This window comes from Alishewanella tabrizica (assembly GCF_014652375.1).
GTDB classification, from domain to species: Bacteria; Pseudomonadota; Gammaproteobacteria; order Enterobacterales; family Alteromonadaceae; genus Alishewanella; species Alishewanella tabrizica.
The window spans coordinates 57,359-115,029 of record NZ_BMYR01000012.1 but is presented as its reverse complement, the minus strand read 5'-3'; the positions used below and the strand labels follow the sequence as shown (position 1 = coordinate 115,029).

The following is a 57,671-nucleotide window of genomic DNA, read 5'->3' as shown; positions in this document are numbered from 1 at the left end:
ACTAAAATCAAAATACGCGGCAATGCCACTGCCTAATACAACGGCTAACGCAAAGCAGGCAAACAAGGTAACGGGATGAGGCAGTAAGTTGCCTAAAAACTCTACAGTATCGAGAAAACGTGTAAACCAGCCACGTTTTTCAGCAGCGCCCTGCGGCGTTTTGCTGGAATGGGTCATTAAGTGTGTCCTCTTGGTATACAGCATAGGGCGATGTTATCGCCACTTTAAGCAGGCTTCATTATTCTCATTTTGGTGTTTACTGCGCATGACAGGTTGAAACAAGCACGGCACACACTGGCTGAAGCGCTGCCAGATAGGTAAAGGCGTAAATTTAACATACCGAACGCTAAGCGCAAAGTAGCAAACCGTTCAGCGGTTAGCTGGGCTAGATGGATACCCCCTATCCTTTAGCATGACAACTAGCACTAAAGTACCGTTGTGCTAAAAGCGTGACTTTCTTAGCATAGAACGAAGAATGATTAGCGTAGGATGGAAAATACCATGCGTATTGTGATTACCGGAGCAACAGGCGGGATTGGTTTTGCTATTGCAGAAACTTTTGCCAAACAAGGTCATGCTGTCGTATTAGCCGACTTAAACGAAAATGCCTTACAACAAAAGACTACAAGCTTAATCGCGCAAGGCTGGCAAGCTGATTACTGTGTACTGGATGTCACTAATCAACGTCAGATCGCTGACTGTGCTGCACGTTTTCCTGCGGATGTGTTAATTAATAATGCGGGCATTCAACATGTGGCGCGCTTAGAAGATTTTCCGCCCGAGCAATGGCAATTACTGCTAAATGTCATGCTGACCGGCCCAGCCATGCTAACGCGCGCGATGCTGCCGCTGATGCGCGAGCGCAATTATGGCCGTGTGATTAATATTGGTTCTATTCATGCGTTAGTCGCATCGCCCTTTAAATCGGCTTATGTAGCAGCAAAACATGGCTTGCTAGGCTTTAGTAAAGTTATAGCGCTGGAAAATGCCGATAAAAACTTTACGATCAATACCATTTGCCCTGCCTATGTAAAAACGCCCTTGGTGGAAAAGCAGATTGCCGCACAAGCGAAAGAACATAATCTCACTGAGCAACAAGTGATTGAACAAATTATGCTGGCACCCATGCCACAAAAAGCCTTTATCGATGTGAGTGAAATTGCTGAAACAGCGATTTTTTTGTGTCAGGACGCGGCCAAACACATTACCGCGCAAACCTTGGTGTTAGATGGCGGCTGGACAGCGCGTTAACGAAATCGCGTATTTTAGACAGCCTTGGCTATTCGAAAGCGATCACGGGCATGCGACTGGCAGTTCGCTTTAATCTCAGGCACAATCAGGTAATTACCCCTTGACGATAGCTGCCACTGAAATGATTCAAAATGGCAGCGGTATTGGTTTAGCCACCTTTGCCGCCATATCCTTATTGTATCTCTTGGTGCTGTATTGCGTTGGCTTATTTGGCCGACGCATAACTGCACAGCATCCTCTTGCGCCATGGGTATTTAGTTTAGCGCTCTCCATTTATTGCACATCGTGGGCATTTTATGGCGTAACCGCACAGGCGGTGGTGAATGGTTGGTGGCTACCCCCCACCTATATTGGCTCCTTTCTGTTGTTTTGGTTTGGCTTTAAATTAATGTCGCAAGTGGCCGTTGCCTGTCGCCGCTATCGTATCACCTCTATTGCCGATTTTATTGCTACCCGTTTTGGGCACTCACGTAGCTTAGCCGTGCTTATTACCCTCATTTTGATTATGACGGTGATCCCTTATATCACCCTGCAATTGCATGCGGTTGCTACCAGCATTAATACTCTGGTGCGAGCAGAAACTGGCGAGCATTGGTATACCGACACGGGGCTTTATGTGTGCTTGTGGATGGCTGTTTTTGCCTTACTGTTTGTGGGTAAAAGCGCCAGAGCACATCAACCTAACCCTGGTTTAATGACGGCGATCGCTTTTGAATCCTTGATTAAATTATTTGCGTTGCTGGCAATTGCCGCCTTTGTAGGCTGGGGCATGTTTGATGGGTTTGCGTCTATTTTTACCTTAGCCAGCGATAGCAGCGCCGTAAAAATAGTGCAGCAGCAAGCATTGCCAACTTATAGCTATTGGATCCATGTGTTATTAGGCTTTGCCGCTACACTGTGTTTACCGTGGTTGTTTCATGTTAGTTTTGTGGAAAATCAACGCTTAAGTCATTTACGCAGCGCCCGCTGGATCTTCCCGTTGTATCTGTTATTGATGGGCGCATTTACCTTGCCACTGGGGTTAGCCGGAGTAATGCTGTTAGGCGAGCAAGCCAATATTGATTTGGTGGTACTACAATTACCGCTTGCTGCGAACCGGACGGATATCGCATTGTTAGCGTACTTAGGGGGCTTTTCTGCCGCCACAAGTATGGTTGTGGTCGCCACCGTAGTGCTGGGGATTTTAATTACCAACGAATTATTAGTGCCGCTGTTATTTCGGCGTAACAATTTAGCTGATGGTCAAACCAATGGCGTAAAAGTGGCAACATTGCGTCGATTGGCCATGTTAGTGGTACTTGCGCTGGGCTTTATTTATTATCGGTTTATTGGTACAGGTACCGGTTTAGCGCAACTCGGCTTAATGGCCTTTGCCCTAGTAGCACAATTGGCTCCAGCCTTAATAATGGGGTTGTTTTCACGCAAAATTAATCGGCAAGGCGCCATATTTGGGCTCTGTAGCGGTGCCTTTATTTGGGCCTACGTGTTACTTTTTCCTGAGTTAGTGCGCGCTGGAATCGTCTTTAGCGATATTCCTAAGCACGGACCTTTTTCGATCAACTGGTTGGCACCGCAATATTTATTTGGCTGGCAAGGCGACAGTATTACACTGGGCGTTTTATTAAGTTTAAGTATCAATTGTTTAACGACGTTACTGGTTAGCCAGCTCAGTAACACTGGTATTAGTGAATGGCTGCAAAGCGGGCGCTTTTTGCGCACCCACAAAGAGCCATTACAAAAACCACTGCAACAACTCACCACTCAAGAATGTTATTTATTAGTCAGGCGCTTTGCCGGTGAACGAGAAGCGCAGCGGTTATTACAACGTAACAGTAAAGAAACTGCACCTGATTTACAGCGACTGGCCAGTGCAAATGTTTTACAAGCCACTGAGCGTAGTTTAGCTGCCGTATTAGGCGGTGCCTCTATGCGCTTAATTATGGATGCCTGTGGCCGGCATGCAGGCTTACCGATGGAAACCGTCGAACGCTTTGTCGATGAGGCTGGCCAAGTGTTTCGCTTTAATCAAGGCTTGCTGCTCTCGACAATCGATAACATTAGCCAAGGTATTGCTGTGGTGGATGCCGATCAACGGGTGATTGCTTGGAATCAACGCTATATTGACATGTTTGCTTACCCCCCCGCGATGGTAGAAGTGGGTAAACCCGTGGCCGACCTCATCCGGTTTAATATGCAACGTGGCTTAATTGATCGCCAAGATATAGAAACCGAAGTGCAAAAGCGTTTAAGCTTTTTGCGTCAAGGCAGCCAGTACCGAGTGCAGCGGCAACAACAGGATGGCCGCGTATTAGAAATTCAAGGCAATCCTTTGCCTGGCGGTGGCTTTGTTACTACTTACACCGATGTCAGTTCGTTTATTGCTGTTCAACAACAATTAGAACAAAGTAATCAATTGCTTGAACAACGTGTAGCGGAACGCACCAGCGAGTTGCAGCGCTTAAACAATCAATTACAACTCACGCAACAACAACTTGAAGCAACGACAGTTGCAAAAACCCGCTTTTTTGCCGCTGCGGGCCACGATTTAATGCAACCGTTTAATGCTGCCGCTCTTTTTGCCAGTTTGCTACGCCAAAAGGCCACGGATCCCGAACTGCTACAACTGAGTGAAAACCTAAGCCATTCGCTTAATTCTGCCGAAGAATTATTAACCGCTATTTTAGATTTAACGAAGCTTGATTCTGGTGTGGTTAAAGCCCGCCATCAGGCCGTGCCAGTTCAACAATTACTGGAAGATATTGCCCGTGATGCCGCCATGTTAGCGCACAAAAAAGGCTTAACCTTTCACCTTATTCCGTGTCGCTTAATCGTTAATACCGATCGTAAATTATTAAAGCGGGTACTACAAAATCTGCTGGCCAATGCCATTCGTTACACGCCACAGGGGCGCGTAGTTTTAGGTGTGAAACGCCGTGGCAACCACGTACAACTCTGCGTATTGGACACCGGCGTAGGTATTGCCCTCGCCGATCAAGCACGTATCTTCGAAGAATTTCAACAAGGCACTCAACCCGATCAAAAAGGCTTGGGGCTAGGTTTGGCCATTGCCCATCGGATCAGCGCTATATTAAATCACCCTTTAAAGCTGCACTCCATAGAAGGCCGTGGCAGCTGCTTTAGTTTGCTTTTACCGCTCGCCCCCATACATAGCCGCGCAGAAAGTACAGCCCTTGCACAGAGCTTAACGCCCCAGGTGAGCGGGAAAGATATCAGCGCCAGCTTTGTGGGTAAAAAAGTGTTATTGTTGGATAATGAACCCCAGTTATTGCACGCCGTCGCCACCTTGTTGCAAAGCTGGCAATGTGAAGTACAAGCAGTACAAACACCCGCGGCACTTCTTCTCGTGTTACAACAGGGTTTTATACCTGATATTGCCCTGTTTGATTACCATTTAGATAATGGCGCAACCGGTATTGAGGTGGCGTTGCACCTAACCGAGCATTTTGCTCTGACGATGCCGGTTATAATTAATTCTGCCGATCATGATCAACATATCCGCGAACAAGCCCTAAACAGCGGGTTTTATTTCTTGCTCAAACCGCTCAAACCCGCTGCGCTAAAACGCTTATTTCAACGTTTGTTGCAATAATTGTCTCTAAAATGGTTTTGTAACACCTCAATAAAAGCAATGTACCGCTTTTAATACCATAACTATTATTCAATACGTTAGTGCGTTTTTACTCCCACACGTGTTAAAAATTGCTTTTTTTATAATCATAAATTCTGAAAACCGCCTTTACCCCAATAAGAATTCCGCCTATAAATTAATCACCATTAATTTACAATTAAGTCACAAATGACGCAGAAACCGTTGTTCCGACTAGCAGCAATCAAACAACAAGCAAACCGCTTAGAAGGCGAGGTGATTATTGCTCAGCCGCTGAGTAGCAGCATTTTAACGGGCAGTTTGTTGGCTATCGTCGTCGCTATAATTGGTTTTTTAGCCACCGCCGATTTTAATCGTAAAGAAACGGTGTCGGGCTATTTGCAACCAGATATTGGTTTAGCCAAAGTTCATGCCGCCCGCGCGGGAATTATCAGCGAGCTTTATGTAGAAGATGGCGCCAGTGTGATTGCTGGGCAAGCACTATTAACCTTAACCATTCCAGACCATTTGGCGGAAGGCAACAGCGTTGTTGAGAGCATTAGTTTAACCTTGCAGCAGCAACAACAGCTTATTGCACAGCGGCGCGAGCAATTACAACTGCAGTACCAACAGCAGCAACATGAGTTACAAAGCCGTTTGGTTTATCATCAAAGCGTATTAACGGAGTTACACCAACAAACGCAACTTTTACAGCATCGCCTGCAGCTGCAGCAACAACGTTTTAGCGATCTAAGTCAGTTAAAAGAACAAGGCGTGATCAGTACCTTAGATTGGCAACTGCAACATGAAAGTTTATTGCAGCTGCAACAACAAGCCGCAGAACACAATGCTAGCCAACAAAGCCAACTTGCCTCACTGGTGCAATTAGAGGGGCAATTACAACGTATTCCCAGTGAGCAACAGCAGCAATTAGCCTTGCTAGAAGCAGAGTCTTCCAGATTAGCGCAACAACAAGTGGAATTACGAGCCAGAAACCATCTATTAGTCACTGCCCCCGTTAGCGGCCGTGTCACTAACTTAGTGGCTGAGCCCGGGCAATTTACACAGCATACTCAGCCACTTCTGACCATTTTGCCAGAAAACGCTCAACTGCACGCCATCTTGTTGGTTCCCACCCGCGCCTTTGGTTTTGTTAATCCAGGACAGCGCACCCGCTTAAGGTTTGAAGCGTTTCCCTATCAGCGCTTTGGGTTATATGAAGGGCAAGTGCTTAAGACCGGTCAGGCCATTATTTTACCGAATGAAGTCGCCATGCCTATTGCGATACAAGAACCCGTTTATCGGGTGGCAGTAGCATTAGATGCGCAAGAGATCCGCGCTTACGGCAACAGCGTCCCGCTGCAATCGGGCATGCTGCTAAGCGCAGATATCGTGCTGGAGCAACGCAGTTTACTGAGCTGGTTGCTTGAGCCGATTTTAAGCCTCAAAGGGCGATTATGAGGCTCAGTACGAGCCAACCTTTAACTTAAAACGTCTCAAGGAGAGATATTATGCAAGAATTAACATTTGAGCAAGTTGAGCTTGTCTCAGGAGGCAGTAGCAATAGCTCCAATGATGATAAAGACAACCACGATGATACAAACCGTGATGTAAACCTTGCTGAACAAATTGCGTGTTTATTCTTAGAAGGTTCAACTGGTGGTGTCTTAGGGCATGTATTTTTTAAAACTTTGGGTATGAGTAATACCGCAGTTCACGCTGGAATAGTTGGTGGTGGGATGAATGTTGTGACTGGGTGGGGTTGGTGTACTTCACTTCTCAGCTCAAGTGCTGACTACAAAGGTATGATGACCGCTCCCTAAAAGTAGACAGGCTTTGGTGTTATGCCAAAGCCATCTATCACAAAACTCTAAATCGGTATTGAATATGGACACTATTGACATCTTTTTTATAATTATTAAGGCTCTGGGTGTTGGGGTCGGCTATAAATTTGCGTACAGATTATTTAGAAACGAAAAATATCAGAATGAAAACCGAGACGCTGTTATTTGTGGTGTTACGGCTTTTATCGTGATGCTGGTCTTTTATAAAATTTAACGCAATTTTATAAGTATAATTAAATGATTATCCTCCAATCCGAAGCCGCTGAATGTGGTTTGGCCTGCGTGGCTATGGTAGCAAATCAATATGGCCATCAGCTGGACTTAACCACCTTACGAAATCGCTACAGCGTATCGCTTAAAGGTTCTACGCTACAGCAGCTTATGTTATTAGCGAATCAATTAGGTTTAGCCAGTCGGGCGCTTAAACTTGAATTGGCAGATCTTAATAAACTGCAAACGCCCTGTATTTTGCACTGGGAAATGAATCATTTTGTGGTGCTTATTAAAGTACATCGTAAGGGCATAACCATTTTAGATCCAGCGATAGGTGAAAGACGCCTAACGTTGGAGGAAGTCGATAAAGCCTTTACTGGCATTGCCTTAGAGCTGACACCTACTACAGACTTTAAAAAAGTCGATGAACGGCTACAGTTAAAACTAACGGCCTTTTGGAATAAAGCCAAGGGCATTATTCCGGCGCTGGTAAAGCTATTTATCTTGTCACTAATTTTACAAGTGTTTGCCCTCGCATCCCCCTACTATACCCAGTTGGTCGTGGATGAAGTTTTGGTCAGTTACGATAAGCCTCTACTCGTGGTGTTAGCGCTTGGCTTTGGTTTACTGATGCTTATACAGGTGGTGGTAGGGATTTTACGCAGCTGGATAGCCCTGCATTTAGGCACTATGCTAAGCATGCAAATGGTAACCAACTTATTTCGCCATGTGCTGCACTTACCAGCCGCCTTTTTTGAAAAACGCCATATGGGGGATATTATCTCACGATTTGGCTCATTAGCAGCTGTACAATCCTTACTAACAACCAGCCTAATAAGCGGTTTACTCGATGGCATTATGGTGGTGATAGTCTTTGCCATGATGTACTTGTATAGCCCGCAGTTAAGTCTGATAGTCATTTTGGTGGTATTACTATATTCCTTATTACGCTGGGCCTTTTTCTGGCCGATGCGCCAACTTACTGAGGAAAGCATTGTGGCAGAGGCGAAAGAGCAAAGCGTTTTTATGGAGTCGATACGTGGCTATCAAGCCCTTAAGTTATTTGGACAAGAAACGCAGCGTTTAAGCTTTTGGCAAAATCGCCATGCAGAAGCGGTGAATAAAGATTACCGATTAGCGAAATGGGGTATTGGTGCGGGTATGGCTAATCAGCTGTTGTTCGGTATCGAAGGCATCTTAATTGTGTATTTAGCTGCGCAGCAGGTGATGGCTGAAGTGATGACGGTTGGGATGCTCTTTGCCTTTGTGGCCTATAAAGGACAATTTACAAGCCGGATGAGCAGCTTAATTGATTTAGTTGTGCAGATTAAAATGACTAAGCTGCATTTAGAGCGGCTTGCTGATATTGCCTTGACTGAAAAAGAAGAAACTGACGAGCGTAATGATTACAGAGAGATTAGCGGTAACCTTAGCATTAAAAAATTAGATTTTCGTTATGCCAGTAGTGAGCCCCTCTTATTTAACCAGTTAAATCTTACCGTTCACGCCGGCGACAATATCGCCATTATTGGCCCATCTGGCACGGGTAAAACGACCTTAATAAAACTTATGTTGGGGCTGTTAACACCCGAAAGCGGCAAAATTGAAGTAGAGGGTATCGATATTAAACAATTGGGCTTACGGCATTATCGCAGCCAAATTGCCGCAGTGATGCAGGATGATCAATTAATGTCGGGCACGCTAGCCGAGAATATCAGCTTTTTTGATCCAAAACTTGATATGCAACAGGTGCAGGTCGCGGCACGTTTAGCCGGGATTGAACACGACATTAACGCCATGCCAATGGGCTATAACAGTTTGGTGGGTGATATGGGCAGTACATTATCTGGCGGGCAGAAACAACGAGTGTTATTGGCCAGAGCGCTTTATCGCCAACCCAAAATACTGTTTATGGATGAAGCCACTAGCCATTTAGATTTACAGCTGGAGCAACATGTTAATGTGGCCATTCAGCAACTGAATATGACACGCATTATTATTGCTCATCGGCCTGAAACAATTTTAAGTGCTCAGCGGATCATGCTGCTGCGACAAGGCCAGTTAGTTGATATTACGCAAGATTACAAGGCGCAGTATTTATCCCCAGAGCAACGTTAATCTAGTGAATAGGCCATGCTGGTGAACACGATAGACAACTTAAATTGGAGGTACCAAAATGAAAGTTTATCTGCCCATGATTCTTTTTGTCTTATTACTATTATGTTTAGGATTGTTCAACATGCTAAGCCGCTGGCAACTAGGCGCTGAACTTAGAGTAATCGATTATGTTATTCCCTTAATGGCGCCCTTTGGCATATTGTTCATCTGGTTTTTATCCACCCTCAGTCGGGCAACCTATCGTAAAACAAACAAACCATACATTTAGATCGTGTTTGAAGAAAATCTAATAATCGGGCGTGTACTTAATCAACATGTTCAGGCAGTTTAAGCTTTTCAAATAAAATGCCTGCTAAGGTGCGATTATTCACGTTAAGCTTACGCAAGATTGCCGATACGTGCTGTTTAATGGTGGTTTCTTGCACGCTCATCTCATACGCGATTTGTTTATTTAACAAACCATCTGCAATCATTTTTAATACGCGGAATTGCTGAGGCGTTAGCTGTTCTAACCGTTGTGCAAAATCGTTATCAATTAATACTCTGGCGTTTTTTACATCATCAGCCAGAGCAGGCGGGATCCAAGTATCACCATTCGTTACTGCGTTAATGGCTTCTGATAACAACTCTAGCGGCGCCGATTTAGGAATATACGCTGCGGCACCAAGTGCCAACGCTTGCTTAATAATCACCGGATCTTCTTCTGCTGATACCATAACTACCGGCACATCAGGGTATTCAGTACGTAACGCCGTAAGACCGGTAAAGCCGTCAGATCCCGGCATTTTTAAATCAAGAAAAATAAAGTGTGTATCCGGATGTTGGCGTAGTAAGGGCCATATTTGCGCCATGGTTTGCGCCTGTAACAGTAGCGCATCTTTGCCTAGTATCGCGGCACAGGCTTGCGATAGGGCAACACGAAATAAGGGATGATCATCAGCAATAATAGCTATCATAACAAGTCTTCTGAGCAGTTTTGCCCATAATGAACCGGGGCGTGAGCCCCGGCAAGGGTTTTATCGATTTAGAAACGGTAACCTACGGTTAGACTGAACGTACGTGGATCAGTATAGAATCCCAATACCGAATTATCTAACACCGGTCCGGCAAAGTTATATCCCGCTATACGTGCTTGTTTATCACCGATGTTTTTCGCTTGCAGCGAAACATCCCAGTGCCCATCATTGGAATACCAGGTTGCGCCAGCGTTAAACACTGTATAACCCCCAAAATCTAACAAGGACGGAATTTCAAAGATTTGCGTTGAGCCTCGGTGTGCCATATTGGCCGTCATCACTACTTCACCAAAAGAAGTGGCAATACTGTAGGTTCCTGCCAGTGTAGCTGTGAGATCAGGCGTATTTGCAAAAGACCAAATATTCGACACATCGACCACTTGCTGCAGGTTAGGATCAAAAAACTCGACCTCATTAAAAGCGGCATCCACATAACCGACGATCATGCTTAAATTAAAATCACGATTCACCGCAAAAGTGGCTTCTAACTCTACGCCGTTAATATCAGCGTTCGCCGCGTTTAACACTTGAGAGGCAACCGTTACCGTACCCGGTGAAGTTTCTACCGAACGCTGTACCGTAACCTGCATATCATCGTATTTAGCCATAAACACAGCAGCATTTACGCGTAAGCGTTGATTAAACCACTCGCTCTTCATCCCCAGTTCAAAGGTGTCGACCGTTTCTTCTTGGTAAGGCTTATTACCATCAGGGTTGATGGCTTGGTTGGCTCGCATATCAAAGCCACCTGATTTAAAGCCATTGGTATAACTGGTATAAAGCATCAGATCGCGGCTATGTTGATACTCGACACCCAAACGCGGTGAAAAATGGCTAAAACTTTCGCTACCTTGAAAATCGGTTTGGATGCCAATGCGGTTACCGCCTGGCTGCCGCGGAAATTTATAGCCGCTATAAACATAGCGATAAACAGAGGCATCTTTATCATCTTTGGTAAAGCGTCCGCCCAAGGTCACAGACCACTGATCATCGAGCCGATAACTGCCCTGAGAATAGAATGCCAAGCTATCCGTTTCTACACAACCGCCGTTTTCAGTGGTTGATAAGCCATACACCACCTGACCAAAGGCACCACAGGCATCACCATTGTAATAATAAATACCACTTGCGACTTTTAAGCGTTCAGAGCTGTATAAAAACTGCAGCTCTTGTGACGTTTGTTCATCTTCATAGAACGCCGGTATATCTAAGGTGGGAAAAGACGTTGAATCAAAATCGATATTGGTATCGGTAACCCCTTCGCGTCGGGCCGTAACCGATTTAATTGTCCAGTTATCATTTACATCCCAGGCAACCGTAAGCGACTGCCCTTCTGTTTCAACTTTATTGGCGACAGGCATACTGATGTTGGCATCATACACTTTGGTTGGACGCGTATCGGTTGGTGCCAGCGCGCTAGGAAACAAACGGAAACCACCGCGTGGATTAGAATCATCTACCGTTTTGTCCGCGGCCAAATTAACTCTTACATTGTCAGCAGCATTCCACTGCAAACTGACACGGCCAGACATTAACTCTTTGTTATAGTTGTCGTCACCCGTATTTAAAAACTTACCAAAACCATCACGATTAAAAGTAGCTAACGCACCACTGACAAAGACGGTGTCACTTAATCCCGTTTGACCTGAAAGACGTAAATCGCGCTGATTGTAACTTCCTAGGGTGCCACGTACCGCAAACTGATTATCACCTGTCAGTGTTTTAGTCACATATTTTACTGCACCCCCAATGGTATTACGACCATATAACGTGCCTTGTGGCCCACGCAAAACCTCGATACGTTCAACGTCGTAAACATCTAAAGCCGCACCTTGTGGCCTGGCTAAGTAAACATCATCAATATAAATACCCACACCCGGCTCAAAGCCCCACAAAGGATCTTGTTGGCCAATACCGCGGATGTAAGCGGTTAAGGTACTGTTGGTGCCGCGAGAAACTTGTAAGGTGGTATTGGGAGAATACTGTTGTACAGAAGTAATGTTATCGACGCCGCGCTGCGCCAACTCTTCTTCACCTAAGGAGGTAACGGCCACTGGCACCGTTTGTAAGTTTTCGACAGTACGACGGGCGGTCACTTCAATACGTTCAAGCTTCACGTCTTCCGCTGAGTTGTCTTGCGCAAAGACGGGCATCGCTAAACAGCTGCTGATAGCCACTGCCAATAAACTGGGGGTAAGTAACGTCGAGTTCACGGCAACGCGTGGCACATTATTATTCTTCTTAGCCATAGGGCTCTCCTGTTGATAGTTGTTCTGTCTTGTTGTTCTGTCTAGTGTTTGGGCATGTTGTATTGTGTTTGTGCAAACTGTTGGAAATTAGCTGTTGGTAATAGAGTAGCCCTGATTGCGGAATTATTAACCTGTACCTTAGTACTATGGTGAGCAACAGCAGAGTGTATCAGACTAGAAAAAAACAAAAACTAGGATGCATCCATGCTAAGTTCATTCGGACTACTCGGTTTACTGGGCCTGTTACTCGGTCTAGGTTTGTTAATTGTACTAACCATGCGCGGCTTTAATTTGTTCATTACTGCACCACTTTGCGCCTTACTGGTTGCACTAACCAACGGTATCCCGTTTTGGCAATTAAGCGACAAAGTGGATTTTGTGCATGGCTATATGTCAGGGTTTTCCGGATTTGTTGCTGCGTGGTTTTTAATGTTTTTACTCGGTTCGCTGTTTGGCAAATTGATGGAACACACCGGCGCAGCAGATGCCGTTGCCTTAGCTATTGTGAAAAGACTGGGGCAAACTCGCGCGGTACTTGCTATTGTGCTGGCCTGTGCCGTATTAACTTATGGCGGAGTCAGTTTATTTGTCGTGGCCTTTTCTGCCTATCCCATGGCGGTTAGCCTGTTCAAAGGGGCCAATTTACCGCGCCGTTTTATTCCTGCAACGCTGGCCTTAGGATCAGTGACCTTTACCATGACATCAGCCGGCTCTCCAGAAATTCAAAACTGGATCCCCATCCCTTATTTAGGCACCACACCCTATGCTGGCTGGGAAGTGAGTTTACTGGTAGCAGCATTTATGGCGATTGGGGGATATTGGGCATTGATGACCATGATTAAACACGCCGTGCAAAAAGGCGAGCATTTTATCAGCCGGCAGAGCGATCCGACTTTGAGTGATAAACCGTTACCGCATTGGTCCACCGGTTTGATCCCGCTGTTGGTCGTATTAGTAACGTCTTTTATCTTACACGACAGCCTACAACAAGCCGCCTTGATTATTGCGCTAGCGGGCGGTGTGATCAGCCTGTATTTACTGAATTTTCGTTTTCTGCATAACCCTGGCACAGCAACAAACGAGGGCGTGCTGGGCGCCTTACTGGCCATTGGTAATACCGCTGCCGTTGTTGGTTTTGGGGGGGTAGCTAAACTGACACCTGCTTTTAATCAGGTGGTGGATTATATGACACATTTGCCTGGTCCCGAACTGATTGGTGCTGCGGTTGCGGTAAGCGCTATCGCGGGTTTAACCGGATCAGCCTCGGGAGGACAAGTGATTGCGTTACCCGAGATTGCCCCCACGTACTTAGATCGTGGTGTCGATCCTGAACAGTTACACCGTGTCGTGGCAATTTCATCGGGCGCATTAGATTCTTTGCCGCACAATGGCTATGTGGTGACCACTATCCGTGCTATCTGTGGGGAGAGTCATCAAAATGCATATTGGCCAGTCGCCGTCGTCAGTGTGTTAATGCCGCTACTTGGCGTGGTTCTGGCGATCTTACTGTTTCAGTGGTTCTAAATTAAAAACCCTTTGAGGGGTAAGCCACGCAAAGCGCGTTGGCTAAATAAAGGAAGTCTCTATGCTGAAAACGCTACTGATGTGTCTATGTGTCTTGCTTTACAGCCAGCATTTATTGGCTACAGACACCCTATTGGTCAAAAAGCAGGCTTTTGAAATAGCCGAGTTTACTACGCAAAATGGCAAGACAATCAGTCCCGTTAGGGTCGGCTGGGAAGCTTACGGCCATTTAAATGCAGATAAATCAAATGCTATTCTGATCACCCATTTTTTTTCGGGAACCTCGCATGCCGCCGGTAAATATCAGCCCAGTGACCCGGCCACCGGCTATTGGGACGCCATTATAGGCCCAGGCAAAGCCATTGATACCAATAAATTTTATGTGATTAGCGTTGATACTTTGGTAAATGCCAATGTGTTTGATCCTAATGTGATTACCACAGGCCCTGCCACAATTAATCCCGCTACGGGTAAGCCCTGGGGGTTAACGTTCCCAGTGGTCACCATTGCCGATTTTGTTGAAGTACAACGTCATTTACTGGATAGTTTAGGGATCACGCAGCTACATGCAGTCATTGGCGCGTCCATGGGATCTTTTCAAGCTATTGAATGGGCGGTACGTTATCCTGAACGGGTTAAACGACTGATACCGGTAATTGGTACTGCCTACTTAGATGCATGGGCTGCCGTTCGCTTAGAGCGTTGGGCTTACCCTATTAAGCAAGATCCCGCTTGGCGCAATGGCAACTATTACGACTACGGCCAACCCCTACACGGTTTACGCACCGCAGTGGCTTACATCACACAAGATGCCTTGTACCCAACCGCCTTTAATGCGCGGTTTAGCGAACCTGCAGATGATGTGGCACCGCATCAAGATATTTTAGCTCCCTTTTCAGCGTGGCAAGAGTTAATGGCACAAGCCCAAACACGGGCGGCGGTGCAAGATGCCAATCATATTTTGTACTTAATTCGCGCTTCACAATTATACCGTGCGGGAATGGGCGATAACTGGCAGCAGGCCCTAAGTCAAGTGAAGGCCAAAACCTTATTCTTACCTGCTACTGGCGATCAATTATTACTACCAACAATGTCGCAGCGCAGTGCAGCCGTCATGCCACCCCCAACGGTAAGCTATGCAGAAATTCCGGGGGATTTTGGCCACCTTGACGGCATTGTCAATATCAGTGCCGTCGCCGAGCAGATCGCTCTTTTTCTAAATTAAACCTATTTCCTGGCGGGTGCGGCTGTGTTAGCGCACCTTTTTTATTTATTCTAAAATCTGCTAAGCTAAATACTCACTAAGGTGATATGAGCCAGTTAGATGTTAAAACGCCCAATGCACAGGCGGTTATTATACCGTTTTATAAGTCTTACCATCTTTAGCTTTTTTTGTTGGACATTACCGCTTAACGCCTCGTCGACACAGGATGTTAATGCGATATCCCCCCAACGCCTTATCTTTGCCAGCAGTGAATATTTACCGCATTATGGTACCGATTTACCGAAACAAGGTGCCATGGTTGAAATTATCCGTCGCGCATTTGCTTTACAAGATGTACAAATCGAAATTGCCTTTATGCCCTTTGCCAGAGCATTACACGATACACAACAAGGTCAATATGCAGGACTGATTGCCGTTTGGCATACCCCCGAGAGAGCAGCACATTTTTTATACTCCGAACCCATTTATGCCAATGAAATTGTGTTATTTAAACGCGCCAATACCTTTAATCATATTAGCGATATTGCAGAGCTATTGCGCTCGGAAGGTACACTTGGACTGGTCACGGGGTATGCGCAACATCCAAAATTACTACAGAGTAATTTGGAAAAAGTCAGTGTTGCCACAGATGCACAGGTGTTTCAAATGCTGGTACGTGAGCGGGTAGACGTGGTGCCCGCAGATTTACAAAACGGACTTTATTTAATTGCTAAACTTCCCGCCGAGTTATCCTCAACGTCACTCGATTGGCTATTACCGGCTATTGAATTAAAACCCATGCACTTGGCTTTCCCAAAAAGCAGGCCAGAAAGCGCACAGCTTCACCAGCAATTTAATGTGGGCTTACGTGCGCTACAACAGAGTGGCGAATTAGAACAGATTTTAGCAGAATTACTGCCTCATCCGGCCGCACACGCCCCTTAACGCTATTAAACGCCATGAGATCTTGGAAAAAGTACCAAGTGGTCTAAATCTAACCGAATACCGATCTGCTCGCCAATTGCGTGATTATGATGGCTTAACGCTAAACAATATACCTGCTCTCCACCACTTAAAGCCAAGGTATAAAGGATATGCGAGCCACGAAACGATTTGTCGAGTACCGTGGCTTTAATAGCGCTATCGTCGTCATGCACAATATCATCTGGTCGAATCAGCACATCTACCCGATCTCCCGCTTTTGTCTCTGGTAAATAGCGTTGCTGAAAAATCCCCAAACAGGTCTCAACCTGCTGCGGATCTAACATCGTTCCAGGCAGCATCACGCCACGGCCCACAAAATCAGCCACAAAGCGACTAGCAGGTCGATGATAAAGTTCATAAGGTGTTGCCCATTGCTGTAACTGTCCTAGTTGCATCACGCCAATCATATCGGCCATAGCAAAGGCCTCAAATTGATCGTGCGTCACTAACACGGCGGTGATCTGGAGCTGTTTTAAAATAGTGCGAATATCACGCGCTAACACTTCACGAAACTCAGCGTCTAAACTGGAAAAAGGCTCATCTAACAGTAACACCTTGGGTTCAGGTGCTAAGGCGCGTGCTAACGCAACGCGTTGTTGTTGCCCGCCAGACAATTGATGAATATAACGCTGCCCAAGATCAGGTAAGCCAACCAGCTTTAATAAGGCTTTAACTTTAGCGGCTTTGTCTGCTTTACTCAGCTTAGCAATACCAAAAGCAATATTATCGGCCACGGTTAAGTGCGGGAATAAAGCAAAATCTTGAAAAACCATACCGACTTTGCGTTTTTCGGGTACTACCTGAGTATTGACACTGCTAACAACCTGTCCTTGTAACCGCACCACGCCCGCTGCAGGCGCTTCAAAACCCGCAATCGCCCGCAAAATGGTGGTTTTACCGCAACCCGAGGGTCCAACTAAACACCCAATTTGTCCTTCGGCTAACGCAAATGAAATCTCTTTGACAACGGTATGTGGACCATACGCGATCGCGAGCTGCTCTATTGCTAACATCACTCATCTCCTCGCATCCGACGCTCTGTTGAACGGGCTAAAATAATTACCGGTATCAATCCCACTAAAACAATGGCCAATGCCGGTAAGGCGGCATCAGCTAATCGTTCATCCGACGCTAATTCATGCGCTCGAACCGCCAAGGTATTAAAATTGAACGGCCGCAAAATGAGGGTCGCTGGCAGTTCTTTTAACACATCAACAAACACCAACAATAAGGCGGTTAACACACTGCCTTTTAATAACGGGATATGCACACGTCGTAACACCTGACCAGGCCGAAACCCTAACGACCGGGCGGCATTGTCCATATTAGGTTTAATACGCTCAAGCCCCGCCTCGATACCGTGGAGGGATACCGCTAAAAAACGCACGCTGTATGCCAGTAATAGCGCCACGATGGTTCCCGACAACAATAAGCCAGTCCGGATCCCAAACCACTGCTCGGCAAATAAATCAATTTGCTGATCAAACCACGCTAATGGCAACATCACCCCTATGGCTATAACAGTGCCAGGCACCGCATAGCCTAGTGCCGCTAATTGCACAGGAAACTGCACCACCGGATCGCGTTTTAACCGCCGAGCATAAGCAAATACCAGCGCCAAAATCACCGATAATAACGCCGCCATGGCTGCTAACGAAAAACTATTCCACACTAATTGCCAAAACGCACCATCTAGAGTGCGCTGCCAATTTGCTAGCGCCCAACTGCATAATTGCCAGGCGGGTAATAAGAAACCAAAGGTGACGGGCAGTAAACACCCCAGTATCAAGCCAGCTTGTTTTGTCAGGCTCACTTGGCGTCTTGATGGCGCACTGTGCTTTTGTCCTTGATGATAGTAACGAATTTTGCGTCGAGACCATTTCTCTAGCAACAACAAAAACAACACAAAACTGGTTAACAATGCGGCAAGTTGCGCTGCAGCAATGGCATTCCCCATGCCAAACCACGTACGAAAAATACCTGTAGTAAAAGTAGGCACACCAAAATACTGTACCGTGCCATAATCGGCAAAGGCTTCCATCATGGCAAGCGCCACCCCCGTTAAAATAGCTGGGCGCGCCAATGGTAAAGCGACTTTCCAAAAGTGTTGTCGAGGGGTGAGACCCAGTGTGCGGCTAGCTTCTGACAACGAAGCCGATTGTTCAGAAAAAGCATTACGCGCCAACATATACACGTATGGATAAAGAACTAAAGAGAGCATCACGATGGCGCCCCCTAAAGAGCGAATTTCTGGAAACCAATAATCGCCGAAGGACCAGCCAAACTGAGCTCTAAGCCACGTTTGTACCGGACCGGCAAAATCCAGCATACCTGTATAGGTGTAAGCAATGATATAAGCCGGTACTGCCAAAGGCAGCAATAATAGCCACTCTAAATATCGGCGCCCAAAAAATTGATATTGGCTAATACACCAAGCCGTACTGGTACCAATGATGAGCGCACCCAATCCGGTGCCCCCCGCGATTAAAAGTGAATTAATAATATAATCTGCGAGCACGGTTTGACGTAAATGCTGCCAAACTGCAAATTGTGGCGAGAATACACTGATAAAGACCATTGCCACCGGCAAGGCCAAAATAAGCGCTGGTACCAATACGGCCCAGCGCCAACGATCAAATAACGCTGTTTTTAGCAAGGGCGTTGACTCCCTTGTACTACCGTCATTGGCTTAACGCCAGCCTGCCCGGTCCAGAATACGGATTGCCTCGGCATTAAGTTCACCTAACTGCTCCAGTGCCAAATCATCAGCTTTAAAGGTGCCAAAGCCCTCTAAAATAGTGCTAATGGTCACATCGGTACGGATGGGATATTCATGATTTGCCTCAGCATACCAGCGTTGAGCCTCTGGCTGAACCATATATTCCAGTAATTTCACCGCGTTAGCTTTGTTTGGTGCAAAAGTCGCCACACCCGCGCCAGCCACATTGATATGTACACCATGATCTTGCTGATTTGGCCAGAAAACTTTTACTTTGGCGGCTTCAGCTTGTTCAGCCGGATCCGCTAACATACCCGCTAAATAGTAGGTATTTGCTAAGGCGATGTCGCATACACCAGCTGCCGCAGCTTTAATCTGATCGCGATCACCACCACGTGGCGGACGAGCAAAATTGGCCACCAACCCTTTAGCCCACGCTTCTGCTTTCGCCGCACCATCATGCGCAATTAATGACGCCACATGCGACTGGTTGTAGATGTTATTAGAGGAGCGTACACAAATACGGCCTTTCCACTTAGGATCGGTCAAGGCTTCCATAGTCGATAATTCTGCAGGATCAACCTTACCTTCAACATACATGATAGGACGGGCACGCACGGTTAACCCGTACCAAACCCCTTCGGGATCACGTAATGTTGCCGGAATCACCTCGTTAAGTGTGGCAGATTGTATTGTTTGAATCACACCTTGCTGTTTCGCACGAGCTAATCGGCCTACATCCGTTGTAATTAGAATATCGGCAGGACTATTACGACCTTCACTAGTGATCCGCGTAATTAATTCATCTGCATTACCCGTAATTAAATTTACCTTAATGCCGGTTTCGGCAGTAAAGGTATCAAGCAGGGGCTTAATTAATTCTTCTTGTCGCGCGGAGTACACATTGACCTCAGCAGCATAGGCTGCAGCGGTTTGTAACAAACACACACTTACACTACCCGCTACTAAGAACATTAGTTTATTTAACTTCATCACAACTCCAAGTATGTTATGGATAATGTCGTGTATATAAACATAAACACGAACAATTCTCAATAAATAAGCAGAGTTCTGCATAAATAAAACGCGAGCCGATGATGTAAAGCGTTATTACCGCCTATTGAGATACCATGCGTTAAGGTTGGTGAGTGTGGCGCATACGATTATTGTGCGCAGTAAAGTCAGGTACAGCACGGGCATATCCATCACGGTATAAACTCGAATGAATGATAAAATCTGCCGTTGCGATATTACAAGCCACAGGAATGTTCCATACTACCGCGAGTCGGATCAGGGCTTTTACATCAGGATCATGCGGTTGAGATGATAATGGATCCCAAAAGAATATAAGCCAATCAATCTTTTGTTCGGCAATCAGCGCGCCAATTTGCTGGTCACCTCCTAAAGGGCCACTTGCCATACATTGCACTGGCTGAGCCAAGGTTTCACTGATCAATTTACCCGTGGTACCTGTGGCAATCAGCGTTTTATCGGCAAAAAACGTTTTATGGCGCTCAATCCACCCTAACAAGGTGGTTTTCATGCCATCGTGTGCCACTAACGCTATTGTTTTCATTATTTCACTCCTGATTAAGGAACTAGCATATCGTTTAGCCGCCATAAAAAAAAGCCCCGACAAGCGGGGCAAACAACCAAGGTCCACGTATAACATCATTATTGGTCTGGCGTTAACGTAAGCACTGCTTCGCTGCTAACGGCCACTAACCACATCATTCTTTGGGCGGCTTAATTAGCCTCAACAATGCGTTTCATTGCTGTCATATAGCCCCGTAATTTCTTTCCTACTACTTCAACCGGATGCTGGCGAATCGCTTCATTTACGGCAATCAGCTTCAAATTATCTACGCCATTGTGGGTAGAACTTAAGCCTTTACCGATATATTCACTGCTTAAGCCGTTTACTTTGTCACGCAACAACGGCACAGCGGCATGGGCAAACAGGTAGTTACCATATTCTGCCGTATCTGAAATAACCACATTCATCTCATACAAACGCTTACGTGCAATGGTATTAGCGATAAGCGGTGTTTCGTGTAACGATTCGTAGTAAGCAGATTCAGCAATAATACCGGCATCAACCATGGTCTCAAAGGCTAACTCTACACCGGCTTTTACCATGGCTACTAACAAGATGCCCTGGTCAAAATACGCTTGCTCGTTGATATTTTCTGCAGACACTGGGGCCTGTTCAAAGCCTGATTCTCGGGTTTGCTCACGCCAAGTCAGTAAGTTTTTATCATCATTGGCCCAATCCGCCATCATGGTGCGCGAAAACTCGCCACTGATAATATCGTCCATATGCTTTTCAAACAGAGGGCGTAACGTCACCTTCAGCTCTTCAGCTAAATCATAGGCTTTAACTTTGGCCGGATTGCTCAGACGATCCATCATATTAGTGATGCCGCCGTGCTTTAGCGCCTCCGTTACGGTTTCCCAACCAAACTGAATTAATTTGGCGGCGTATCCCGCTTCCATTCCATCGGCAACCATTTTATCGAAAGCTAAGATTGCGCCAGTTTGTAACATGCCACATAAAATTGTCTGTTCACCCATAAGATCAGACTTAACTTCGGCAACAAAAGAAGACTCTAATACCCCTGCTCTATCACCGCCAGTTGCTGATGCGTAAGCTTTAGCAATCTCTAAGCCTTGGCCTTTTGGATCATTTTCAGGATGTACCGCAATTAACGTAGGCACACCAAAACCACGTTTGTATTCTTCACGCACTTCGGTACCTGGGCACTTAGGTGCCACCATCACTACGGTGATATCCGAGCGAATTTTTTTACCTTCTTCAACAATATTAAAACCGTGAGAATAGGCTAGCGTTGCACCTTGCTTCATCAGCGGCATTACCGCATCGACAACACTGCTGTGTTGCTTATCTGGTGTTAAGTTCAACACTAAATCCGCACTAGGGATTAATTCTTCATACGTGCCTACGCTAAAACCGTTACTGCTCGCTTTCTGAAAAGACGCACGCTTTTCTGCAATAGCTTCCGCCCGTAAAGCATAGCTAATGTTTAGGCCAGAATCGCGCATATTTAAACCTTGGTTTAACCCTTGCGCACCACAGCCAACAATAACAATATTCCAGTCTTTGATAAACGCGCAGCCATTGGCAAATTCTGCTTTATCCATAAAACGACATTGGCCTAATTGCCGTAATTGCTGCCGTAAATTTAACGTATTAAAGTAATTGCTCATAATAGGCTTCTCAATATTCGGGTTCTACATGGCTAAAGCCAAGTAACAGCAACATAACAAACCGGCTTGCGCTTTGGCAAAGCGCCCTATGTTGCTTTGATAAATGCACTATAGCCTGAGACATTTATTGCGTGAAGTGATATATTTTCAATTCTGTATTTCATTTAATGCAATAGAGCCATTATGGATATTCGAAGCGCACAGCTTTTTTTGCATCTTGCCTCAAGTTTAAATTATGCCAAAACCAGCGATCAGATGTTTGTTAGCCCCTCTACGCTAACGCGAGTAATACAACGCTTAGAGGAAGAACTCAATGTGACACTGTTTGAACGCAATAAACGCTCAGTGCAGTTAACGGTCGCAGGGGAACGTGTACAGCGCTTTGCTAAATTGTGGTTAGAAGAATGGCACCAGTTGCACCTTGATTTGCAACTTGCTAGCGCTGAACTCAGTGGTACGTTACGTATATTTTGTACCGTTACGGCAAGTTATAGTCATCTCCCAGCATTATTAGATAAATTTCGATTACAGTGCCCTAAAGCAGAAATTCAACTGAGCACCGGTGACGCGTCCGCAGCCATAGAACGCATACGAGCCGATGAAGCTGATGTGGCCATTGCTGCTCACCCAGAACAATTGCCCACTAATATGTTTTTTAAACGTATCTCTACCGTCCCCATCCATCTTATTGCCCCGGTGGTACCTTGCCGAGTCAACGATTTATTGGCGAAACAACCGATTAACTGGAACGATATCCCGATGATCTTACCGGAACATGGCCCCGCCAGAAGTCGCGTTGATCAATGGCTACGTGATAAACAGATAACCCCTGCCATTGTTGCTAAAGTAGATGGACATGAGGCTATGGTCTCGATGGTCGCCTTGGGAAGTGGTATCAGTATTGTGCCAGAACCCGTATTACAATTAAGTCCAGTACGGGAACGGGTACGGATTTTAGATCCACAGTACCAGTACAAACCTTTTGAATTAGGCATTTGTATGCTCAACAAGCGACGAAACGAACCTCTAGTGCAGGCATTTTGGCAGCTCATTTTACCCAATTAGACGCTCTAACTAGATAATGTAAAAACTTAAGTCGGCGGTTTTTCTGAAGCTGGCTTGGGAGAGGAATGATCATATAACACGCTACAATAGAGACGAGCGCATTAGATCATGTCTAAGGCGCTCTTCTTCATACGTTACGTGTCTTGGTAAAGTGTGTGGATTGTTATAACACTGAGCGTTACAACACGAGGGGATCAGCGTTACTTGATCACCTTTAAGTGACTTCCCCGTGTTGGTTTCGGGGGCTCTGGCGGTAAATCGTCGGTGTCTGATAGCGGCTCATGCAAGAAATCTTGCGTTTCATCGTCATCATCTTCTTCAAGCGTAAATACCGTGCCCGCGCCATTTTCACGTGCATAAATGGCTAACACGGCTTTTACCGGAATAGACAAAGCAAAAGGTTGACCGCCGAAACGCGCATTAAAGGTCACAAAATCATTACCTAACTGCAGATTACCTACCGCTGACGGTAAAACATTTAAGACAATTTGACCATTTTGCACAAACTGCTGTGGCACTTTTACTGCTGGATAGGTTGCATCGACCACTAAGTAAGGGGTGCATTTATTATCAATAATCCAATCGTAAAAGGCACGTAGCAAATAAGGGCGATTTGGTGACATTTTTTGCATTACAGCTTAATCCCTTTACGGATCTCCCGCTCAATATCTGTTAATGATGCTTGAAACGCATCACGCTCAAAAATACGGTTCATATAGGTTTTTAAATGTTTGCTGCCTGCACCACTAAACTCGATACCTAATAACGGTAAACGCCATAACAACGCTGCCATGTAGCAGTCTACTAAGCCAAATTCTTCACTCATAAAATAAGGTGCTTCGCCAAATAATGGCGCAATAGACAATAAGCCTTCTTTTAACTCCTGCCGTGCAAGAGCTGCATCATCATGATTTTGAAAAATTTTATCTGCTAAGCTATACCAATCATGCTTGATCCGATACATCATTAAACGCGCTTGGCCACGTGCTACCGGATAAACCGGCATTAACGGTGGGTGCGGGAAGCGTTCATCTAAATATTCCATAATGATATCAGCCTGATATAAGGCTAATTCACGATCTAACAATGTAGGTAAACTTCCATAAGGATTTACTTCGTATAAATCCTCTGGCAGGTTATCTGGTGTTACCTGAAGAATATCGACAGTGACCCCTTTTTCCGCCAGTACAATACGGACCTGATGACTAAACATATCGTCAACAGCTGAGAACAACGTCATCACAGGGCGTTTATTGGCAATGATCGCCATGTATTCCTCCGGTTAAATAAAAAACAGCAAAGGGGCGCTAAGGCCCCTAAATACAAGTATTATTAAATCAAATACTTAGTGAACATCTTTCCAGTATTCTTTCTTCAAGAAGTAAGCTAACACGAAGAAGATAAAGATAAAGATTAAGACTTTGGTTCCTAAGGCGTGAGATTCTAATTTAGTAGGCTCACCGGTATACACCAAGTAATTCACTAAATCAGCAACTGCACGATCATACTCTTCAGTACTCAGTTCACCAGAACCATCGGTACGAATACCCACATACACCTCAGTAGATTGACCATCTACTAAGCGTGTTTCATAGGCACGAGTTGGCACACCTTGTAACTCTTGTAAAACATGAGGCATACCCACTTGTGGAAACACTTTGTTGTTAACCCCAAATGGACGGCTTTCATCTACATAAAACGTACGTAAATACGTGTATAACCAATCTGCGCCACGTACCCGAGCTACGTTTGTCAAATCAGGTGGCAATACCCCAAACGAGGTTTCAGCATACTCCGCAGGCATAGAGTTCGTGATGTGATCACCCACTTTTTCGCCCGTGAACATTAAATGCTCCATCCCTAATTCTTCAGGGATCCCTAAATCTTTAAATGTGCGCGAGTAACGCTGATACTGCATTTGGTGACAGCCCAGACAATAGTTCTGGTATAACTTAGCACCATTTTGTAACGACGCCTGATCACGTAAATCAATAGGCGCTTTATCCAACGGTATTGTTGGACCTGCTGCCATTGCCAGCGACGATGCTAACAATGCGACAGCTGAAAATAACGTTTTCATCATCAGGTTAACCTCACTGGCAGTGGCTTGGTTTTCTCATTTTTGCTGTATACCCACAGCAAGCCGAAGAAGGCAAAATACGTAAATGAGAAGATTTGCGATAATATGGTATACGTCGGAGTCGCAGGTAATACACCCAGAACACCCAGAACAACAAAGCTGACGCAGAACATCACCAAGTTCCAGCGATGTAACTCAGAACGGTAACGTACAGAGCGCACTTTGCCACGGTCAATCCACGGTAATAAGGCCAAGGCAATAATCGATGCAAACATCGCAATAGCACCAAACAACGGATCCGGAATCGCACGTAAAATAGCGTAGAACGGCGTGAAATACCAAACCGGCGCAATGTGATCTGGGGTTTTCATTGGGTTAGCAACTTCGAAGTTTGGCGGCTCTAAGAAGAAGCCCCCGCCTTCTGGCATAAAGAAAATGACAAACGCAAAGATAAATAAGAAACCCGCCAGACCCACTAAATCCTTCACGGTGTAGTAAGGATGGAATGGAATGGCATCCACAATCACTTTTTTACCGCCACGAGTAAAATACTGATGGAAAGTAAATTTCTTGTCAGCTTCGGTCAGTTCCACGGTGCCATCATTGTCACGTTTTATGTCGATACCATCTGGGTTGTTTGAACCCACTTCATGTAACGCCATAATGTGTAAGAACACCAACACAACTAATACTAAAGGTAAGGCAATAACATGTAAGGCAAAGAAACGGTTTAAGGTTGCGCCAGAGATAACGTAGTCACCACGGATCCACAACGTTAAATCGTCACCAATAAACGGGATTACACCGAAAATTGAGATAATTACTTGAGCGCCCCAATAAGACATTTGTCCCCAAGGCAACATGTAACCCATGAATGCTTCAGCCATTAAGACTAAGAAGATTAACATACCAAAAATCCACAGTAATTCACGGGGTTTCTGGTAAGAGCCGTACATCATACCGCGTAACATGTGCAGGTAAACCACCACAAAGAAAGCAGATGCACCGGTAGAATGCATATAACGAAGCAACCAACCGTATTCTACATCGCGCATGATGTATTCAATAGACGCAAACGCACCTTCGGCAGAAGGTTCGTAACTCATCGTTAACCAAATACCTGTTACGATCTGGTTGATCAGTACAACAATGGCTAGCGAGCCAAAGAAATACCAAAAATTGAAGTTTTTAGGCGCTGGATATTGCACAACGTGCAGATTTAACTTATCCATAAAGGGTAAGCGATACTCAATCCAGCTCATCATATTTTTAAACATTATGCAGTCCCCTCGTCTTCACCGATTAAAATGGTGCCATCGTCGACAAACATATACGGAGGAATAACCAAATTGGTCGGCGCAGGTACGTTTTGGAAAACACGACCAGCCATGTCAAAGCGCGAACCATGACAAGGGCAGAAGAAACCCGAATTAATGCCTTCCACTTGCCCTGCAAAATCAGAAGGTAAATAGGTTGGTGAACAGCCTAGGTGTGTACAAATACCTACAGCAACAAAAATTTCAGGCTTAATGGAGCGGTGACGATTTTGTGCATAGGCAGGTTGTTGCGGCACTTCAGAGCCCGGATCACGTAACCGGTTTTCGGTATCGGCTAATTGCGCTAACATTTCTTCGGTACGTTTTACGATCCAAACCGGCCGACCACGCCACTCAACCCGAATCAATTGACCCAGCTCAAGTTTACTGATGTCTGCACTTACCGCAGCACCAGCTTGCTTCGCCCTTTCACTCGGACTCCAGGACGCAATAAAGGGCACAGCCACTCCAACGGCACCAACACCCCCTACAACAGAGGTTGCGATGGTTAGGAAGCGACGGCGACCATGATCTACAGGCGCATTGCTCATCCACTCATCTCCACATTGAAACGCTTAACGATTAAAAATTAAGCGGCTGAAATTCAGCAATTATTATAAGTAAAAAAATATACCCGATCATAATGAAAAGCCTTGCTTTGCACAAGGATAAAGGCGGATAGAATGACTAATATCTTGGTCTAATTTGTAGTCGATCAGTATTATTTGCCATACAGTGCTGCGGTTTAGCGTATTTTGCAGGTACTAAAAAACGCCTTCAATAATCAAAAACAATTCAATCTGTATTTTAGGCGATAAATACGCATAGAACAAAAACGCAGCCATAAAAAAACCCGGCAATAACTGCCGGGCTTTTTGTCCCAAAAGCGTATTAACGCTTTGAGTACTGTGGACGCTTACGTGCTTTACGCAGACCCACTTTCTTACGCTCAACTTTACGCGCATCACGAGTTACGAAACCCGCTTTACGTAATGCTGGACGTAATGATTCGTCAAACTCCATCAACGCACGGGTGATACCGTGACGGATAGCGCCTGCTTGACCAGAAATACCACCACCTTTAACAGTGATGTACAGGTCAAATTTTTCAACCATATCAACCAGTTCTAACGGTTGTTTAACTACCATACAAGCAGTTTCACGACCGAAGTACTCTGACAGGCCACGCTGGTTGATAACAATGTTACCTGAACCAGCTTTTAAAAATACGCGGGCCGTTGAGCTTTTACGACGACCAGTTCCGTAGTATTGATTCTGTGCCATGTTATGCTCCGATTAAATATCTAAAACTTGCGGTTGCTGAGCAGCATGCTGATGCTCTGCGCCGGCGTAAACTTTTAACTTACGGAACATAGCGCGACCCAATGGGCCTTTTGGCAACATACCTTTGATAGCTGATTCTAAAACCATTTCTGGCTTTTTAGCGATCAGTTTTTCAAAGTTGATTTCTTTAATACCACCTGGGAAACCTGTATGTGAGTAATACATTTTCGCCTGAGCTTTGTTACCAGTAACAACCACTTTATCAGCGTTAACAACGATGATGTAATCACCCGTATCAACGTGTGGCGTGTATTCCGGTTTGTGCTTGCCACGTAAACGTGAAGCGATTTCAGTTGCGATACGGCCTAAAGTTTTGCCGTTAGCATCAACAACGAACCAGTCGCGTGTTACGCTTTCTGGTTTTGCAGTAAAAGTTTTCATCTAAACCTATTCCAAAGATAACTTAAGTTACACCTGATATTGTGCAGGGCTATTGCAGCAATATCGTTATCGTACCCCTTCGAGTACAAAAACTGCCGGGCTAACGGCAGTGCAAGGCTGTAACGTCGGCCGGGCGCGGATTATATATTAAACAATATGAAAGATCAGTAGTCTTTTCGAAAAAAACACCTATATCCGAAAAATTACGGTAAATGCTCACTGGCTAAGTACGCATGTGATTGCATTTCTTGCAGCCTGCTTAAACACCGCCGAAATTCAAAGCTTAATAAGCCTCCTTGATACAACTGCTCAAGTGGCACCGCGGCCGAGATAATCAGCTTTACATGACGCTCATAAAATTCATCAACTAAGGCGATAAACCGCCGGGCGACATCATCGTTCTGCTGTCCCATTGGCCTAACATCAGCAAGTAATACGGTATGATAGCAGCGGCTCAGTTCCATATAATCATATTGACTGCGCGCCGTTTCGCACAACTCATTAAAGGTAAACCACACGATACCATCGGCTTCCGCACGCGTTTGCAGCTTACGGTGCGACACTTCAATCACGGCGTTTACCTGACGCGGTTCAACGGATAACGCCATAAAATACTGCTGCAAATTTTCGTCAGCTTTCGCATCTAAGGGATAATGGTATATCTCGGCTTGTTCTAAAGTCCGTAACCGATAATCAATACCACTGTCGACATTCACCACATGCGTATTTTGTTTAATTAACGCAATCGCGGGTAAAAAACGCGCACGCTGCAAGCCATTACGATACAAGCCATCGGGCTCGATATTTGAGGTCGCCACTAGCGTAATACCCCGCGCAAATAACGCTTGCATTAACGTGCCTAAAATCATGGCATCGGTAATGTCCGACACAAAAAACTCGTCAAAACAAATAATGTCTGTTTCTGCTTTAAACTTATCAGCAATTTTTTCTAATGGATCACTAACCCCTTTTTGTAACGCTAATTCTTCGTGGATCCGATGCATAAAACGGTGAAAGTGCACCCGCATTTTTCGGGTTGTGGGTAAGCATTCGTAAAAGGTATCGACTAGATACGTTTTACCACGCCCCACGCCGCCCCAAAAATACAAACCTAGTAAGGGCGTTTGTGCCGGTAGTTTACCAGTGATTTTTTGCCAAAAGCCCGGTTTAGCGGCGGGTGGACGACTTACGAATTCATCAAATAAACGCTGTAATTGCTTTACCGCATTTTCTTGTGCCGCATCGTGGTGAAAATCGGCTCGCGTCAGATCTTGCTGATATTTTTGCAGTGGTGTCATTGGCTTTAACTTGAAACTCGCAGTGTTAACCCTTAAATATGAGTCATAATATTAACATGCCTTACCACCTTGTATAAGAAGTTAGGGTACACTAAGCAAAGAATTTCAGCGTAAGGAGTTAGTATGGACTACACATGGTTACTGATTGGCTTGGGAATAGGGCTTGTTGTCGGGGCAGTGGTAGCGCGACTGGTTAGCCTAAAACAATTTGGCCAACACAAGCTACAACAAGAATTAGATGAAAGCCGCAAGCAATTGTCGCAATATCGCTCGGATGTGTCTGAGCATTTAGAAACAACAAACCAATTGATGAGTCAGTTACAAGATAACTATGCACGCATAGCCAAACATGTCCAACAATCAAAAATGCAGTTAGTTGAACAGCCGGTTAGTGCACGTGATGAAGTGAATTTTTTTGCTGCCGATACTACGCAGCATATTAAACGTTCTTTGCATCAACTCAACGAACGTCGCCGTGAACATTCTCAAGTTGAGCATCAACCAAAAGACTATTCAGGTGAAGCCAGTGGTTTGATCAAGGAACGCCCGACGAAAGATAGCTAACAATTCGTTACAATCATAAAAAAGGTAATTTAGAACTTTTTTTATTGCTTGACGCTCTTAGTCGGACATTTGTATTAAGGAGACTATTGCGATGAATAAAAAACTTTCTTTGCTAAGTGCTGCCGTTATGGCAGCGATGTTGTTGGCTCCTGCCGCCCCTGCACATGCAGGCTTACCTTTTTTTGGCAGCAATAATCAGGAGATGCCTTCACTAGCGCCCATGTTGGAACAAACTACGCCAGCCGTAGTGTATGTGTCGGTAGCAGGTAGTCGTGAAGTACGGCAGCGTGTACCTGATGCGTTCCAGCAGTTTTTTGGTCGTGGCCAAGGCGAAATGCGCCGAGAGCAACCTTTCCGAGGCTTAGGCTCCGGCGTTATTATTGATGCCAAAAAAGGCTATATTGTTACTAACAATCACGTTGTGCAAGATGCCTCTGAAATTGAAATTCGGTTAAAAGATGGCCGCACGTTTAAAGCTAAAAAATTAGGCGCAGATCCAGAAAGCGATATTGCATTATTGCAAATTGATGCAGAGAACCTAGCACAAATCCCCTTAGCCGATTCTGATAAACTTCGCGTTGGCGATTATGCCATCGCTATTGGTAATCCATTTGGTCTAGAGCAAACCGTCACTTCTGGCATAATCAGTTCGCTTGGCCGCAGCGGCTTACACGAAGGGTTTGAAGATTTTATTCAAACAGATGCTGCCATCAACTCTGGAAACTCAGGCGGCGCCTTAGTTAATTTGCGGGGTGAGCTCATTGGTATTAACACGGCCATTTTAGGACCGAATGGCGGCAACGTGGGTATCGGTTTTGCCATTCCAGCCAATATGATGAAAAACTTAGTGGATCAAATCATTGAGTTTGGTGAAATTCGCCGTGGTAGTTTGGGAATACGCGGTAATGATGTCAATGCGGAATTGACTAAAGCACTTAATTTGAAAGTTAATCGTGGCGCTTTTGTGGGTGAAGTGTTACCTGATAGCTCAGCGGCTAGCGCGGGCCTGAAATCGGGCGATGTTATTGTCAGTATGAATGGCAATAGAATTCAAAGCTTTAATGAGTTGCGCGCTAAAATTGCCACCTTGGGTGCAGGCCGTGAGGCGACCCTAGGCGTATTACGTGACGGCAAAGAGCAAAACATTAAAGTAAAATTGCAAGAAGCCAGTAGTGGACAAATTGCCGCAACACAACTGCATCCCATGTTACAAGGTGCCACACTAAACAACAGCGATGCTGGGGTTGAAGTGTCAGCACTTGAATCCAACTCGGCTGCCGCACAAATTGGGCTGCGCCAAGGAGATATTATCACGGGTGTTAATCGGCAACGCGTTAGTAACTTAGCGGAATTACGGCGCCTATTAGAAAATCGTGATGGCGGTGTTGCGGCGTTGTTTATCAAACGCGGTAACGATCAATTGTATATTCTTATCCGTTAACCCCTTTTTTACGACTCGGCAGTTAGCAAGCGCTACTGCCGAATCGTAAATAATGCTATGCTATCACCATTCTCGACTGGTCAGACTTTGCACTGTGCACACATTGTTGTTGTTCCTTATAAAAAGCATCGCCTACGGATTGGCTCTGGCCTTTTTGTTACTTCTTCTTTTTCCTGATCTAACAGGTCGAAATTTTTCATTTTGGCAAACGCATGCAGAAGTGCAAGAAAACGCGCCGGTGTCTTATCACCGCGCCGTGCGCCGTGCCGCCCCCGCGGTGGTCAATGTGTATACTCGAAGCCGTATTGTTGATCCTCGCTCATTACGACCACGCACCATTGAACGTCAAGAACTCGGTTCAGGCGTTATTATGTCGGCTCAAGGGTATATTTTAACCAATTATCATGTGGTGTATGGGGCGGATCATATTGAAATTGCGCTGCAAGATGGCCGGATACTAGAAGCGGTTCTCATTGGTCAAGATGAAATATCTGATCTCGCTGTGTTGTATGTACGCGCCGATGGCTTACCCGTGATCCCACAAGATCCCACTATTGAGCCGCAAGTGGGTGATGTCGTATTAGCGATTGGCAATCCCCTTAATTTAGGCCAAACCATTACCCAAGGGATTATCAGTGCCAATGGTAATACGGGATTGAGCTCTCGCGGCTATCCCGATTTTATGCGGATGGATGCAGCTATAAACAAAGGAAATTCTGGCGGCGCTTTGGTCAACAGCAATGGCACCTTAGTGGGCATTAATGCGGCTGCATTTCAGGTGCAAAATCAAGATATTCAGGGTATTTTCTTTGCGGTGCCATATCAATTAGCACGAAATATTATGGAAAAGCTCATTAAGCAAGGTCGGGTAACCCGAAGCTACTTAGGGGTCTCTGGGCAAGCTGTGGTAAATGCGGCAGGCGATCCGTTATTTTCGTCTGGACAAGCCTTATATGGTTTAGCGTTAACCGAAGTAACTGCCGGTGGACCTGCAGCTATCGCGGGCTTGCAAGTGGGTGATATTATTTTAGAAATTGCCGGGCAGCGTTTTCAAAGCATGCAACAGGCACTCAATTTTATTGCAGAAACACTCCCCGACAGTGAATTACAAATATTAATCGATCGCAATGGACAACAACTTACCATTCCCACACAAGTGCGAGAACAACCACGCCGCTAAGGCACACTTTAACAGATTGTTTTATAAAAAATCACCCGCCAATTAGCGGGTGATTTAAGAATCAGATCAGCTTGCTATATCAACTATTAACACGTTGAATATGCGCACCTAAACCTTGCAGCTTATGCTCAATTTGCTCATAACCGCGATCAATATGATATATACGATCGACGACAGTGGTGCCTTTTGCCACTAATCCCGCAATAACCAAACTTGCAGACGCCCGTAAATCAGTCGCCATTACCTGAGCCGCATTGAGTGATGGACTATACTGACATACTGCCGTATTGCCTTCTAAGCGAATTTTCGCGCCCATACGCTGCAATTCCGGTACATGCATAAAACGATTTTCGAAAATGGTCTCAGTGACAACGCCTACGCCCTCTGCCACAACGTTCAGTACAGTAAATTGCGCTTGCATATCGGTTGGAAAACCAGGATGAGGTACCGTTTTCACATCAACAGACTTCAATTGACGCCCTGTCATGTTTAAACGGATCCAATCTTGGCCAGTAGTCACTTCTGCGCCAGCTTCACGTAGCTTTTCTAACACCACTTCTAAGTCAGCTGGGGCGGCTGATGTGCAGGTCACATCACCACCGGTTACCGCTGCGGCAACCAAAAAGGTACCCGTTTCAATGCGGTCAGGCAGCACACGATGCGAACCGCCTTGCAGCGCAGACACGCCCTCGATAACCAAGGTATCTGTACCCGCTCCGCTAATTTTAGCGCCCAAGGTATTTAAATAGTTGGCTAAGTCGACAATTTCAGGCTCACGTGCAGCATTCTCAATAATGGTTTTACCTTCAGCCAAGGTTGCTGCCATCATTAAGTTTTCTGTACCCGTCACACTTACCATTTCCATCACCAAATGTGCGCCCTTTAAGCGCGTGGCATTGGCTTTGATGTAACCATTTTCAACGGTGATCTCCGCACCCATTTTGCGTAAACCATCGATGTGCAAGTTCACAGGACGAGCACCTATGGCACAACCACCGGGTAATGACACTTCAGCTTGGCCGAAACGTGCAAGTAGCGGGCCTAGCGCTAAAATCGAAGCACGCATTGTTTTAACCAATTCATAAGGTGCAAATTGGTTATTAATTTGGCTGGCATCTACATTAACCGTATCGCCAGTTGATTCGACCTTGGCACCAAACAACTGTAATAGCTTAAAGGTGGTTTCAATGTCCTTCAATTTCGGTACATTGGTGATCGTGGTTGGTTGCTCAGCGAGAATGCTAGCAAACAAAATGGGCAGCGCAGCATTTTTTGCGCCAGATATAACAACTTGGCCCTGTAAAGGGCCGTTGGCTGTAACTAAAAACTGTTGCATAGCGTGTCTCAGAGCGGAGGATTTAAAAGTTTTTCTCTGCGCCATTGTTGCGGCGTAAAGGCCTTAATACTTAGGGCGTGAATGGTACCATCAGCAATGGCATTAGTCAGTGGGCTATACACTAATTGCTGTTGCTTTACCCGACTTAGGCCCTCAAAACACTCACCTACTGCGGTTACCGCAAAGTGTGAACCTTCTGCTTTTACATATACTTCTGATAGCTGCAGCTGCTCAGTTAGCACCTGCTCAATCTGTGCGATATCCATAACTACACCTTAATCGATTATGGGCAATATTGCAGTTACGGCACTGACCTTGGCTAAAGACAATAGCTGTGCCGGAACGTGCGTAAATTCAATTTGCAAATTCAATGTTCTGGCTCGCGCTAGTTGTTGAATCAGCCAGGCTAAGCCAGCTGAGTCTACATGGGTTAGGGCGGAGAAATCAAAGGTAACCTGACCAGACAGCCTATTTAACAAGCTAAATGGTGAATACAGCATTAATGTATCACGATTCAGTTTTCCACTAAATAGCACGGTCTGATCTTGTTGGCTAATATTCAATAACACAACTTACTCCGATGGTTTGCTTGCACCTGCTTCAGGCACTTTAACCGGATCTTTTGAGCGCTCAATTAGCAATGCTGTCACCCCGGGCAAGCCTTGCTGGCGGATCATATTATTCAATTCCGCACGTTTACTGTCTAATAACGAAATACCTTCGGCAATCATATCAATAACTAACCACGTTTCTGCATTACGTGGCCGGCGTAATTTAAAATCAATAACGATATCAGGCTTGCCGGGATCGATTACTCGGGTACGAATAGTAATGATGCTTTGCGTTCCGACAGGTTTAGCCGGCTCTATCATCACTTTTTGCTCTTTGTAATAGGTTAACGCGCCAGCATAAGATCCAATCATATATTGCTCAAAAGCTTTCACAAACTCATCAAACGCTTGCTGATTTTCACGAATATCGACCGTTCTACCCACAACAATTGCCGCAGCATATCGGCTATCGACATAGGGCAATAATTCTTCTACAACAATCGTCCGTAAATGCTCAAGATCTTGCTTGATAATAGGTTGATCTGTTTTGATGCGATTAAAGGTTTTATCTGCAACCGCCTCAATCATTTTATAAGGATCAGTGTACGTTTCTGTGGCCTGTAATGGTAAGGCTAAACCCACAGTAATTGCTAAAGTTGCACCAATATTACGTAAGAAATGCTTCATTAATTCCCCCGGTTAAATAAAAACTGCCCAATCAACTCTTCAAGCACTATGGCAGAACGTGTATCTTCAATGGTATCGCCGTTGGCTAACATCAACACAGTGTCATCAACAAAACCCGGTAACAATCCAACGTATTGCTCACCCAACAAGCCAGAGGTCAAAATCGCAACTGAACTGGTTTCAGGGAAATTACTGTACTCTGCGTTAATTTCTAACGCGACGACCGGCGTATAGCTGACTCGGTCTAATTCAATACTGCTGACCCGCCCCACAGTAACGCCACCAACCTTGATGGGTGAACGCACTTTTAAGCCGCCAATATTGTCGAACTTGGCATACAAGGTGTAGGTTTGTGACGAGCCACTAAAGCCGGTATTAGCAACTTTAAGTGCTAGCATTAAAAATGCCGCACAAGAAAGCACAATAAAGGCACCTACCAAAATTTCAATTTTACGTGCGGTCATCTTTTATCCACCAAACATTAATGCAGTTAATACGAAGTCAAACCCGAGAACGGCCAGCGATGCTGTAACCACCGTTTGCGTTGTGGCGCGGCTAATTCCCTCTGATGTAGGGATAGCATCGAACCCTTTATGTAAAGCAATCCAAATAACGATTAATGCAAATACCATGCTTTTGATCACGCCATTTAACACATCTTGATATAAGTCGACGTTAGCTTGCATTGCAGACCAATAACTTCCCGCATCTACACCTAACCATTCCACCCCAACTAAGTGACCACCTAAAATACCTACCGCATTAAAAATCAGTGCTAGTAATGGCATAGCAATTACGCCAGCCCAAAAACGCGGTGCAATGATCCGGCGTAACGGATCAACAGCCATCATTTCCATGCCCGATAACTGTTCAGTTGCTTTCATTAATCCTATCTCTGCGGTAAGAGCACTCCCGGCCCGGCCAGCAAATAATAGCGCGGTGACTACTGGCCCAAGCTCGCGCAGCAAACTAAGCGAAACTAGCGGCCCAAGCATGCCTTCAGCACCAAATTTCACCAGCACGGTATAGCCTTGTAGGGCCAACACCATACCGATGAATAAACCCGATACCAAAATAATCATTAAAGACAACACGCCAATAACGTAAAGCTGCTTAATCAGTAACGGTAAGCCTTTACGTATATTGGGTTTGCCAACAATGGCCCCAAACAGCATAAGACCGGCCCGACCAAAGCCGCTTACCGAATTCAGCGCTTGCTGACCAATAAGTTGCAATTTATTTGCGATCACTTTGTCAGCTCCATCAATTCATCCTCATAAGCTGCGGCTTTATAATGGAAAGGTACGGCACCATCGGCTTCGCCCTTTAAAAATTGTTGCACTAGCGGTGAAGGATCGGCACGCAGTTGCTCGGGTGTTCCCTGACCGATAACGGTTTTATCAGCGACCACATAGACATAATCTGCAATGCTCATTACCTCGGTAACATCGTGCGATACAACGACCGATGTCAGCCCTAATGCATTGTTTAACTCACGAATTAACCGCACAATAACCCCCATAGAAATGGGATCTTGTCCGGCAAACGGTTCGTCATACATTATTAGTTCAGGATCAAGCGCAATCGCTCGCGCCAGAGCGGCACGTCTGGCCATACCGCCTGAAAGCTCAGCAGGCATCAAATCACGTGCACCACGTAACCCTACCGATTCCAGCTTCATTAAAACCACTAACCGTATTAAGGCTTCTGGTAAACGCGTATGCTCACGCAAAGGAAACGCCACATTGTCAAAAACCGACATTTCTGTAAATAACGCGCCGCTTTGAAACAGCATGCTCATTTTCTTACGCGCTTGGTATAACTCTGCACGGGACAGCGTGGGAATGTTTAGACCGTCAAACACGATTTTGCCGCTATCTGGTTTTAACTGACCACCAATCAAGCGAAGTAGCGTCGTTTTACCGATACCACTAGGGCCCATGATCGCGGTCACCTTGCCGCGGATAACCTGCATGTTCATATCCCGATAAATCGGCCTGTCGCCGCGCGAAAAGCTTAAGTTCTGAATATCGACTAACACATCAGACAAAATTGTCGCTCCACCCTATTGATTTATCAGACCAGCATGGTGTTTTTATCTCAACACACTGGTTGCAATGGCCCATATCATAATATACATTCATGTATGTTTGCAATTATAGCCAGCTCCATACGTTTATTATTGTAAACGGAATTAACCAGCAAGTCGTTACAAAAAATCGTAACAAAGTATGCGCAAATTCGAATCACTGGCGATTTAACACCACAACCCGAGGTTTTTTTGCATTTACGCGCAATAAACAGGAAAATGCTCTTTATTACTTTTAGCTTAAAACCGGACACTATGATATCACCTCTGTTACTCGCCATCATCTTCGTTATTGTCGGCTTGGTTTTGCTGATTTGGAGCGCAGACCGTTTTGTGTTTGGTGCTTCATCTGTTGCCCGGAACAGTGGTATTTCGCCCATGATAATTGGGTTAACCATTGTTGCCATGGGCTCCTCAGCGCCAGAAATGCTCGTATCAGCTACCGCTGCCGCCCAAGGACGTTTGGATACATCGGTAGGTAATGCTATTGGCTCAAACATTACCAACATTTTATTGGTAATTGGTTTGGTCGCGCTGTTAAAACCAATTTCCGTTACCTCTGTTACGCTAAAACGTGAGTTTCCGATGTTAATTGGTTTCACGTTGTTGGGTTTTTACTTGTTATCAGATCACAGCTTAACCCGCGCTGAAGGCGTAGTATTACTGCTCGCTTTTATTGGTTTTATTGCGTTACTGGTTTTTTTTGGTAAACGAGCCACCGCAGACGATCCATTAATTGCTGACATTGCCGCAGAAATGCCAGAGCCGACGTCTAACTTTAAAGCGGCGTTTTGGATCATCTCAGGCTTAATCTTGTTATTGGCGAGTTCGCAATTATTGGTTCATGGTGCAGTCACCATTGCTCGCTATGCTGGCATGAGCGATTTAGTGATAGGCTTAACCATCATTGCCATTGGTACCAGCTTGCCTGAGTTAGCGGCCAGTGTTATCGGTATTTTAAAAGGCGAAGACGATTTAGCGTTGGGTAATATTATTGGGTCGAATATCTTTAATATTTTAGCGGTGCTTGGATTGGGTGCCGTTATTGGTCCCAGCAGCTTAGATATCAATGCCGGTACCCGCGACAGCTATGTGATGATCGCAGCGACCGTCTTAATGTTATTGATGTCTATTCGTATTGGCCAGCAACAACGGATTAATCGCGTCGAGGGCGCCGTGTTACTCACAGGCTTTATTGGCTATCAATATTTGTTATTCTCTCAGCTTGCATAGCAACAGGTAATTAGCATGAACGCATTTAGACAACAAGCGCTAGAGGTTTTGCGAATAGAGGCTAACGCCATAACGCAACTTGAGCAGTTTTTAAATGAGGATTTTGAACGTGCATGCACTCTGATTTTGCAAAATCCTGGAAAAGTTATTGTAAGCGGTATTGGTAAATCAGGTCATATTGCCAACAAAATCGCGGCGACGCTGGCCTCTACAGGAACACCGGCTTTTTTTGTGCACCCTGGGGAAGCAAGCCATGGTGATTTGGGCATGCTGTCTCAAGGCGATGTCGTCATCGCTATCTCCAATTCTGGTGAAACCAGTGAATTGCTTACCATTGTGCCAGTCATTAAACGTATGGGGCTTACGCTGATTGCGATGACAGGTAATCCCACTTCTACCTTGGCCCAGTTAGCCGATGTGCATATTTGTGTAAGCGTACCACAAGAAGCCTGCCCGCTTGGCTTAGCCCCTACTGCCAGCACCACCGCCACCCTTGCCATGGGTGATGCCCTCGCGGTTGCCGTATTAGATGCCAGAGGCTTTTCAGCGGATGATTTTGCCCTATCACATCCTGGCGGTAGCTTAGGTCGTAAACTGTTATTGCGGCTTGAAGATATCATGCATAAACCGCCCTTAGTGCCCATTGTGCACCGGCAAGCAAGTATAAAAGATGCGTTACTGGAGATATCGCGAAAAGGATTGGGTATGACCACGGTGATCAACGACAACGGCAGTTTAGCCGGTATTTTTACCGACGGTGATTTACGACGCATTTTGGATCAACGATTAGATATTCACAGCACCGCCATTGAACACGTGATGACCGTAAAATGCATTACAGCAAAAGCCGATATGCTCGCAGCAGAAGCCCTCAATATTATGCAGCAAAAAAAAATTAATGGTCTGATTATCTTAAATAGCCAATCAGAGCCAATTGGCGCAATGAATATGCATGATTTACTGCGTGCAGGAGTGCTTTAGTATGCTGCTTTATCAACAGTTGTATCAAGCCATATCTGCCGACATTGCATCACGTGCCGCTAAGATAAAATTACTTATTTGTGATGTTGATGGGGTATTTTCGGATGGCCGGATATACTTAGGTAATCAAGGCGAAGAGTTAAAAGCATTTCATACGCGTGATGGGTACGGTATTAAAGCCTTACGCCAAGCCAACATTGAGGTCGCGGTGATTACTGGCCGAACCTCATCATTGGTTGAGCAACGGATGCGAGCATTGACCGTACCCTATATTTTTCAAGGGCAAGAAAACAAAACCGCGGCATTTAAAGAGTTGCTGCAACAATTGCAACTTAGCGCCGACCACGTTGCCTATATTGGTGATGATCTTGCCGATTGGGAAGTCATGCAACATTGCGGTTTAGCCATAGCCGTGCAAGATGCCCATCCTTATTTGCAACAGTATGCCCATTTAAAAACCTCGTTACCTGGTGGCTTTGGTGCTGTGCGTGAGATATGCGATTTACTGTTGATTGCTCAGGGGAAATTTATGCAATTTTCGGGTAGCAGCACATGAGAAAATTTTTGGTGTTATCGGTTTGCGCACTGGTGATGTTTGCCGCCTACCTTTGGTTTCGACCACAAGACGCCCTAACAGATATCCAAGCTGATCGTGAATTTCAACCAGATTACATTGCTGAAAATGTTACCTTGCGTATTTATGACAAAGACGGCTATATTGCCGATCACGTTAGAGCAAGCAAGCTGGAGCATTTTGAACAGCTTGGGTTTACTCAGTTCGCCGCGCCGCGTTATACCTTGTTTAATGCAGAACACATGCCGGCCTGGGAAATCAGTAGTTTGCATGCGGTGTGGTTTCCAGAGGATAAAATTATTTTGGAACAACAGGTCGTATTACAGAATCTACTGGCAAACGAGCTGATTAAACAAATCGATACTGAATCATTACAACTGTTATTACCCGAAAAGAAAATTCAAACTCATGAAGCCGTCGCGATTACAGGCCAAGGATTTTCTATTAAGGGTATTGGTTTAGAAGCACGGCTTGCAGATAAACACTTGCTGTTAAATCGGCACTTGGAGACTATTTATCATAATGAACAATAAATTATGGCTTAGCGTGCTATTTTTTGCCACGAGCACACTGCACGCAGCACCGGCAGATTTCACGCAACCAATTGATGTGCAAGCAGACTTCTGGGAAGCCTCTATTCAAAACAACATTTCTATCTATCGTGAAAATGTTGAAGTTCGTCAAGGCACCATGCTGATCACAGCCTTGAGATTAGAAGCTAATGCTAGCGCGGGTAGCGGCAACGAAGTCCTTATTGCGACGGGTACGCCAGCAACCTATAGTCAAACCTTGGAAGATGGCAAAGAAGTAAAAGCCCAAGCCAATGAGATACGCTATGAACTGGCAAGCCGCACGCTAACCTTAACCGGTAATGCCGAAATGAGCCAAAGTGGCAGTTTAGTGCAAGGTGCCGTCATTCGTTATAATATTGCTTCGCAGCAAATTAGTGCTGAAAGTGAAAAAAACCGTCGCGTAACCACCATTTTCACGCCTGAAGTCAAGGAAAACCCATGAAGTTAGTGGTGTCGCATTTGGCAAAAAGTTACAAAGGGCGCCAAGTTGTCAAAGATGTCAGTCTAGACGTTAATGCCGGGCAAATCGTGGGCTTGCTTGGCCCCAATGGTGCCGGTAAAACGACCACATTTTACATGATTGTTGGGCTGGTGCCCTCTGATAAGGGAACCATCACCTTAAACGACCAAGATATTACGTTTGCCCCTATGCATCAGCGTGCGCGAGCTGGAATCGGCTATTTACCCCAAGAAAGCTCGATTTTTCGTAAACTGACCGTACACGACAATTTGTTAGCTATTTTGCAAACCCGCAAAGATTTAACCCCCCAGCGCCGTTTGGAAATTGCCGACGACTTGCTGGAAGAGTTTCACATTGGTCATATCAAAAACAGTTTAGGCATGGCGTTATCGGGTGGCGAAAGACGCCGCGTAGAAATTGCTCGGGCGTTGGCTGCAAATCCTGCCTTTATCTTATTGGATGAGCCATTTGCGGGTGTTGATCCCATTTCAGTATTAGACATCAAAAAAATTATTCAACATCTTTGTCAGCGCGGCATCGGTGTACTCATTACCGATCATAATGTGCGCGAGACACTGGACGTGTGTGAAATAGCGTATATTGTTAGCCATGGTGAGTTAATTGCCGCTGGATCACCACAAGATGTTCTGGCAAATCAACAAGTGCGTGATGTATACCTAGGTGAGCAATTCAGGCTATAGTAAGGAAAGCAGAACGCTACTGCGTATCCGGGAGAGAATAACACTTACATGAAGCCTTCTTTACAACTTCGCTTAGGACAACAGCTAACAATGACGCCGCAATTACAGCAGGCGATCCGCTTGTTGCAGCTGTCAACGATAGAACTTCAGCAAGAAATTCAGGAGGCACTGGATGCCAATCCTTTGCTAGAAGGGGATGATGACTTTGATACTGCGCCTGATCATGATCCTAGCTTGTCTAATATCAACCGTGAACCTGTCGACGACTCGTCAAACCCAACAGATGATTACAACGATCCGGTAGAACGCGACACTAGCGATGAAATGACCGAGCAAAATATTCAGGAAGATCTACCGCTAGATAACAACTGGGATGATTTAGTCAGCGCCGCCCCAGTAAGTAATGGGAATTTGCCTGATGAAGACATGATTTATCAGGGCGAGACCAGCGAAACCTTACAAGATTATTTGCGTTGGCAAATGCAACTTACGCCTTTTTCCGAAACCGATCGCGCTATCGCAGAAATCATTATTGAAGCCATTGATGAAAGTGGCTTGCTAACCATTAGTTGTCAGGACATTTTAGATTCGCTAGATATTGCTGATATCGAAGCAGACGAAGTTGAAGCAGTAATTAAACGTATCCAGTTATTCGATCCTGTTGGCGTCGGCGCGCGCTCTGTAAAAGAGTGTTTGCTAGTGCAATTGCGCCAGTTTTCTGAGGACACCCCTTATTTAACCGAAGCAAGACAACTGATTAGCGAGTATACCGAATTTTTAGCGAATCGGGACTTTCGTTCTTTGCTACGTGTGACTAAACTGAAAGAAGAAGAATTAAAAGAAGTGATGCGGCTGATTCATAGCCTTAATCCGCGCCCTGGTGCTGACGTGATTAAGCAAGAGCAGCAATACGTGATCCCTGATGTAACCGTTACTAAAGTTAAAGGGCGTTGGCAAGTCGAATTAAATCCCGATGCTATGCCCAAAATAAGAATTAATCAGCAGTATGCGGCCATGTCAAGAAATGCAAAAAACAGTGCCGATACCCAATTTATACGTTCGCACTTGCAAGAGGCAAAGTGGTTTCTTAAAAGCTTAGAGAGCCGTAACGAAACCTTATTAAAAGTCGCTAACTGTATTGTACAACAGCAACAAGCGTTTTTTGAACATGGTGAAGAAGCCATGAAACCCATGGTACTAAACGATGTAGCCGAGATGGTAAGCATGCATGAGTCAACCATTTCACGGGTAACGACACAAAAATATATGCATACACCTCGGGGGATTTTTGAACTTAAGTTCTTTTTTTCCAGTCATGTAAGTACAGAGAGTGGTGGTGAATGTTCCTCTACCGCTATTCGTGCCTTTATTAAAAAATTGGTTTCGGCAGAAAATCCGGCTAAACCATTAAGCGACAGCAAGATGGCAGAAATATTGTCAGAACAAGGTATTAACGTGGCAAGGCGCACCATTGCTAAGTACCGTGAATCCTTATTCATTCCGCCGTCAAATCAACGAAAGACCCTGTTGTAAGGGCCTTAATAAGAAGGAAGAGTCTATGCAAATCAATTTAACGGGCCGTCATATCGAAATCACTGAAGCCTTAAAAGATTATGTCGACAGCAAATTCTCAAAGTTGGAGCGCCATTTTGACAATATTAATAATGTACATGTCATCCTAAACGTGGAAAAATTGAAACAAATTGCAGAAGCCAAAATAAACCTGAGTGGGGGTGAGGTTTTTGCCATGTCTGAAGACGAAAATATGTATGCGGCCATCGACCAATTAATTGATAAACTCGATCGGCAGGTTATTAAACACAAAGAAAAGTTGTCGCGACACTAACTCATCATGATAAATTTAAGCGCTATGCTCGCGGAGAACTGCACGAAAAGTGCAGTTCTTTTTAATAGTAAAAAACGAATCCTTGAGTACATAGCTGAGTTAGCCCATCAGCGTTTACCCGAGATGTCTGAATACAGTATTTTAGAAGCCCTGATGACCCGAGAAAAATTGGGTTCAACCGGTATCGGTGGTGGCATTGCTATCCCTCATGGCAAATTAGACTGTGTTAAAAGCCCGCTCCTCATTTTTGTTGTCAGTAAAGATCCTATCCCTTTTGATGCTATAGACAATCAAGCGGTTGATATTTTCTGTGCCATTTTAATTCCAAAAGAGCAGTGTCAAACGCATTTAGCTACCTTATCGGGTATTGCAAAATTACTCAGCCAAAAAGAACTCACAAAAAAATTACGGCATGCCTCATCAGATGAGCAGCTGTATGCGTTATTAATGGATTACAGTAAGCTGGCAGGTGAACAATGAAATTACTGGTCGTCAGTGGTCGCTCAGGCTCTGGCAAATCAGTGGCCCTGAGGGTCATGGAGGATTTGGGGTATTATTGCGTTGACAATATTCCGGTTAATTTACTGCCTACACTTGCCAATGCGGTAATTGGTCAATACGAGCGCGTTGCAGTAAGTATTGATGTGCGTAATTTACCCAGCGATCCTGATGAGCTTTCTGAAATCTTAGCTTATCTGCCGCGCAAGTTAGAATTGACCATTTTATACCTCGATGCGGACCATACAACATTAATAAAACGTTTTAGCGAAACACGACGCCTCCATCCGCTATCACATCAAGCCATGTCGTTAGATGAAGCGATTTCACGTGAGCAACAATTGCTTGATCCTATCTCGAGTCGGGCCGATTTATATATTGATACCACCGAGATGAATGTTCATCAATTAGCTGAGCAGTTACGCGAGCGGATCCTTGGCCAAAAAACAGGGCGTTTAGTCATGCTATTTGAATCTTTTGGATTTAAATACGGTATCCCTAAAGATGCTGACTATGTGTTTGATGCACGATTTTTACCCAATCCGCATTGGGAGCCTGATTTGAAGCCCCTCACTGGCTTAGACCAACCGGTAAAAGATTATTTGGCTTCACAAGCGGTTGTTGCCAAATACATTTGGCAAATCAATAGTTTTGTAAGCAGTTGGTTACCCCATCTAGAACGGAATAACCGGAGCTATCTCACCATTGCCATCGGTTGTACTGGCGGTCAACATCGCTCGGTGTATATTGCTGAGAGCTTGGCTGAAAGCTATCGTAGCCAACGCGAAGATGTACAAATTCGCCATCGGGAATTGGTAAGACACCATGGCCGCTAAACTGTCTGCGCAAGTGACCATTATTAATCAGCTTGGCCTTCATGCCAGAGCGGCAACAAAACTAGTGCAGCTGACACAGCAGTTTAACGCACAAGTGCAACTAGTGCAGGACGATGGTAAAAGTGCCGATGCGGGTAGCGTATTGGCCTTACTAATGTTAGCCAGCAGCAAAGGAAAAACCCTCACGGTAACCACTGAGGGGGAGGATGCAGCTGACGCTTTGCAGGCCGTTATTGAACTGATTAACACTGGTTTTAACGAGCTTTAACCCGATTTTCCGGCCATTAAGGCCGGTTTTCATTTATTTTCCCCCTCGAATCTGCTAAGGTCTTGCCAAATTTTGGTATTTTTAGTTCAAAATGAATAGCTTGAACTAGGGCCTGTTAACCTTATTGAATTGAGAAACTGCTGTTACAACCATAGAATTCTAAATGCAGTGATATTCCGCAATTACAGGCTATTTTACATAGGAGTAGCGCATGTTATATGTGGTATTAAGTCTGTTTGTCCTCGCGTGTTTCGCACCGTTGTTGCATCGCACTTTCGGTCGCCACAGTGGTAATGTGTTTGCTATATTACCTGCCGTATTATTTGCCTATTTTATCTCGTATCTCCCGCTAATCAGTCAAGGTGAGTTGATTACGCAGCGCTGGCTGTGGTTCCCAGGGATGAATATTCATCTCAGCTTTTTACTAGATGGCTTATCCGTATTGTTCGCCTTACTGATCACCGGTATAGGGAGCTTTATTCTTCTTTATGCTAATCGCTACTTAGCGGGACATCCGGCGCTGGGTCGCTTCTTTTTGTTCCTGTTAATCTTTATGGGCGCCATGTTAGGCCTCGTACTTTCAGATAACCTTATCACGCTGTTTGTCTTTTGGGAGCTAACAACTGTCAGCTCGTTTATGCTAATTGGCTTTAATCATGAAGAAGCAGAATCTCGACAAAAGGCACATCAAGGCTTAATGGTTACCGTCATTGGTGGTTTAGCCCTGATGACTGGCTTTATTATGGTAGGCTTTGCCGCGGGCAGTTATGAACTGTCCGACATTTTACAACAAGATTTAACCGCGCATACATTGTATATACCGATGATCGTTTTGATTCTATTAGGTGCATTTACAAAATCTGCGCAAACCCCCTTTCACTTTTGGCTACCCAACGCCATGGCAGCGCCTACCCCAGTTAGTGCTTACTTACACTCGGCAACGATGGTAAAAGCCGGTATTTATTTACTGGCACGGTTACAACCTACTCTAGGCGATAGTGCCGCATGGATGCTTACCCTAAGCGCCGTTGGTGCGGTTACCATGTTAACGGGTATTGTCTTAGCCAGCCGTGCTACGGGCGTAAAAAAAGTACTCGCCTACTCTACTGTCATGGCTCTTGGCACCCTAACGATGTTATTAGGCTTAGGTACCGAAAAAGCCGCGCTTGCCGCAGTCACCTTCTTATTTGCCCATGCCTTGTACAAAGGGGCGCTATTTATGATTGCAGGTATACTGGATCATGAAGCCGGTATTAAGGACTTATTAAAGGCGTCAGGCTTACGACATAAGATGCCTAAAACCTGCGCGGTGGCGATTATTGCTGCGTTATCGTTGGCGGGTGTGATCCCATTGTTTGGTTTTGTCGCTAAAGAATTGTTGTTAGAGGCCGTGTTAAATGGCTCACACTGGCAAATCTCCCTGATCATTGCTACGGTGATAGCTAACATCTTTGTGGTATTAGTGGCAGCCTTGCTAGCAATCAAACCCTGGTTTGGCGCTAGTTTACCCACACCCAAAGCCGCGCATGATCCAGGTATCGCCATGCTGTTAGGGCCTACCGTATTAGCCACGTTGAGCTTACTGTTTGGCTTGTTTCCATTTATTGCCGATAAATGGCTGTTGCAGGCCGCGGCCAAGGCGGTTTTTGGCGGTGAAATCACAACGTACTTAGCACTTTGGCATGGTATCAATTTACCCTTACTACTGAGTGTGATCAGTTTAACATGCGGCCTGTTGCTTTACAGCCAATGGGCACGGTGGCGTCAGCTAACGCAAGGGCTAGAACGGTTAAGCTTTTTGGGACCAGAAGCACTGTACAACAAAATGATGGCTGGCTTAGTGGCCTTTGCTGCATGGCAAACCCACGTTTTACAAAACGGCTATTTGCGTAATTATTTGCTGACTACGATTGCGACCATGCTCCTTTTGGTTGGCTGGGCGATGCTTCGATTAGATAACTTCCACTTAAATCTTAACTTCCAAGATGTAAAGATTCAGGAAGCGACGGTATTCCTGATCTTGTTAGTAACAATACTTAGCGCCGTATTAGTGAAATCATTTTTGGCTGCGTTAGCCTTATTAGGCGCTTTAGGGTTTGCCGTTGCCTTAATTTATGTCTTTTTTAGCGCAGTAGATGTTGGGATCACGCAGGTATTGGTGGAGACCATTACCGTACTGTTACTGGTATTAGTGCTATACCGCTTACCCGAGTTTAGAAAACTATCCTCTAACGCTAACCGCGCACGTGATGCCATTATCGCTATCAGTAGTGGTGCAATGATTACCCTACTGATTTTGCTTGTCACCAGTGCCCGTTCAATGGAAGGCATTTCGAGCTTTTTCATTGAGAAAAGTGTCCCAGAAGGCTTTGGTAGAAACGTGGTCAACGTAATTCTTGTTGATTTTAGAGCCCTAGATACCTTAGGAGAGATTTTTGTGTTAGCACTGGTAGCGATTGGTATTTATGCCATGGTGCATTTACGTACTGGTTCTAAACCGGTAACCAATGCCGACAAGCGCCTAACCAGCGAGCTAAAAATAGCTGCCACGTCAAAAGGAGATGCGCAATGAGCCGTCAATTTAATATGCGATCGTTGATTTTAAGCACCGGCACAACGATTATTTTGCCTCTACTTTTGTTGTTTTCATTGTTCTTATTATTACGAGGTCATAATGAACCTGGTGGTGGTTTTATTGGTGGACTTGTTGCAGCCGCAGCCATAGCGTTAAAACTGTTTGCCGACGATTATCCCTCGGCTAAAAGTTTATTACGCGTACATCCCTTACAAATCGTTGGGGTGGGATTAGCCATTGCTGCGCTCTCGTCTTTACCCTCACTATTTGTTGGAGAAAACTTTTTTACCGCACAGTGGTGGACCCTATACCTACCAATCTTCGGCCCTTTGAAACTTAGCACCCCCTTATTTTTTGATATTGGCGTTTACCTGTGTGTCATTGGCACCGTGTTAACGGCTATTTTTACTTTAGTAGAGGCAGAACACTAATGACCTCCTTAATGGCTATTTTAATTGGCTGCTTATATGCTGCCGCTATTTATATGATGCTAAGACGCTCCATGGTGAAACTGTTAATTGGGCTTATTCTGCTCTCTAACGCCGCTAACTTATTAATCTTTACCGTAGCAGGTTTAGAACGTGGCGTTCCGCCACTTATCACAGAGGGCGCCCAAACCATTACAGGAGCCTCTGCAGATCCTTTAGCTCAAGCACTTATTTTAACGGCAATCGTCATCGCTTTTGGTGTGTTGGCCTTCGCTGTTGTCTTACTGCATCGGGCGTATGAAGTGATCAGAACCGATGATATGAACGAAATGAAAGGGACTGATTAATGGATATGTCAGTGTTAATTGCTCTCCCGGTCATCATCCCATTGATTGTTGGTGCGTTGTCGTTAGTGGTGTTAAAAAATCATGGCGCGCAACGTCTACTTGGCATACTTGGCACCGGCGCGGTACTGATTGCTGCGATTTTGTTGCTCTGGCAAACCCGTCTAAACGGTATCAAAGTGTTAGAGGTAGGTTCATGGCCTGCACCTTTTGGCATTGTGCTGGTTTCAGATTTACTCGGTGCCATCATGGTGCTATTAGCGGCCATTACAGGGTTTGCTACCGCCATATACAGCTTAAAAACCGTACGTAAACGTTTTGAGCGGTTTGGGTATTATCCTTTGTTGCATTTATTACTGGCAGGGGTCAATGGCGCGTTTTTAACCGGTGATATTTTTAATCTCTATGTCTGGTTTGAAGTTCTGTTGGTTGCCTCTTTTGCCTTATTGATTCAAGGGGGTGAGCGTGCCCAAATGGAAGGGGCGATTAAGTACGTTACGCTTAACTTGTTATCTTCGGCATTATTCCTTACCGCGATCGGCTTACTGTATGGCATGGTAGGCTCGTTAAATATGGCCGATATCGCAGTACGATTAACCGCCGTTGAAGATCCCAAAATGGTCACGCTTATCGCGATGTTATTCTTAATCGCGTTTTCGATAAAAGCCGCAGCCTTTCCATTATTCTTCTGGTTACCCGCGTCTTATCATACGCCGCAAGTGGCTGTATCAGCGATTTTCGCCGGCTTACTCACCAAAGTAGGCGTGTATGCACTTTATCGTGTATTCAGTTTAATGTTTACTGCCGAAGTAGATTTTACCCACCAAGTCATCCTTTGGATGGCGGTATTTACCATGTTAACGGGTGTACTTGGGGCGGCATCACAGTTCGAAGTTAGGCGTATTTTGAGCTTTCATATTGTCAGCCAGATCGGCTATATGATGCTCGCACTGGCGCTATTTACCCCATTAGCCTTAATTGGTGGTGTGTTTTACATCATGCATCACATTATTGTGAAGGCTAATTTATTCTTTATTGCCGGTATGATGTATCGCTTAGGCGGCAGCTTTGAACTAAAAGAGCTTGGCGGCTTATATAAAAAGCATCCCGGCTTAGCTGTATTATTCCTTATCCCTGCCTTCTCACTCGCAGGCGTACCACCGCTTTCAGGCTTTTTTGCCAAATTCATTTTAATCAAAGCAGGCGTTGAGGCAGAAGCGTGGTGGGCAGTTGCAGTAGCGTTATTTGTTGGCTTGTTTACGCTATTTTCGATGATAAAAATTTGGAATGAGGCCTTTTGGAAAAAAGCCCCTGAACCCGCGATAGAGATCCCTGCCCCAGTTCGCAATAAAGCGCTGTACTGGACAACCGGTATTTTAGCCAGCATGACCATTGCCATTGGCCTATTTGCCCAGCCAATTTATGTCCTAGCAGAAATGGCTGCAAACCAGTTACTTAATCCACAACTCTATATTGACGCCGTGCTAGGTGGAGGCAAATTATGAATCCGTTATTAGCCAATTTAGTACTGGCCATGATATGGGCCGCTCTCACAGACAGCATGAATGGCGTTGGTTTATTGGTCGGCTATATTATTTCTTATCTGGTGATTATTTTTACCTTTAAAAATCAACCTGAAGTACGTAAGTATCGCTTGCAGGTTCCTCGGCTACTTAATTTTATGCTGTTTTTTACCAAAGAATTAATTATGGCTAACTTGAAAGTGGCCTGGGATGTGTTAACCCCAACGAATTTAATGAAACCTGGTGTAATTTCAATGCCTTTACGGGCAGAAACAGATATGGAAATCACCTTAGTCGCCAATGCAATTTCGTTAACGCCGGGCTCGTTAAGTTTAGATGTGTCTAGCGATCGAACGGTGCTCTATGTTCATGTAATGTATCTTTATGATGAAGAGCAGGTGTTAGCCGATTTAAAACGAATGGAAACCAAGATTTTGCGAGTAATGAGATGAATAGCATTCTAGATTACGCCTTACTTGGCGGTTTTAGCATTTTAAGTGTAGCACTGTTACTCTCTATGGTGCGTTTATTAAAGGGACCTAGCTTACCCGATCGTGTGGTCGCATTAGAACTTATTGCGTCTATTACCGTTGGGCTAATTGGCTTATATGCGATCCGAAGCGGTAAAGATGCTTACATCGATGTGACCATGGTGTTGGCTCTCACTGCATTTTTAGCCGCAATTGGCTTTGCCCGTTACTTAGAAAAAGGAGGTAATCGCGATGATCACTGAGCTATTATCGGCTGTTTTTTTACTGGCTGGTTGTTTCTTTATGCTGGTTGCAGCCCTAGGGGTATTTCGTATGCCCGATTTACTGACAAGAATGCATGCGACTACAAAATCTGGCGTATTGGGTGCAGGCTTGATCATGGTCGCTGCCATGCTATTTTTTAGTGAAAGCAGTGTCACGCTTAAAGCGTTGGCCGTGATGGCATTTACCACATTAACATCGCCCATAGCAGCACATACTATTGGTCGCGCAGGCTATTTTATTGGTGTACCGTTATGGCACAAAACGGTAAAAGATGAGCTGAAAGGACGTTATGATGAAGAAAATCATGTATTAAATAGCAGCAATCAACCGCCCAAAGATCCTAAGAATAACGTAAAATGACACCGTACAATGCGGTCGACAAGGATTTCGCTCTGTGTCGACCGTTTTGACCTAAAGATCTCTATCGCCAGAACAACTTACTGATCTTCCGGCGTTTCACTTCTATTTCCTTCTTTACTCGCAAACGCCTGGCCACGCTTTAACTCTTGCTCACCTTGTGTATGTTCTACCGCCTTTAAACGATGGTGTAAGGCGGTTTTAATTAACATATGGGCACTCACCGGCGCCGTGATCAACAAAAAGATGGTGATCAGCATTTCATGCACACTCAAGGTTTCAGGAGACATACTAAAGTAAAAAATCGATCCCAATAAAATACCGCCCATGCCCAACGTTGTTGCCTTGGTGGGGCCATGTAATCGCGTAAAAAAATCAGGCATTCTTACTAAGCCAATAGAACCAATCAGCACAAAACACCCGCCTAACAGTAAGAAAAAGGCAACCGCCCATTCCATCCAGTTTTGCATACTCGTTCCTATTCAATAATGTCGCCGCGTAATAAAAATTTGCACACGGCAACGGTGCTTATAAAACCAATCATGGCAATCAGTAACGCCGCTTCAAAATATAACGGTGAGCCCATCAATAACCCATACAAAATGATCAGAGCAATGCTGTTAATGTACATGGTATCCAGAGCCAAAATGCGGTCTGGCAAACTTGGACCGCGCATTAACCGCCACAGATTCAAAAGTAACGCTAAACTTATCATGCCAAATACGGAAAAAATCACATAACTTAGCATTGGAAAATCTCCTTTAAAGGCGCTTCATAACGACTTTTGATGGTCGCAATTAGGGCCGCTTCATCTTCTAAATCCAATACATGAATGAGTAACCAGCGTTGGGGTAAAGGATCATCTGGCCCTAAATGTTCAACCGTTGGATAAATATCGGCGCTTACCGTGCCCGGTGTCATCGATACCGTGCCCGCTAAAATGGTGAGCGGTAAATTATGTTGCAAATCTAAGGGTACCCTTACAAAGGCGGGACGGAGCCTTTTGATTGGCCCCAAAATAAGTAAGGCTACTTCGGCATTGGCCGTTACAATATCAGCAAACACTCGCAACAAGTAACGCAAAGTAAGCAAGGGGCGTTGAATAAGCGGCTGAGGATCGCGTAATCGATAGCATATCCACGGAATGGTTATTGCTAAAAACGCGCCAAAAAATAAATGAATAAAAGCAGCGCTTTGATTAAGTAATAACCACACAATAAACAACAGCAGGCTTCTATAAGGGGTTGGCAGCCACTTAAAACGCGGTATCATGTTCATAGCGATACTCCAGAAGCAGGCAGAATAGTACGAATAGTCTGAATAACATCACCCAGTTGCGTGGCGCCAGCAAAACCAAGCTCGGTAAGAGGCCCAGCAAATACCATCATTAAGATGCTGGCACTGAGTAACCAAAACACGGCAAACACTTGTAAGGGTAACGCGCGCTCATCGGCTTTTTGCATACCACTGACCCGCCAAAACAAGGTACTTCCAGCTCGAGACAACCCCACTAACACCATTAGGCTACACAGCAATAAAAAGCTCCATAACCAAAATTGTTTGTCCGAGCCTACGGCAGCTTGCAACAACATTAACTTACCAATAAATCCTGAAAACGGCGGTAAACCAGCGACAGAAATAGCTGCAAAGACAAATAACCCGCCTAACAGCACAGGCTGGCTTACTCGTCTTGCGGCGACTAAACGATCACCGGCTTTACCACGCTGTATAGCAATAAGATCTGCGAGTAAAAATAAGGCACCGCAAATAAGCGTAGAGTGTACGGTATAATACAGTATTGCTGCATTGGCGGCCGTGTTCTGAAAGGCCACCATAGCCACTAAGCTGCCCACCGACACCAAGACTAAATTTGCGACTAATTTACGGAAATCTTTGCTGGCAAGCACGCCTAGCGCACCTAAAAAGAGGGTTGCTAAACCAAACACCCACATTAAATTGGTGGCTAAGCCCGCTAAAGGCCCAGCTTGCTCGCCAAAAATAGTCGTAAATACGCGCAGCAATGCATAAACACCGATTTTGGTCATCACAGCAAACAGCGCGGCAACCGGTGCAGACGCTGACGAATAAGTGGCAGGCAACCAAAACTGCAGCGGTAAAATAGCGGCTTTTAATCCAAAAACAATCAGCAGCATTAACCCACCTACCTTCACCAGTATTTGATTATCTGGTGGTAAGTCGGCTACTTTTAACGCCATATCCGCAATGTTTAATGTGCCGAGGCTACCATACAGCACAGCAAGTGCCAGCAAGAAAATAGCAGAACCGGTTAAGTTTAAAACCACGTAATGCACTGCAGCTTTAGTTTTATTTTTCCCCCCGGCGTGAATAAGTAAGGCATACGACGCAATCAATAACACTTCAAAAAACACAAACAGGTTAAATAAATCCCCCGTTAAAAACGCACCATTGATGCCCATTAACTGGAATTGAAACAGTGGATGGAAGAACGAGCCCCTTTCATCTTCACCTGCGCTGCCATAGAACACCGCACCTACTGCTAAAAAAGCTGTCAAACACAACATAATCGCACTCACTAGATCAGCGACCATGATGATACCAAACGGCGGGACCCAATTTCCTACCGCATAAAAGGTCATGCCATCGGCTAATATCTGAAACAGTAAGGTTACAGACACCAGCAATAATAAAACCGTAGAAACCATACTAACCAAACGACGACGCCACGGTGAATAATGCACTGGCGGTAGCATAATCAGCAAGGCTGTCAGCATGGGTAACAAAATAGGAATGACGACGAGATGATTCACTTCTGGCGCTCCTTCTTAGCAGGCCGCGCGTCTGGCATACTGCCATCCACATGATCGTTACCCAAATCAGCGCGCGCTCTGATCGCCAAAATAACAAGAAAAGCTGTCATAGCAAAACCAATTACAATCGCAGTAAGGACCAACGCCTGAGGTAAAGGATCCGCATAACTTTCTGATGTCCCCAATACCACCGCCCCTTTAAGGTTAAGACGTCCTGACGAGAAAATAAATAAGTTAACGGCATAAGACAGCATAGTTAATCCCATCACTACCGGGAAGGTTCGTCCACGTAACATCAGAAAAACACCACAACTGGTTAAAAAACCGATACATATGGCAAATAAGGTTTCCATTACATTTGCTCCCTATGTGTCGGTCTGTAAGATGTAGTCATTTTGCCTAAACTTGATAGGATCAATAACGTTGATCCTACAACCGTGATATAAACCCCTAAATCAAACGCAATGGCACTGGCCAGTTCAATCTCGCCAAATAAAGGCAGATCGAAATAATCGAACCAAGACGTTAAGAATGGTCTACCGAAAATCCAACTGGCTAAACCAGTGAACAGTGCAATCATTAAGCCAATGGCCACTACGCGCTGATATTCAATATTCATACGTGCTTTAACCCAATCGACACCTTGCGAGATATACAAGAGAATAATCGCCACCGCCGTTACTAATCCGGCAATAAAGCCGCCACCGGGTAAATTGTGACCGCGGAAAAAGATAAATACCGATACCATTAAGGCTAATGGCAAAATACTTTGCGCCACGGTCGCCAATAATAATGGATGCCGTTCACGTGCCCAAGGCCGCCCCTCACCATCACTACTGGGTTTAAATACCGGAATGCGGGTCAGTAATTTAAAAATCCCTAAGGCTGCAATGCCTAATACTGCAATTTCACCTAAGGTATCAAAACCACGGAAATCAACCAAAATGACGTTAACCACATTGGTTCCTCCACCGCCCGTTTTGGCATTGGCAATAAAGAAATCTGAAATCGTGGTAAAAGGCCGCGTCATTAAGGCATAACTCAAACTGCCAACAATAATACCGACCAAGGACGCTAAACCGATATCCCGCACCACTTTGGAAGGCTCAGATTGCTTTGGCGTTTTATGCGGCAAGAAAAATAACGCCAACATCAGAAGAATTACTGTAACAACCTCTACGCTTAACTGCGTTAAGGCAAGATCAGGTGCAGAGAATCGGGTAAAGGCTATCGAAACCATCAAGCCCACTACCGAGATCATCAACAACGCTACCACGCGTTTGCGATGCCAAACCACCGTGGCAAACGCACTGATTAATAACATGGCCGCCCCAGTGGCATTAACCGCATCAACAGGTAACTCTGGCCGACCGCCGTTTAAAGTCTCCATTTGGATAAGTGGCAAGCCCGCTAATATGACAAATGCCGTTAGTAGCAACGCCATAAAGCGCTGCAAAGAACCATTATCTAACAACGCATAAAGTTGCCCTGCTTGCTGACAAAGCTGCTTAATAGCGCGCTCAAAGATGTTTAGAGTATCGACGCCAGGTAACGCATTTTGAAAATCAAACAATTGTTTGCGTTTAACATACATAAACACGCCAGCCGTTAAGGCAGCGGCACTCATCAACAACGGCAAATTAAAACCATGCCAAATTGCCAAACTGTAGGTCGGTGTAGGGCCTGCCAATACCGCCGTTGCTGCAGCATCTAATAAGCCGCCAACCACCAACGCCGGAGCAACCCCCACCACCAAACACAACACCACTAATATTTCGACAGGTAAGCGCATCAAGTGCGGAGGCTCGTGTGGGGTTTTCGTTAATCCTTTGGGCTGACCATTAAAAAACACATCATGAATCAATCTAAGGGAATAAGCGACCGAAAATATTGCCGCTACCGTGACCAGTAAAGGAATGATCCACGACAAGGCGCCTAACAGGTTTTGCTGTAGCGTTTCGGCAAAAAACATCTCTTTGGATAAAAAGCCGTTCAGTAAAGGCACGCCTGCCATGGCGGCGGCAGCTACCATCATTAAGGTCGCAGTAACTGGCATAAACTGCCATAACCCGTTTAATCGGCGCATATCACGGCAGCCCGATTCATGATCAATAATGCCGGCGGCCATAAACAACGACGCTTTAAAGGTAGCATGGTTAATAATATGAAAAATCCCAGTGACCGCAGCCAATGGCGAGTTTAAACCAAATAATAAGGTAATTAACCCAAGATGGCTGATAGTGGAATACGCCAATAACGCCTTAAGATCATGTTTAAATAGCGCAAGATAAGCGCCCACTAATAACGTCGTTAAGCCGGTTAAGCTTACTAACAAAAACCACAGCTCCGTGCCTGAGAGCGCGGGATAAAAACGCGCTAATAAGAAAATACCCGCTTTAACCATTGTTGCTGAGTGTAAGTAAGCACTAACGGGTGTCGGCGCGGCCATAGCATTTGGCAACCAAAAATGGAAAGGAAACTGTGCCGATTTCGTGAAGCATCCCAATAAAAACAATATCAACAAGACTGGATAAAGTGCATGGTTTTTCAGTAATTCAGCACTTTGCAATACAACTGATAACTCATAACTCCCAACAATACTGCCAATCAGAATAAAAGCGGCTAATAAACACAAACCGCCAGCGCCCGTTATAGTTAACGCCATTCTGGCACCACGACGCGCTTCTGACTTATGCCACCAAAAGCTAATCAGTAGAAAAGAGCTAATACTGGTAAGCTCCCAAAACAACCAGATTTGTAAAATATTCCCTGACAAGACAATGCCTAGCATCGCCGTCATAAATAACATCAGATAGGCATAAAAGCGCGGCATCGAGTCTTGTTCAGATAAATAAAACCGCGCATAAAGAATAATTAATAACCCAATTCCCAAAATAAGGAGGGCAAATAAATAGGCTAAGCCATCTAAACGAAAATGAATGTTTAACCCAAGCAGTGGTATCCAATCAGCTTGGAACTGCCAAATGTGGCCGGCAAAAACACTTTGGGTAAGACTTAATAAAATAACCAATGCAGTTAATGGCGCAATTGCCGTCGTTAACGCACAGATATTACGGGATTTATTGGCCATTAATACCGGCATCAAAGTACCCAGCATTGGCAATAGTGCTATCCACAACACATTCATGGGTGGTCGCTTCCTTCTATTTTAAGCGGGTGACAGATTACACTCTTCTTGAAAATGGGGCGGGTAAACATCTCTAACTATATGGCGTTATTTATACCCTTAGCGAATAAAAAAGTCTATTAATAACAGTGTTGAACAAAGGAGGTCTGACAGGTTACGCGTTTACTTGCTCGCGCAACCTGTCTCGTGGGATTACTTTTGATTCAGTAAATCTAAAATAAAGGCATACTCTTGAGCCGTTTCGGCTAATCGGGCAAAACGCCCTGACTTACCGCCATGCCCTGCTTCCATATTCGTTCGAAATAGCAAAGGATTCGTATCAGTTTTGACTTCGCGTAACCGTGCAACCCATTTTGCGGGTTCAAAGTACTGTACTTGCGAATCGTGTAAACCCGTGGTGACTAATAACGCTGGATACTGCTGGGCGTTAACCTGATCATAGGGCGAATACGACAACATATAATCGTAGAACACTTTCTCTTTAGGATTCCCCC

60 protein-coding genes (2 of these 60 running past the window's edge) are annotated in these 57,671 nt (G+C 45.1%); 30 read left to right on the top strand and 30 right to left on the bottom strand.

Features of this window, described 5'->3' with window-relative positions:
* Positions 1-177, bottom strand: the start of a protein-coding gene (locus IE070_RS14250) for an AbgT family transporter (protein WP_189483865.1). The gene continues 1,422 nt to the left of window position 1, outside the view; 177 of the gene's 1,599 nt are visible here — the first part of the coding sequence; it begins with the start codon at positions 175-177; the stop codon falls past the left edge of the window.
* A 324-nt stretch (positions 178-501) separates the two neighbouring features.
* Here IE070_RS14250 and IE070_RS14245 point away from each other — a divergent pair, with 324 nt between their 5' ends.
* The 5 genes from IE070_RS14245 (at position 502) to IE070_RS14225 (ending at position 9,033) form a co-directional block, all read left to right on the top strand.
* Positions 502-1,251 (top strand): 3-hydroxybutyrate dehydrogenase, encoded by a 750-nt coding sequence (locus IE070_RS14245; protein ID WP_189483864.1) that lies wholly within the window; start codon positions 502-504, stop codon positions 1,249-1,251.
* Between the two features lie 100 nt (positions 1,252-1,351).
* Complete coding sequence (locus tag IE070_RS14240; protein ID WP_229797076.1) at positions 1,352-4,861, top strand: PAS domain-containing hybrid sensor histidine kinase/response regulator; 3,510 nt, start codon at positions 1,352-1,354, stop codon at positions 4,859-4,861.
* 207 nt (positions 4,862-5,068) lie between these two features.
* Complete coding sequence (locus tag IE070_RS14235) at positions 5,069-6,319, top strand: beta-barrel domain-containing protein (protein ID WP_189483863.1); 1,251 nt, start codon at positions 5,069-5,071, stop codon at positions 6,317-6,319.
* Between the two features lie 50 nt (positions 6,320-6,369).
* Positions 6,370-6,681 carry a hypothetical protein gene (locus IE070_RS14230; RefSeq protein ID WP_189483862.1) on the top strand — a complete coding sequence of 104 codons (312 nt, stop codon included), beginning with the start codon at positions 6,370-6,372 and terminating at the stop codon, positions 6,679-6,681.
* Between the two features lie 258 nt (positions 6,682-6,939).
* The gene (locus IE070_RS14225) at positions 6,940-9,033 is read left to right on the top strand and encodes a peptidase domain-containing ABC transporter (protein ID WP_189483861.1); all 2,094 of its coding nucleotides are present in this window, start codon (positions 6,940-6,942) and stop codon (positions 9,031-9,033) included.
* Positions 9,034-9,338: 305 nt separating this feature from the next.
* Here IE070_RS14225 and IE070_RS14220 read toward each other — a convergent pair whose 3' ends face one another.
* Entirely contained in the window at positions 9,339-9,989 is a 651-nt protein-coding gene (locus tag IE070_RS14220) for a response regulator (RefSeq protein WP_189483860.1), read from the bottom strand.
* Between the two features lie 68 nt (positions 9,990-10,057).
* Complete coding sequence (locus IE070_RS14215; RefSeq protein ID WP_189483859.1) at positions 10,058-12,298, bottom strand: TonB-dependent receptor; 2,241 nt, start codon at positions 12,296-12,298, stop codon at positions 10,058-10,060.
* A 204-nt stretch (positions 12,299-12,502) separates the two neighbouring features.
* On the opposite strand from IE070_RS14215, the gene IE070_RS14210 reads away from it, so the two are divergent.
* From IE070_RS14210 to IE070_RS14200, 3 genes are all read left to right on the top strand, one after another.
* The gene (locus IE070_RS14210; protein WP_189483858.1) at positions 12,503-13,822 is read left to right on the top strand and encodes a GntP family permease; all 1,320 of its coding nucleotides are present in this window, start codon (positions 12,503-12,505) and stop codon (positions 13,820-13,822) included.
* A 64-nt stretch (positions 13,823-13,886) separates the two neighbouring features.
* Positions 13,887-15,047, top strand: a complete 1,161-nt coding sequence (locus IE070_RS14205) for an E22 family MetX-like putative esterase (protein ID WP_373297001.1) — start codon at positions 13,887-13,889, stop codon at positions 15,045-15,047.
* A gap of 99 nt (positions 15,048-15,146) precedes the next feature.
* On the top strand, positions 15,147-15,971 hold the full coding sequence (locus tag IE070_RS14200) for a substrate-binding periplasmic protein (protein ID WP_189483856.1): 825 nt from the start codon (positions 15,147-15,149) through the stop codon (positions 15,969-15,971).
* Between the two features lie 5 nt (positions 15,972-15,976).
* Here IE070_RS14200 and IE070_RS14195 read toward each other — a convergent pair whose 3' ends face one another.
* The 5 genes from IE070_RS14195 to ilvC form a co-directional block, all read right to left on the bottom strand.
* Positions 15,977-17,023: an ABC transporter ATP-binding protein gene (locus tag IE070_RS14195; protein ID WP_189483894.1), complete on the bottom strand. Its 1,047-nt coding sequence runs from the start codon at positions 17,021-17,023 to the stop codon at positions 15,977-15,979.
* The gene (locus IE070_RS14190; protein WP_189483855.1) at positions 17,023-18,666 is read right to left on the bottom strand and encodes an ABC transporter permease; all 1,644 of its coding nucleotides are present in this window, start codon (positions 18,664-18,666) and stop codon (positions 17,023-17,025) included. Before IE070_RS14190 ends, IE070_RS14195 begins: the two co-directional genes overlap by 1 nt.
* A gap of 33 nt (positions 18,667-18,699) precedes the next feature.
* On the bottom strand, positions 18,700-19,722 hold the full coding sequence (locus IE070_RS14185) for a Fe(3+) ABC transporter substrate-binding protein (RefSeq protein WP_189483854.1): 1,023 nt from the start codon (positions 19,720-19,722) through the stop codon (positions 18,700-18,702).
* Positions 19,723-19,864: 142 nt separating this feature from the next.
* Positions 19,865-20,308 (bottom strand): methylglyoxal synthase, encoded by a 444-nt coding sequence (locus tag IE070_RS14180; protein WP_229797081.1) that lies wholly within the window; start codon positions 20,306-20,308, stop codon positions 19,865-19,867.
* 167 nt (positions 20,309-20,475) lie between these two features.
* Complete coding sequence (gene ilvC / locus IE070_RS14175; protein ID WP_189483852.1) at positions 20,476-21,957, bottom strand: ketol-acid reductoisomerase; 1,482 nt, start codon at positions 21,955-21,957, stop codon at positions 20,476-20,478.
* A gap of 183 nt (positions 21,958-22,140) precedes the next feature.
* On the opposite strand from ilvC, the gene ilvY reads away from it, so the two are divergent.
* On the top strand, positions 22,141-23,022 hold the full coding sequence (ilvY, locus tag IE070_RS14170) for an HTH-type transcriptional activator IlvY (RefSeq protein WP_189483851.1): 882 nt from the start codon (positions 22,141-22,143) through the stop codon (positions 23,020-23,022).
* A gap of 200 nt (positions 23,023-23,222) precedes the next feature.
* Here the strand turns inward: ilvY and IE070_RS14165 are convergent, their stop codons facing one another.
* The 8 genes from IE070_RS14165 to zapE all read right to left on the bottom strand — a co-directional run bounded on the left by IE070_RS14165 (position 23,223) and on the right by zapE (position 29,441).
* Positions 23,223-23,645 carry a ClpXP protease specificity-enhancing factor gene (locus IE070_RS14165; RefSeq protein ID WP_229797080.1) on the bottom strand — a complete coding sequence of 141 codons (423 nt, stop codon included), beginning with the start codon at positions 23,643-23,645 and terminating at the stop codon, positions 23,223-23,225.
* An 8-nt stretch (positions 23,646-23,653) separates the two neighbouring features.
* Positions 23,654-24,292 carry a stringent starvation protein SspA gene (sspA, locus tag IE070_RS14160; RefSeq protein ID WP_189483849.1) on the bottom strand — a complete coding sequence of 213 codons (639 nt, stop codon included), beginning with the start codon at positions 24,290-24,292 and terminating at the stop codon, positions 23,654-23,656.
* A gap of 75 nt (positions 24,293-24,367) precedes the next feature.
* On the bottom strand, positions 24,368-25,102 hold the full coding sequence (locus IE070_RS14155) for a cytochrome c1 (protein ID WP_373296999.1): 735 nt from the start codon (positions 25,100-25,102) through the stop codon (positions 24,368-24,370).
* A gap of 2 nt (positions 25,103-25,104) precedes the next feature.
* Positions 25,105-26,367 (bottom strand): cytochrome b, encoded by a 1,263-nt coding sequence (locus IE070_RS14150; protein ID WP_373296998.1) that lies wholly within the window; start codon positions 26,365-26,367, stop codon positions 25,105-25,107.
* A gap of 11 nt (positions 26,368-26,378) precedes the next feature.
* On the bottom strand, positions 26,379-26,969 hold the full coding sequence (gene petA / locus IE070_RS14145) for a ubiquinol-cytochrome c reductase iron-sulfur subunit (protein WP_189483846.1): 591 nt from the start codon (positions 26,967-26,969) through the stop codon (positions 26,379-26,381).
* A gap of 340 nt (positions 26,970-27,309) precedes the next feature.
* Positions 27,310-27,702, bottom strand: a complete 393-nt coding sequence (gene rpsI, locus IE070_RS14140) for a 30S ribosomal protein S9 (protein ID WP_189434002.1) — start codon at positions 27,700-27,702, stop codon at positions 27,310-27,312.
* A 12-nt stretch (positions 27,703-27,714) separates the two neighbouring features.
* Positions 27,715-28,143 carry a 50S ribosomal protein L13 gene (gene rplM / locus IE070_RS14135; protein ID WP_189483845.1) on the bottom strand — a complete coding sequence of 143 codons (429 nt, stop codon included), beginning with the start codon at positions 28,141-28,143 and terminating at the stop codon, positions 27,715-27,717.
* 203 nt (positions 28,144-28,346) lie between these two features.
* Complete coding sequence (zapE, locus tag IE070_RS14130; protein ID WP_189483844.1) at positions 28,347-29,441, bottom strand: cell division protein ZapE; 1,095 nt, start codon at positions 29,439-29,441, stop codon at positions 28,347-28,349.
* Positions 29,442-29,564: 123 nt separating this feature from the next.
* Between zapE and IE070_RS14125 the strand changes: the two genes are divergently transcribed.
* From IE070_RS14125 to IE070_RS14115, 3 genes are all read left to right on the top strand, one after another.
* Positions 29,565-30,005 (top strand): Z-ring associated ZapG family protein, encoded by a 441-nt coding sequence (locus IE070_RS14125; protein ID WP_189483843.1) that lies wholly within the window; start codon positions 29,565-29,567, stop codon positions 30,003-30,005.
* 91 nt (positions 30,006-30,096) lie between these two features.
* Positions 30,097-31,446 (top strand): DegQ family serine endoprotease, encoded by a 1,350-nt coding sequence (locus IE070_RS14120; RefSeq protein ID WP_189483842.1) that lies wholly within the window; start codon positions 30,097-30,099, stop codon positions 31,444-31,446.
* Positions 31,447-31,540: 94 nt separating this feature from the next.
* Positions 31,541-32,626 (top strand): trypsin-like peptidase domain-containing protein, encoded by a 1,086-nt coding sequence (locus IE070_RS14115; protein WP_189483841.1) that lies wholly within the window; start codon positions 31,541-31,543, stop codon positions 32,624-32,626.
* 79 nt (positions 32,627-32,705) lie between these two features.
* On the opposite strand, the gene murA is transcribed toward IE070_RS14115, so the two are convergent.
* The 7 genes from murA to mlaF are packed head-to-tail and all read right to left on the bottom strand — an operon-like array spanning position 32,706 to position 37,250.
* Entirely contained in the window at positions 32,706-33,962 is a 1,257-nt protein-coding gene (murA, locus tag IE070_RS14110; protein WP_189483840.1) for a UDP-N-acetylglucosamine 1-carboxyvinyltransferase, read from the bottom strand.
* 8 nt (positions 33,963-33,970) lie between these two features.
* The gene (locus IE070_RS14105; RefSeq protein ID WP_189483839.1) at positions 33,971-34,228 is read right to left on the bottom strand and encodes a BolA family protein; all 258 of its coding nucleotides are present in this window, start codon (positions 34,226-34,228) and stop codon (positions 33,971-33,973) included.
* Between the two features lie 9 nt (positions 34,229-34,237).
* Entirely contained in the window at positions 34,238-34,531 is a 294-nt protein-coding gene (locus IE070_RS14100) for an STAS domain-containing protein (protein WP_189483838.1), read from the bottom strand.
* Positions 34,532-34,534: 3 nt separating this feature from the next.
* Positions 34,535-35,200, bottom strand: a complete 666-nt coding sequence (locus IE070_RS14095; protein ID WP_189483837.1) for an MlaC/ttg2D family ABC transporter substrate-binding protein — start codon at positions 35,198-35,200, stop codon at positions 34,535-34,537.
* On the bottom strand, positions 35,200-35,664 hold the full coding sequence (mlaD, locus tag IE070_RS14090) for an outer membrane lipid asymmetry maintenance protein MlaD (protein ID WP_189483836.1): 465 nt from the start codon (positions 35,662-35,664) through the stop codon (positions 35,200-35,202). Before mlaD ends, IE070_RS14095 begins: the two co-directional genes overlap by 1 nt.
* A 3-nt stretch (positions 35,665-35,667) precedes the next feature.
* Positions 35,668-36,450 (bottom strand): lipid asymmetry maintenance ABC transporter permease subunit MlaE, encoded by a 783-nt coding sequence (gene mlaE, locus IE070_RS14085; protein WP_189483835.1) that lies wholly within the window; start codon positions 36,448-36,450, stop codon positions 35,668-35,670.
* Positions 36,447-37,250: a phospholipid ABC transporter ATP-binding protein MlaF gene (gene mlaF, locus IE070_RS14080; RefSeq protein WP_189483834.1), complete on the bottom strand. Its 804-nt coding sequence runs from the start codon at positions 37,248-37,250 to the stop codon at positions 36,447-36,449. The genes mlaE and mlaF overlap by 4 nt, the downstream gene beginning before the upstream one ends.
* A gap of 306 nt (positions 37,251-37,556) precedes the next feature.
* On the opposite strand from mlaF, the gene IE070_RS14075 reads away from it, so the two are divergent.
* From IE070_RS14075 to mnhG, 18 genes are all read left to right on the top strand, one after another.
* Positions 37,557-38,522, top strand: a complete 966-nt coding sequence (locus tag IE070_RS14075; RefSeq protein WP_229797079.1) for a calcium/sodium antiporter — start codon at positions 37,557-37,559, stop codon at positions 38,520-38,522.
* Between the two features lie 15 nt (positions 38,523-38,537).
* On the top strand, positions 38,538-39,503 hold the full coding sequence (locus tag IE070_RS14070) for a KpsF/GutQ family sugar-phosphate isomerase (protein ID WP_189483832.1): 966 nt from the start codon (positions 38,538-38,540) through the stop codon (positions 39,501-39,503).
* Between the two features lie 4 nt (positions 39,504-39,507).
* On the top strand, positions 39,508-40,059 hold the full coding sequence (kdsC, locus tag IE070_RS14065) for a 3-deoxy-manno-octulosonate-8-phosphatase KdsC (RefSeq protein WP_229797078.1): 552 nt from the start codon (positions 39,508-39,510) through the stop codon (positions 40,057-40,059).
* Positions 40,056-40,610, top strand: a complete 555-nt coding sequence (lptC, locus tag IE070_RS14060; RefSeq protein ID WP_189483830.1) for an LPS export ABC transporter periplasmic protein LptC — start codon at positions 40,056-40,058, stop codon at positions 40,608-40,610. The genes kdsC and lptC overlap by 4 nt, the downstream gene beginning before the upstream one ends.
* Positions 40,600-41,091, top strand: coding sequence for a lipopolysaccharide transport periplasmic protein LptA (gene lptA, locus IE070_RS14055; RefSeq protein ID WP_189483829.1), 492 nt, complete (start codon positions 40,600-40,602; stop codon positions 41,089-41,091). Before lptC ends, lptA begins: the two co-directional genes overlap by 11 nt.
* Complete coding sequence (gene lptB / locus IE070_RS14050; protein ID WP_189483828.1) at positions 41,088-41,810, top strand: LPS export ABC transporter ATP-binding protein; 723 nt, start codon at positions 41,088-41,090, stop codon at positions 41,808-41,810. The genes lptA and lptB overlap by 4 nt, the downstream gene beginning before the upstream one ends.
* A gap of 48 nt (positions 41,811-41,858) precedes the next feature.
* On the top strand, positions 41,859-43,343 hold the full coding sequence (locus IE070_RS14045; RefSeq protein WP_189483827.1) for an RNA polymerase factor sigma-54: 1,485 nt from the start codon (positions 41,859-41,861) through the stop codon (positions 43,341-43,343).
* A 25-nt stretch (positions 43,344-43,368) separates the two neighbouring features.
* Positions 43,369-43,656 (top strand): ribosome hibernation promoting factor, encoded by a 288-nt coding sequence (hpf, locus tag IE070_RS14040; protein WP_189483826.1) that lies wholly within the window; start codon positions 43,369-43,371, stop codon positions 43,654-43,656.
* 6 nt (positions 43,657-43,662) lie between these two features.
* Positions 43,663-44,136 carry a PTS IIA-like nitrogen regulatory protein PtsN gene (gene ptsN / locus IE070_RS14035; RefSeq protein ID WP_189483825.1) on the top strand — a complete coding sequence of 158 codons (474 nt, stop codon included), beginning with the start codon at positions 43,663-43,665 and terminating at the stop codon, positions 44,134-44,136.
* Positions 44,133-44,990, top strand: a complete 858-nt coding sequence (rapZ, locus tag IE070_RS14030; RefSeq protein ID WP_189483824.1) for an RNase adapter RapZ — start codon at positions 44,133-44,135, stop codon at positions 44,988-44,990. The genes ptsN and rapZ overlap by 4 nt, the downstream gene beginning before the upstream one ends.
* On the top strand, positions 44,980-45,258 hold the full coding sequence (locus IE070_RS14025) for an HPr family phosphocarrier protein (RefSeq protein WP_189483823.1): 279 nt from the start codon (positions 44,980-44,982) through the stop codon (positions 45,256-45,258). The genes rapZ and IE070_RS14025 overlap by 11 nt, the downstream gene beginning before the upstream one ends.
* Before the next feature lie 211 nt (positions 45,259-45,469).
* Positions 45,470-47,830, top strand: coding sequence for a putative monovalent cation/H+ antiporter subunit A (locus tag IE070_RS14020; RefSeq protein WP_189483822.1), 2,361 nt, complete (start codon positions 45,470-45,472; stop codon positions 47,828-47,830).
* On the top strand, positions 47,827-48,264 hold the full coding sequence (locus tag IE070_RS14015; protein WP_189483821.1) for a Na+/H+ antiporter subunit B: 438 nt from the start codon (positions 47,827-47,829) through the stop codon (positions 48,262-48,264). The genes IE070_RS14020 and IE070_RS14015 overlap by 4 nt, the downstream gene beginning before the upstream one ends.
* On the top strand, positions 48,264-48,608 hold the full coding sequence (locus IE070_RS14010) for a Na+/H+ antiporter subunit C (RefSeq protein WP_189483820.1): 345 nt from the start codon (positions 48,264-48,266) through the stop codon (positions 48,606-48,608). Before IE070_RS14015 ends, IE070_RS14010 begins: the two co-directional genes overlap by 1 nt.
* On the top strand, positions 48,608-50,110 hold the full coding sequence (locus IE070_RS14005; protein WP_229797074.1) for a Na+/H+ antiporter subunit D: 1,503 nt from the start codon (positions 48,608-48,610) through the stop codon (positions 50,108-50,110). The genes IE070_RS14010 and IE070_RS14005 overlap by 1 nt, the downstream gene beginning before the upstream one ends.
* Complete coding sequence (locus IE070_RS14000; protein WP_189483819.1) at positions 50,107-50,580, top strand: Na+/H+ antiporter subunit E; 474 nt, start codon at positions 50,107-50,109, stop codon at positions 50,578-50,580. Before IE070_RS14005 ends, IE070_RS14000 begins: the two co-directional genes overlap by 4 nt.
* The gene (locus IE070_RS13995; protein ID WP_189483818.1) at positions 50,577-50,861 is read left to right on the top strand and encodes an MrpF/PhaF family protein; all 285 of its coding nucleotides are present in this window, start codon (positions 50,577-50,579) and stop codon (positions 50,859-50,861) included. Before IE070_RS14000 ends, IE070_RS13995 begins: the two co-directional genes overlap by 4 nt.
* The gene (mnhG, locus tag IE070_RS13990) at positions 50,851-51,243 is read left to right on the top strand and encodes a monovalent cation/H(+) antiporter subunit G (protein ID WP_189483817.1); all 393 of its coding nucleotides are present in this window, start codon (positions 50,851-50,853) and stop codon (positions 51,241-51,243) included. The genes IE070_RS13995 and mnhG overlap by 11 nt, the downstream gene beginning before the upstream one ends.
* Positions 51,244-51,320: 77 nt before the next feature.
* On the opposite strand, the gene IE070_RS13985 is transcribed toward mnhG, so the two are convergent.
* From IE070_RS13985 to IE070_RS13955, 7 genes are all read right to left on the bottom strand, one after another.
* A complete protein-coding gene (locus tag IE070_RS13985; protein WP_189483816.1) occupies positions 51,321-51,710 on the bottom strand; it encodes a Na+/H+ antiporter subunit G in 390 nt (129 codons plus the stop codon).
* A gap of 8 nt (positions 51,711-51,718) precedes the next feature.
* Positions 51,719-51,988, bottom strand: coding sequence for a K+/H+ antiporter subunit F (locus IE070_RS13980; protein ID WP_189483815.1), 270 nt, complete (start codon positions 51,986-51,988; stop codon positions 51,719-51,721).
* Complete coding sequence (locus IE070_RS13975) at positions 51,982-52,518, bottom strand: Na+/H+ antiporter subunit E (RefSeq protein ID WP_189483814.1); 537 nt, start codon at positions 52,516-52,518, stop codon at positions 51,982-51,984. Before IE070_RS13975 ends, IE070_RS13980 begins: the two co-directional genes overlap by 7 nt.
* Positions 52,515-53,993 (bottom strand): monovalent cation/H+ antiporter subunit D, encoded by a 1,479-nt coding sequence (locus IE070_RS13970; protein ID WP_373296997.1) that lies wholly within the window; start codon positions 53,991-53,993, stop codon positions 52,515-52,517. Before IE070_RS13970 ends, IE070_RS13975 begins: the two co-directional genes overlap by 4 nt.
* Before the next feature lie 32 nt (positions 53,994-54,025).
* Positions 54,026-54,382 (bottom strand): Na+/H+ antiporter subunit C, encoded by a 357-nt coding sequence (locus IE070_RS13965; protein WP_189483812.1) that lies wholly within the window; start codon positions 54,380-54,382, stop codon positions 54,026-54,028.
* Positions 54,382-57,177, bottom strand: coding sequence for a monovalent cation/H+ antiporter subunit A (locus IE070_RS13960; RefSeq protein ID WP_189483811.1), 2,796 nt, complete (start codon positions 57,175-57,177; stop codon positions 54,382-54,384). Before IE070_RS13960 ends, IE070_RS13965 begins: the two co-directional genes overlap by 1 nt.
* 192 nt (positions 57,178-57,369) lie before the next feature.
* Positions 57,370-57,671, bottom strand: the 3' end of a protein-coding gene (locus IE070_RS13955; protein ID WP_189483810.1) for a S9 family peptidase. 1,828 nt of this gene lie beyond the right edge of the window; only the last 302 of its 2,130 coding nucleotides appear in the window; its start codon lies off the right edge, out of view; it ends in the stop codon at positions 57,370-57,372.

Coding starts and splice junctions, on each gene's coding strand:
- IE070_RS14245 (WP_189483864.1), top strand. CDS start 502: ATGCGTATTGTGATTACCGGAGCAACAGGCGGGATTGGTTTTGCTATT.
- IE070_RS14235 (WP_189483863.1), top strand. CDS start 5,069: ATGACGCAGAAACCGTTGTTCCGACTAGCAGCAATCAAACAACAAGCA.
- IE070_RS14230 (WP_189483862.1), top strand. CDS start 6,370: ATGCAAGAATTAACATTTGAGCAAGTTGAGCTTGTCTCAGGAGGCAGT.
- IE070_RS14225 (WP_189483861.1), top strand. CDS start 6,940: ATGATTATCCTCCAATCCGAAGCCGCTGAATGTGGTTTGGCCTGCGTG.
- IE070_RS14220 (WP_189483860.1), bottom strand. CDS start 9,989: ATGATAGCTATTATTGCTGATGATCATCCCTTATTTCGTGTTGCCCTA.
- IE070_RS14215 (WP_189483859.1), bottom strand. CDS start 12,298: ATGGCTAAGAAGAATAATAATGTGCCACGCGTTGCCGTGAACTCGACG.
- IE070_RS14210 (WP_189483858.1), top strand. CDS start 12,503: ATGCTAAGTTCATTCGGACTACTCGGTTTACTGGGCCTGTTACTCGGT.
- IE070_RS14200 (WP_189483856.1), top strand. CDS start 15,147: ATGTTAAAACGCCCAATGCACAGGCGGTTATTATACCGTTTTATAAGT.
- IE070_RS14195 (WP_189483894.1), bottom strand. CDS start 17,023: ATGTTAGCAATAGAGCAGCTCGCGATCGCGTATGGTCCACATACCGTT.
- IE070_RS14185 (WP_189483854.1), bottom strand. CDS start 19,722: ATGAAGTTAAATAAACTAATGTTCTTAGTAGCGGGTAGTGTAAGTGTG.
- ilvC (WP_189483852.1), bottom strand. CDS start 21,957: ATGAGCAATTACTTTAATACGTTAAATTTACGGCAGCAATTACGGCAA.
- ilvY (WP_189483851.1), top strand. CDS start 22,141: ATGGATATTCGAAGCGCACAGCTTTTTTTGCATCTTGCCTCAAGTTTA.
- IE070_RS14165 (WP_229797080.1), bottom strand. CDS start 23,645: ATGTCACCAAATCGCCCTTATTTGCTACGTGCCTTTTACGATTGGATT.
- sspA (WP_189483849.1), bottom strand. CDS start 24,292: ATGGCGATCATTGCCAATAAACGCCCTGTGATGACGTTGTTCTCAGCT.
- IE070_RS14155 (WP_373296999.1), bottom strand. CDS start 25,102: ATGAAAACGTTATTTTCAGCTGTCGCATTGTTAGCATCGTCGCTGGCA.
- IE070_RS14150 (WP_373296998.1), bottom strand. CDS start 26,367: ATGATGAGCTGGATTGAGTATCGCTTACCCTTTATGGATAAGTTAAAT.
- petA (WP_189483846.1), bottom strand. CDS start 26,969: ATGAGCAATGCGCCTGTAGATCATGGTCGCCGTCGCTTCCTAACCATC.
- rpsI (WP_189434002.1), bottom strand. CDS start 27,702: ATGGCACAGAATCAATACTACGGAACTGGTCGTCGTAAAAGCTCAACG.
- rplM (WP_189483845.1), bottom strand. CDS start 28,143: ATGAAAACTTTTACTGCAAAACCAGAAAGCGTAACACGCGACTGGTTC.
- zapE (WP_189483844.1), bottom strand. CDS start 29,441: ATGACACCACTGCAAAAATATCAGCAAGATCTGACGCGAGCCGATTTT.
- IE070_RS14125 (WP_189483843.1), top strand. CDS start 29,565: ATGGACTACACATGGTTACTGATTGGCTTGGGAATAGGGCTTGTTGTC.
- IE070_RS14120 (WP_189483842.1), top strand. CDS start 30,097: ATGAATAAAAAACTTTCTTTGCTAAGTGCTGCCGTTATGGCAGCGATG.
- murA (WP_189483840.1), bottom strand. CDS start 33,962: ATGCAACAGTTTTTAGTTACAGCCAACGGCCCTTTACAGGGCCAAGTT.
- IE070_RS14105 (WP_189483839.1), bottom strand. CDS start 34,228: ATGGATATCGCACAGATTGAGCAGGTGCTAACTGAGCAGCTGCAGCTA.
- IE070_RS14095 (WP_189483837.1), bottom strand. CDS start 35,200: ATGAAGCATTTCTTACGTAATATTGGTGCAACTTTAGCAATTACTGTG.
- mlaD (WP_189483836.1), bottom strand. CDS start 35,664: ATGACCGCACGTAAAATTGAAATTTTGGTAGGTGCCTTTATTGTGCTT.
- IE070_RS14070 (WP_189483832.1), top strand. CDS start 38,538: ATGAACGCATTTAGACAACAAGCGCTAGAGGTTTTGCGAATAGAGGCT.
- lptC (WP_189483830.1), top strand. CDS start 40,056: ATGAGAAAATTTTTGGTGTTATCGGTTTGCGCACTGGTGATGTTTGCC.
- lptA (WP_189483829.1), top strand. CDS start 40,600: ATGAACAATAAATTATGGCTTAGCGTGCTATTTTTTGCCACGAGCACA.
- lptB (WP_189483828.1), top strand. CDS start 41,088: ATGAAGTTAGTGGTGTCGCATTTGGCAAAAAGTTACAAAGGGCGCCAA.
- IE070_RS14045 (WP_189483827.1), top strand. CDS start 41,859: ATGAAGCCTTCTTTACAACTTCGCTTAGGACAACAGCTAACAATGACG.
- hpf (WP_189483826.1), top strand. CDS start 43,369: ATGCAAATCAATTTAACGGGCCGTCATATCGAAATCACTGAAGCCTTA.
- ptsN (WP_189483825.1), top strand. CDS start 43,663: ATGATAAATTTAAGCGCTATGCTCGCGGAGAACTGCACGAAAAGTGCA.
- rapZ (WP_189483824.1), top strand. CDS start 44,133: ATGAAATTACTGGTCGTCAGTGGTCGCTCAGGCTCTGGCAAATCAGTG.
- IE070_RS14025 (WP_189483823.1), top strand. CDS start 44,980: ATGGCCGCTAAACTGTCTGCGCAAGTGACCATTATTAATCAGCTTGGC.
- IE070_RS14020 (WP_189483822.1), top strand. CDS start 45,470: ATGTTATATGTGGTATTAAGTCTGTTTGTCCTCGCGTGTTTCGCACCG.
- IE070_RS14015 (WP_189483821.1), top strand. CDS start 47,827: ATGAGCCGTCAATTTAATATGCGATCGTTGATTTTAAGCACCGGCACA.
- IE070_RS14010 (WP_189483820.1), top strand. CDS start 48,264: ATGACCTCCTTAATGGCTATTTTAATTGGCTGCTTATATGCTGCCGCT.
- IE070_RS14005 (WP_229797074.1), top strand. CDS start 48,608: ATGGATATGTCAGTGTTAATTGCTCTCCCGGTCATCATCCCATTGATT.
- IE070_RS14000 (WP_189483819.1), top strand. CDS start 50,107: ATGAATCCGTTATTAGCCAATTTAGTACTGGCCATGATATGGGCCGCT.
- IE070_RS13995 (WP_189483818.1), top strand. CDS start 50,577: ATGAATAGCATTCTAGATTACGCCTTACTTGGCGGTTTTAGCATTTTA.
- mnhG (WP_189483817.1), top strand. CDS start 50,851: ATGATCACTGAGCTATTATCGGCTGTTTTTTTACTGGCTGGTTGTTTC.
- IE070_RS13985 (WP_189483816.1), bottom strand. CDS start 51,710: ATGCAAAACTGGATGGAATGGGCGGTTGCCTTTTTCTTACTGTTAGGC.
- IE070_RS13980 (WP_189483815.1), bottom strand. CDS start 51,988: ATGCTAAGTTATGTGATTTTTTCCGTATTTGGCATGATAAGTTTAGCG.
- IE070_RS13975 (WP_189483814.1), bottom strand. CDS start 52,518: ATGAACATGATACCGCGTTTTAAGTGGCTGCCAACCCCTTATAGAAGC.
- IE070_RS13970 (WP_373296997.1), bottom strand. CDS start 53,993: ATGCTGACAGCCTTGCTGATTATGCTACCGCCAGTGCATTATTCACCG.
- IE070_RS13965 (WP_189483812.1), bottom strand. CDS start 54,382: ATGGAAACCTTATTTGCCATATGTATCGGTTTTTTAACCAGTTGTGGT.
- IE070_RS13960 (WP_189483811.1), bottom strand. CDS start 57,177: ATGAATGTGTTGTGGATAGCACTATTGCCAATGCTGGGTACTTTGATG.